Raw genomic sequence first — 57,671 nt, 5'->3', positions numbered from 1 at the left:
GGGGAACAGGAGGACCATATTGCCCCTAGCGAGCTTGCCGCAAGCATTGCAATAATAGTGCTGGCAACATTAGGCATTATTGCCGCAACCCTATCGCCTGTTCTTACCCCGGCATTCTTCAACCCCTGGGCACATTCTGCAACTTGCTGCCTTAATTGCCTGTAAGTCAACACCTGCCTTTTTCCACTCTCATCAAGGCTGACGATGGCTGGATAATCATCATTGCGTTTTAGCAATTGACCGGCAAAATTAAACTTCGCCCCCTCAAACCATCTGGCTTCCAGCATATGCTGATGCTGATTGAGTATTTCTTCAGGAGGTACATCCCATTCAATGACAAAAAAATTGGCAATACTTTGCCAGAACTGCACTGGTTGTTCGATAGACCAATGATAGAGCTGACTATAATCATTCAGTTTATGCGAGTACCTCTTTTCGACGTAACGCATGAATTGATGCATCCTGCTATTTTCAGGGTGTCTGGGCTGCCACACAGGAACGTTCATAATGCTTCCTTTCTTAAAAAACGGGTTATCTTGAAACGGGTTGCTGCTGGGTTATGCAATGAATGCCGCCGCCTCCTGCAAATACATCCAGTGCATCAATTTGGCTAATCTTGCAGGATGGAAACAATTGTTTGAAAAGGACAAATGCGGCTTCATCCTGGGCAGTATGGCCAAATGCAGGCATAACAATACCCTGATTGGCACGATAGAAATTAATATAAGACAGGGTTAAGCGTTCACCATTCATGTAGGTGGCTGGAGGTTGTTCCACCGTGATTACGTCCAGTGAGCGTCCTTTTGCATCGCGTGCGGTTTTCAAGATCTCCAGGTTTTCCTGGAGCAGATAATAATTGGCATCGCTTTTGTCGCTCGTTGTTAAAGCTAAAACTTTACCGGGTGAGATAAAGCAGGCGATTTCATCAATATGCCCATCGGTTTCATCACCAATCAATCCCCGGTTTAACCAAATGATGTGTTCGGCTCCCAGAAAATCCTTTAAATAGCCCTCAATCTGATGCTGATTTAATTCTGGATTACGGTTTGGGTTAAGCAGGCATTCACGTGTGGTCAAAACAGTACCCTCGCCGTCAACATGGAAAGAGCCTCCTTCCATGACCAGGGGCGCTTTAAAATAACGCGCCTCCGTATACTGGATGAGCGCTTTGGCAATTTCCTGATCCAGTTCATAGTCAGGATAATTACCCCCCCAGGCATTATGGATCCAGTCCACGCCGGCGAGTTCATATTGATCATTAAGCAGAAAACTTGCCCCAGTATCCCTAGTCCAGGAATCATCCAGGGGGAGTGAAATAATGCGGACGCTATCTCTGCAATATTCAGTAACCTGCGCTTCTTCGCCCGGTTGTACCAGCATAATGACAGGTTCATATTGGCTTATTGCTTCCGCGACTTTTGCATAGGCGATTCGCGCACGTTCAAGTCCAATAGCGGACCAGGTTTGTACATGGCGCGGCCAGGCCATCCAGCATGCTGCATGAGGATACCATTCGGCGGGCATCTTATATCCGGCTTGTCGCGGAGTAATCATAAAGTTCCCTTTGTTTTATTGCTGTTAAGATAAGTTAATTGTGAAAATACGCTGCGTAACTCATTCAAATAAGTATTGATTGTGTCTTCAGAGAGCTCTGTATTCAATAATTGTTTTTCATAAGATTGCAGCAATCTTTTTGTATCATAATGTGCCATATTCAAGACATTGGTAACCGTGTCCCCGCTGACTAAATCATTAATTTCAAACGCTTGATTATCCAGTAATTTTACATCCATGGAATTGGTATCGCCAAACAAATTATGAAGATTGCCAAGAATTTCCTGATAGGCCCCTACCATGAAAAAAGCAATTACATAAGGATTTTGTTTGGCAAAAGGAGGCAGCATCAGTGTCGAGTGAATCCTCGAACGGCCCGTATACTGTTTCAGAGTACCGTCTGAATCGCAGGTTAAATCCTGCAGCACGCTATGCATAGTAGGCGCTTCGTTCAGTTGGGTGATTGGTGCAACCGGAAATATCTGGCCAATCGCCCAGGCATCAGGAAGTGACTGAAAAAAGGATAGATTGCAAAAAATCTTGGCCGCCATTTGTTCATGGATACTGTTAATTAATTCATTATCTCCCGGGCTCTCCGGATCCAGCCTATCCTGGATTTCCATACAGATCGCTGTGAAAAACTGCTCCACCTTTGCTTTTTCCTGCAGGCTGATAACGCCGTGTTTAAATTTTGAATGTGCTTCATCAAGCGAATGGCGGGCATAGTTGTAGATTTCGCTCGGCAAGCTGTCGCTTATTGATTGGTAAGTGTCCCAGATATCACGAATCACATGAGAGTCCTCACTATCTATCTTCGGCAGATGCGCTGATTTTTTAATAATTTCGACATCGGTAATATTGGAAACCAGAACGGCATGATGAGCGGTTAATGCCCTGCCTGATTCGGAAATAATATCTGGCTCTGGCATTTCTGCTTCTTCGCACATATGTTTGAGTGCCAGAAGAATATTGGTCGCATATTCACTGACAGTATAATTCATGGAGCAGCCAGTACTGGAACGGGTTCCTTCATAATCAACGCCTAATCCGCCGCCGACATCAATGGTGGCAATGGGTGCATTGAGCCGTCTTAGCTCAACATAATAGCGGGCGACTTCGAGCATGCAGTGGCGTATGTCATGAATGTTGGCAATCTGGGAGCCCAGATGGCAGTGCATGAGCTGCAAACAATCCAGTGCATTCTGCGCTTTTAGCTTGCTGACGACATCAAGGACCTGTTCGGCATTTAAGCCAAATTTTGATTTCGCCCCCCCGGTATTCTCCCATTTTCCAGCCCCCTTGGTCACCAGGCGAATACGGATACCGATACTGGGTTTAATGCCAAGACGGTCAGCTTCTTTGAGTAAGATGTCGAGCTCTGACTGCTTTTCAATCACTATAAAAACCTGATGGCCCATTTGCTGTGCAATCAGTGCGATACGGATGTAACCGCTGTCTTTATACCCATTGCAGACAATTGTTGACCTTTGATGGGCGAGCATGCCGATAACCGCCATTAGTTCGGGCTTACTCCCAGCCTCCAGACCCACACTGAAATGAGGGGATTTCAATAATTCACGAACAACGCATTGTTCCTGATTGACTTTTATCGGGTAAACCAGTTTGTACCTGCCCTTGTAGCCAATTTCTTCAATTGCTTCATAAAAAGCCTGATGAAGTTTCGCAATCCGATCATGCAGAATATCCACAAATCGGATAAGCAAAGGCAATTGCAAGCCCGCCCGGCTGGCACTGTTGACTATCGACTGCAGTTCAACGCCTCGTTGATGAGGATATTTACTGACCTCGATATTTCCGTCTTCATTCACTGAGAAATAGCCTTCTCCCCAATGGGAGATATTATAAAAATTCTCGGAGGATGCTTGAGTAGGCATTAATGGCGTCCTGTTGATTGTTGCGGTTTTAACAGGCTGTGATAGGTAGCCGGCTGTCTTTGTTGTGGAAAGGGGAACAAACGGCCCCAGAGATCTCTTTGACTGAAATCAAGCTCTGCGACCAGCACAGCCGCCTCATGACGGGGGGCTTGGGCGATGATCTCGCCAAAAGGATTTGAAATAAAACTGCTTCCATAGAACTCCAGCCCGTCCTCTGTTCCAATACGATTCACTGCAATGATAAAGCAATTGGCCATAATTCCTTGTGCGACCATCACTTTCTGCCACATCGGCTGGCTGTCAAATCCGGGCGCTGTAGGCTCGGCACCGATAGCGGTAGGGTAAATCAACAACTCAACATCTTTCAAACCATAAATACGGGATAACTCGGGAAACCATTGATCATAGCAGGTAGGTAGCCCTGCACGATGCTCCGCAACACGATGGATCGGATAATCTGAATCCCCGGGCTTGAAATAATAATCCTCATGGTATTTTTCACCACTGGGGATATGTTGTTTTCGGGTAACGGCTATTAATTCCCCCTTATTATTAAAGGCAACAGCGGTGTTATATCCCTTGTTTTCAAATAGGGATGCGGTAATCGAGGCATTGGCTGTTTTTGCCATATGGCTGACGAAACGGGCTGTAGGGCCTGTTTCCAAATCTTCCATAAAAGGCGCTGGGTCGACAGAAGGGCTGGTACAGAAATAAGGCGACAGGGTGAGTTCCTGCAGGCAAATCAGCTCGGCCCCTTGCTTTGCAGCCTTAAGAATACCTTGGCTCAATTCTTCCTTGTGCTGGTCGGGATTTGGATACCATTGTTGCTGAACGAGTCCTACTGTTAATTTTTTATTATCCATTTTTCTCCCCTGACTTCGTTGTAGAGTTAAATAAATTTACCCGGAATCTTACACTGGTTTTCAGATTTTCATAGAGTAAAGAATCGTAAAGGGATTGAAAAAATCCGGGGTGTTGCAGGGCCTGTTCGCAAAGACAGAAATCTAACTTCCGCCCTCCGGGGGGCTGGCTACTTCAGTCGGCACAGATGCGTTAGTAGACGTATCAACCGAATGAAAACCTTTGTAGTTATAAAATGCGAGTGCAGCCACAAGTATAATGATAATCAGGGTTGCAATGCCGATGATTTTATTTCGATTATCCATAAAATCTCCTGTCAGGAGTTTACTTAATTACTAGGCTATTTTAAGTATATACCCTGGTTGGGAATATTCATGATTAAGGATTGGCCAGCAGGGCAGTTGCCACTTTGGATTGATTTTTTTTACCTAAAATTTTACAGATCATATCCCCGGCAGCCACAATTTTATAAATATCGATGCCGGTTTCTATTCCCAATCCATGCATAAGATAAAGCACATCTTCCGTCGCGACATTGCCCGCCGAGCCGCGCGCGTAAGGGCAGCCGCCCAGACCCGCTACAGAGCTGTCAAAGCGGCTGACCCCTAAACCAAGGGAGGTAAAAATATTGGCAATTGCCTGCCCATAAGTGTCATGGAAATGCATTGCGAGTTGGTTGACCGGCAAAAATTCAAGTACTTCAGAAATTAAATGCTGCGTTTGTTTTGGTGTCCCAACGCCAATGGTGTCTCCCAGACAAATTTCAGAAACGCCCATTTCAAGCAAGGCACGCATGACGCTAATGACCTGATCGGGGGAAATATTCCCCTCATAAGGACAGCCAAGGGCGCAGGATATATAAGCTCTAACGGGTATGTCTTTTTGTCTGGCAATCTCCATTACCGGCTCGAAGCGGCGAATACTGTCGGCAATTGAGCAATTAATATTGTAGTGGTTAAATGCTTCACTGGCGGATGTAAACAGGGCAATTTCCCCAACGCCGCAATGTAGGGCTTTCGTCAGCCCCTTCATGTTGGGTACCAGAGCCGATAAATGAACATTTGCAGGCTTCCTAATTGATTTGAAAACTTCTTCGCAATCAGCCAGCTGCGGGATGGCCTTGGCCGATACGAAGCTGGTCGCTTCAATATAACGCAGGCCGCTCTCACTGAGTAAGTTAATCAGTTCAATTTTGGACTCAGTAGGCACGAAGACTTGTTCATTTTGCAAACCGTCACGAGGGCCTACTTCTACTATCGTAACCTGTTGTGGATAACTCATCTTGGTCTTTTCCTATGGTTTTGCCTGATGTTTGCATATTCGTATCACGTCAGCTTAAGCAACTCTTCACCCTCATTGACCTGAGAACCGATATTGTAAAAAAACTCAGAAATCACGCCGTCTTTCGGAGCGCGGATGCTGTGTTCCATTTTCATTGCCTCCAGAATTAGCAGCTGCTCTCCTTTTTTTACCATATCGCCTTCATTTTTTAAAATAGCAACAACAGTTGCCGGCATTGGAGCCGTTAAACGTCCGCTTTGACTGCCAGATTCGGCGTGGTTGGTTTCCCAACTAAAGCGCTCTACCAGTGCATTGCCATCAGCCTGATAAATTTCAATACAATCACTTCTGTTAATCACCCAGGCCGACTGGCGTTGCTGCCCATCATCGATAGTCAGGCGTCCAGCTTCATAGCTGGCGGACAATGTGTATTGTTTACCTTCAATTTCAGCGGTAAATTTCTGAGAATTAACAGGGATAATTTTAATCTCATGCAATTTTCCCTCTAGCTGATAACGGAAAAACCAGAATCCCTGTAAATGTAATTGCCAGGAAAAATTCTCGCGGAACAGTGGATCCTGTTCCTGAACTGTTAACTGAAGGTAATCATAGCTTGCTGAGAATAGCAGCGATTGTTTTTCTTCAGGGTATTGTATTTCAATGGTTTCCCTGCTGAGAAAATCGGTGCCCAGATCAGCGCTGATAAACCGGGGATGATTACAGATTGCTTTAAGAAAACCGATATTGGTTTTAAGCCCTCCAACTGCATAGGAATTAAGCGCTTGCTGAAGACGTTGAATTGCTTCAGGGCGATTATTACCCCAGACAATCAGTTTGGCAATCATCGGATCATAGTATTGGCTAATTGAAGAACCGCAGCTAACCCCTGTATCAATTCGAACCCCTTCACCGGAAGGTTCTTTCAGGAAACTAATCTTGCCGATTGAAGGAATAAAATTCTGCGCAGGATCTTCTGCATAGATACGGCATTCAATAGCATGGCCTTGTGCCTGAATTCCTTCTTGCTTAAGCGGTAAGGGCAATCCAGCAGCAATTTTTATCTGCCAGGCAACCAGATCCAGTCCAGTAATCATTTCGGTTACTGGATGCTCTACCTGAAGACGGGTGTTCATTTCCATGAAATAAAAATGCTTTCCATCTTCGACCAGAAACTCAACAGTACCCGCACCCAGATAGCCGATTGAACGTGCCACTTCGCAGGCCGCTTCAGCGATTCCCTGCCTTAATTCACCAGGCAAATCAGGAGCAGGGGCTTCCTCAATAATTTTTTGATGCCGGCGTTGGATAGAGCAATCACGCTCAAAAAGATGAACGGCTTCACCAAACTGATCGGCCATGATTTGTACTTCAACGTGGCGAGGATTCAAAACCAGTTTTTCGATGATCATGGTGTCATCCGCAAAACTGGCCGCCGCTTCACGGCGTGCGCCTGCTAAAGCTGAATCAAATTCAGATAGCTCATGAACTGCGCGCATACCCTTGCCGCCACCTCCGGCTGCTGCTTTTAGCAAGATGGGAAAGCCAATACGCTGTGCTTCATCCAGCAAACGCTCATCGCTTTGACTATCACCGTGATAACCGGGTGTCAGCGGAACAGCCGTGCCTTCCAATAGCTGTTTGGCTAATTGTTTGGAAGCCATTGCTTCCAGGGCTTTTATTGTCGGGCCGATGAATACGATACCCGCTTTCTCACAGGCTAATGCGAACTGCGGGTTCTCTGATAAAAATCCATAGCCGGGATGGATGGCTTGGACATTGGCTTTTCTGGCGATGGCTATTATCGCCTCGATGTTTAAATAGCTTGCAAGTGCTGGCGACTCGCCAACCCAATAGGCTTCATCAGCCTGCAGGACATGCTGGCTCTCTCTATCCGCTGTTGAATAAATGGCAACGGTGCTTATCCCCATGCCCTTTGCTGTACGAATGATTCGACAAGCAATTTCACCGCGGTTAGCGATAAGAATTTTATTAAACATGAAAATCCTTAATTCCAGTTAGGGGATTCTTTATTCAAAAAAGCGTGTAATCCACGCTGTCCTTCTTCAGAAACCCGTTTTTCAGCAATGATAGCGGCAGTTTCCTGTATGAGCTGCTGGTCAATCGTTCTGGATGCAACCCAATCAATGAGCGGTTTACAGTCAACAACGGCTTTAGGGGCAAGGTGGCTGAGTTTGCTGGCGTAATCTAAAGCAAAAGAATCCAATAAATAATCATCAATATAATGATGAACCAGATTATACTGTTTTGCCTGCTCGCCATTAAATACTTCTGCACTCATAAATAGCCATTTGGTCAGACGCTCGCCAATTGCCCTGACGACATAGGGACTGATTACCGCAGGGACTAAGCCCAGTTTGACTTCAGAAAAGCAGAATCGGGCGGAGTGGCCGGCAATGGCTATGTCACAGGCAGCTACCAGCCCTGCACCGCCGCCATAGGCTGCCCCTTGTACCACCGCCACCGTAGGCTTTGGACAGGAGTAAAGTGTATGCATCAGCCGGGCAAGAACCATTGCATCGGCCAGATTTTCTTCCTGGGAAAAGGCGGCCATCCGCTGCATCCACTGCAAGTCGGCGCCTGCTGAAAAATGACGGCCATTAGCCCGCAGTAAAATAACAGAAACGGCAGGATCCTGAATGGACTCGTCCAGGCTTGTCTGCATTTTTTTTAGCAAGTCATCATCGAATGCATTATTTTTATCAATCCGGTTGAGGCTGATTTCGAAGACACGTCCTTTTAATTCGCATTGCAGATCACTCATTTGTTTATCCTTACATCCTGAATATGCCGAAGCGGGTTTGATTAATCGGGGCATTTAATGCAGCTGACAGGCCAAGCCCCAGAATCCGGCGGGTGTCTGCAGGGGCAATGACTCCATCATCCCATAGTCTTGCGCTGGCATAGTAGGGATTACCCTGTTCTTCATACTGGGCGCGCATGGAGGACTTAAATGCTTCTTCCTCTTCAGCAGGCCATTCGGTTCCCTGCTTACTGTGTTTATCGCGATTAATCTGTGCCAGCACATTCGCAGCCTGTTCTCCTCCCATCACTGAGATGCGCGCATTAGGCCAAGACCATAAAAAGCGCGGATCATAGGCGCGGCCGCACATTGCGTAATTTCCGGCGCCAAAACTGCCGCCTACAATGACTGTAAACTTTGGAACCTGGGTCGTCGCCACAGCGGTGACCATTTTTGCGCCGTGTTTGGCAATACCGCCTGCCTCGTATTTACTGCCTACCATGAAACCGGTGATATTCTGCAAAAACAGTAATGGAATATTTCGCTGAGAGCACAACTCAATAAAATGGGTTCCTTTTAGCGCACTTTCGCCAAACAATATTCCATTGTTGGCTACGATACCTATCGGATAACCATATAAATGCGCGAATCCGCATATTAGGGTAGTGCCGAACAAGGCTTTAAATTCATCAAATTCTGAACCATCTACAATCCTGGCAATAATCTCACGAATATCAAAGGGTTTGCGCGGATCAGTCGGCACAATGCCATTCAATTCCCAACTGTCATAAAGCGGCTCGCGGCTTTCTTTGCGTTGAAGTGAATTTGGTTTTTGCCTGTTTAAATGGCTGATGGCATTGCGTGCCAGGTGCAGGGCATGCGCATCGTTATCGGCATAATGATCAGCAACGCCTGACTGCCTGCAGTGGACATCGGCGCCGCCTAATTCTTCAGCGCTAATCACTTCACCAGTAGCGGCTTTGACTAAAGGAGGGCCCCCTAAAAATATAGTAGCCTGATTTTTAACCATAATTGATTCATCAGCCATTGCCGGTACATAGGCACCGCCGGCGGTACAGGAGCCCATGACTACAGCGATTTGTGGAATATTTTTAGCCGAGAGATTAGCCTGATTATAAAAAATGCGTCCAAAATGATCGCGGTCAGGAAATACTTCATCCTGGCGAGGCAGAAATGCGCCACCAGAGTCAACGAGGTAAACGCAGGGCAGATAGTTTTTCTCAGCAATTTCCTGGGCGCGAAGGTGTTTTTTAACTGTCAAAGGGTAGTAAGTTCCGCCCTTGACGGTTGCATCATTGATAACAATCATGCATTCAGTCTGGTGAATGCGGCCAATACCCGTGATTATACCCGCGGCCGGGATATTATCCTTGTACACCTGATAGGCAGCGAGCTGAGATAATTCGAGAAAAGGGCTGCCTGGATCAATTAATTGCTGTAAGCGTTCCCGGGCGAGTAGTTTGCCGTGTTTCAGGTGACGTAGCCTTGCATTTTCATCGCCGCCTAAAGCAATTTGCTGGATGGTATTCTGCAAATTGTCCACCAGTGACTGCATCGCAGCAGCATTTTCTTTAAATTCTTTACTTGCAGGGTTAATTTGACTGCTTAATTTAGCCATTGATTTACCTTAACGTATCAGGATGTTGCTAAGTACGATGACCAGCCATAAACACCAGGTTAATTCAAGAAAGTATGGCATTGGTTTCCCCTTAATTGGGCGGTAAATCAAGGCAGGGACCAATGCAATAATAACAGGTATAAAGGTCAACAGAATAATTTTACGAATCAACACGCCAACTCCCGTATGGGTGAACAGGGGAGTTAGTTTTATATTGATATAAGTGTAAAACAAATCAATATAAAGAATCAGGGTATGTGCAAATCTGGCAAAGACCACCACGAGAATGGTCAGCACCAGATAGATAAGGCTTTGTCTAAGCATAATTTTCCATCTTAATAAGACTAGGTTGGGCTTTGCAGCCCAACCTACAGCTGTTTAAAGCAGCTCAATCGCCATTGCGATACCTTCGCCGCCGCCAATGCAAAGCGCTGCTATACCGCGTGATTTCTGCTGTCTTTGCAGTGCGTGCAAAAGCGTAACCATAACGCGTGTGCCGGAAGCTCCGATGGGATGGCCGAGGGCGCAGGCGCCGCCATGAATATTAACCTTGGTATCATCCAGTTCCAGCTGGGTGATCGCTGCCATGGCAACTACTGCAAAGGCTTCGTTAATCTCAAACAGGTCTACATCGTGCTGCCGCCATCCGGCTTTATTCATTACTTTTCGGATTGCATCAACAGGCGCTGTGGTGAACCATTCCGGTGCTTGTGAATGGGTTGCCTGGGCCGCAATTCTTGCCAGGGGCGTCATACCCAGCTTTTTCGCGTGTCCTGCGCTGGTAATGATGATACTGGCTGCGCCGTCTGAAATTGAACTTGAATTTGCGGCAGTAACAGTTCCATCGGCTTTGAAAGCGGGCTTCAATTGAGAAATTTTGGAGAGTTTGCTTTCATCTGGACCCTCATCCTGGGAGACAATGGTATCTCCCTTGCGTCCGGCGATCGTCACGGGAACTATTTCTGCGCGGAAAGCGTTATCCTGCTGTGCCTGCAGGGCGCGGGTGAGTGACCGGATTGCATATTCATCCTGCGCCGCACGGCTAAATTGAAAGTGTTGGGCGGTGGCTTCTGCAAAGCATCCCATTAATTGGCCGCGCTCATAAGCGTCTTCCAGGCCATCAAGGAACATGTGATCTTTCAATTCACCATGGCCTAAACGATAACCTGCGCGTGCTTTGGCCAGTAAATAGGGCGCATTACTCATACTTTCCATTCCGCTTGCAAGAACAACATTCGCAGAGCCAGCCTTAATCATGTCATGGCCAAACATAATTGATTTCATGCCGGAACCACACATCTTGTTCACTGTGGTTGCACCTGCTGAATGGGGAATACCTGCTTTGATGGCTGCCTGTCTGGCGGGCGCCTGTCCAATACCTGCCTGTAAAACACAGCCGGAAATAACCTGGTCGATTTCTGCAGGGTTGATATTGGCCTGCTCCATTGCAGCTGCATGGGCGATTGCACCCAGCTCAGGTGCAGTTAAACTGGATAAAGAACCAAGCATTCCTCCCATGGGTGTTCTTTTCGCGGCAACAATGACAACATCATTTTGATCCATTTGTATTTTTCCTTATTCAGTTTCTTTAAAAAGTTCACGACCGATTAACATTCGTCTCACTTCCGAGGTACCGGCTCCTATTTCATAAAGCTTTGCGTCCCGCAGCAGCCGTCCGGTTGGATATTCATTAATGTAACCATTTCCACCTAAAATTTGAATCGCCTGCAAGGCCATTTGTGTGGCTGTTTCTGCAGTATATAAGATAACGCCCGCAGCATCCTTACGGTTTACCTGTTGTCTGTCACAGGCTGCGGCTACACCATAGACATAGGCTCTGGAGGCCGAAAGCCGGGTATACATGTCGGCCAGTTTGCCCTGAATAAATTGAAACTCGCCAATCGCCTTATTAAATTGTTTACGCTCATGGACATAAGGCAGGACTACATCCAGACAGGCTTGCATGATCCCCACAGGGCCTGCGGAAAGAATAGTTCTTTCATAATCAAGGCCGCGCATCAGAACCTTTGTACCCTGATTCAATTCACCCAGAATGTTATCGGCAGGTACTTCGCAGTTGTCAAAAACCAGTTCACAGGTATTGGAGCCGCGCATTCCCAGTTTATCCAGTTTTTGAGCTGTTCTGAATCCTGGGAAGCCTTTCTCAATAATGAATGCAGTAATGCTTTTGCTTTGGGCGTCTTTTTCGGTTTTGGCATACACAACCAGCACATCGGCATCCGGACCGTTAGTGATCCACATTTTAGTGCCGTTAAGGATAAATCTGTCGCCTGAACGTTTTGCCTGTAATTGCATGCTCATAACATCCGAACCTGAATTGGCTTCGCTCATGGCTAAGGCACCCACAAATTCGCCGCTTATTAATTTAGGCAGGTATTTTTCTTTTTGTTCCGAGTTGCCGTTTAACGATATTTGATTGACGCAGAGATTGGAGTGGGCGCCAAAACTCAGGCCAACCGATGCGGATGCCCGTGAAATTTCTTCCATGGCGATTACATGAGCGAGATAGCCCATATCCGCCCCGCCGTATTCCTCGCTGACTGTGATACCTAAGAGGCCCATGTCCCCTAATTTACGCCACAAATGATTTGGAAATTTGTTTTCTTCATCAATTTGTGCTGCCAGAGGGGCGATTTCTTTCTGGGCGAAGTGGTAAACGCTGTCACGCAATAAATCAATCGTTTCGCCTAGCTGAAACTGCAAACCAGTATGCATGATGATTTCCTGTGTTTTGGAGTTGTCCGGGCTTGATTAGCCAGGCCATACTCGAGTCAATAGTAAAACAAACAGTAAAAGCATTTCCCCTGTTTGTTTTCAGCTACTCACATTAGTGGAGCAAATGAGCTAGACTATACCCAATCAAGTTGAACTTTCAACCTGATTTTATTCGTTAAACGCATCCAACTGAGATTTTAGCTTAGCACAGTAGAATCATCGCAGCAAAATCCAATGCGGTTCAAAACAAGAAGAGGGGTGTAAATGAGCAAGCTGGTACTTTGGGGGCACCATATTGATGATTATCGGGAAATGTTTGATCTCGGTGAAAACGATTTGAAAGGACGGATTCTGGAATACGGCTGCGGCCCCAGCGCCTTTAATCTTGAAGTAAAGCCTTATACCCGGTCCTGTATCAGCTGCGATCCTTTGTTTTCACTGGATGCTTCTACTTTAAAAACCAAGACCTCCCTGGTTTTTGAAGATATGATTGCACAAGTAAGACAGGATCATGACAAATATAATTTCGCAGATTATGGCGGGCTGGATGGTCTGATTGAAAAAAGACGCCAGGGGATGAACGATTTTTTTTCAGACTTTGAGCAAGGAAAGAAAGAAAAACGTTATCAGGGGATTCAAAATATCAGTTTACCCTTCGACAGCTTCTATTTTGATCTAGCCCTAAGCTCACATTATCTCTTTGCGGGTCTCGATAACCAGAATCTGGATTTTCATATGGCGGTTATTCAGGAGCTGACGCGTGTTGCCAAAGAATTAAGGGTTTTTCCTTTAATTGATCGTTTCGATAATCCTTCTCCTTTATTAGGCCCGGTCTTGCTATTATTGCAGCAGAAAAACTACGGGGTTGAAGTAAGGACTGTTCCTTACCATTTGCAGGATAAAGGCAATGTAATGTTAAGGGTATGGGCCCAGGAATGTGAAGTGCAAACGGGTTAGGGTAAAACGCATGAATAAGTTAATAAGCGGAATTTATTAGCATAAGCTAATGTAAAATCAGCGAAAATCGCAACTCCCAACTTTTCCATCAGGCAGGATAGCATTGCAAATAGAGCTCATTGACTTCAGTTGTTTCTCGGTGATTTTTGCCTGGTATAAATTAGCACCCGCGAAACTGGCACCGGATAGATTGGCCCCTGTAAAATCGGATGATGTAAAATTATTAAGGCTCAATTTCGCATTTTTTAGATTTGCAAAGCTAAAATCACTATAAGCAAAATCAGCCGTTCCAAGAGAAAGCTCAATGGCTGTTATACGGCTGAAGCTCGAGTATTGATGATTACCCCAAATACCCAGGTTGGATCGGGTTAAATTACTGTTATTGAGATTGATGGCGCCGAGCTTATCGGTATAAAGATAATAATCATTACTGAGGTCACAGGATTCACAAACGCCTGTCTTTTCGAACTGTTTAACATCTAATGGGTTAGAAAATTGCTGTGAATAAATTGATGTAGATAGGGAAATCAGATAGATAAACAAATAAGTTTTCATTGTATACAATAACTCGACTGCATTCCTTGCTAGCCTGATACTTTAGTTTTAAATACAGATAATTACAATGTATTGGCAGGTTTTCTTCCACAAATGGCTAAACCCAATAGCAACTACCGCAGACGCACGGTAGTTGATTGCGGATTATACGCAATAGGCTGATGCCTCCCATGAGCCTGAGCTTTGCGGACTCTGGCTTGAATAGTCGTCTGGATTCTCGCTCGATATTTCGTCGAACTGCTGTTCTCTTTCCTCAGGTGTTGGAGGGGTATAAATCAATGTATCAAGATTGGGCTCTTTTAATAATTGATCGCATAAGGCAATGCAATCTCTACAGCTTAGACGTTTTTCAGGATCATAACGAGTCAAACCATAAATGATAGTATCGAGAATTGCCTTAATCGTTTCCGGCACGTTCATTTGAGCATAAAGATTGGTAAAAGTTTCCTCACGATTTCTCTTGTACAATAATTTTTCATTGCCAGTATTTGCAATGAAATCGAGGTAAGTATCACCCCACAACTCTGCAAGGCTAAGCCCTGCTGCAAAATCATCGCATTGTGCAGTCAACTCCCCGTCCTCATAGACTTCGGGGGCAGCAAAAAGCCGGGTACCGCGGTTATGATGGCAGGTGATTTTAGGTTTTTTCAATTCTTTTGCAAACGCAAAATCAACCAATGTCGCGCAACCATTGGGTAGGTCAACCATTACATTAGCCGGTTTAATATCGCGATGTGCGTATCTTTTTTGCTGAACCGTATCTATCTGTAACAGAATAGCTCGGGTTACAGTAATAAGCTCACGAAGCGTTGGATTAATTTCCCGAATTCTCATCTGGTTAATTAATCGTTCCAGAGTAATCCCTTTCGCTTTTTTCATGACTAAAAATGCCCAGTGGTTGCTGCTAAACAAGGCGGGCTTGCATTTCAATGCATCACCGAGGTTGGCACGCTGGGCTTCCTTGGCCACCTTGTTACGTTCGCTCTCATCGTAGTGCACCGCTTTGATCACACGCTCTTTGTCCGCTGCTCTTTTTACAAATTTGAAATCCTGATGAACTTTGACTTTTCCCTCTGACTCATAGACCTTTGCGAAAGCGCCAGCGCCGATTTGATTTGAAAAAATTTCAAGGTTGTATTCTCCCGGATGATTTTTGCTCGGAGTAACCAGGAATGCATTTTTAAGAAGAACGGGTATGACTATTTTGTTTTCGCCTGCGGGAAGCAAGTCGGAATATAAACTGATATAATAGATCCCCTGTCCAAAAAGCGGATCTTTGGTAGAGGCTAGCAAGGTTTTTAATAACGGTTTGGTTATTTCATCCAAACAGGTGAGATCGATTTCAATCATTAACAACTCCTTTTGTCAATTAACTGATAGGGACTAGCATGGCAAACGTCCAATATGCCAAAGGTCAATTCTGCCTGAATATCATAGCAACGATTTTTGCATGACAACAAGGAATGCCGAAAACCCGGCTAATTAAGCATACTTATCTACACAAGTGCATGAGAATTAAAAGCTATCGAATCCCCGCGGCTGCGACCGCGGGGCCCACACGAAGCCAATTTAATGTTACGCACACTTGTTTATAACTACCTGTTAAACCCTATTTTTTGCAACATTGAAACTTGTCTGAGGACCATACTACTTCAACAGGCATGGGCCCCGCGGTTCAAAGCCGCGGGGATTCGGACGGGGAAACTATTGGAAGATAGCTATGGGACAAGCCGCAGGGCTAGTGGAGATGTGTAGATACCTACACTGTATATGCATAGAGAGCATTTTGCTTGCATTACTTTTTTCGTTGGTCTTTCAGCAAGCACTCGATTTGCTCTTTCATCAAAGGCCGGCTGAAATAGTATCCCTGAACGTCTTCACAGCGTTTTTCCTGCAAGAAATTGAATTGCCGTTGAGTTTCCACCCCTTCCGCAACCACATGAAAACCCAGTACATTGCTCATGGAAATAATGGCTTCAATAATCTGCTCGTCACGTTGGTCGACATCAATGTTGTCAATGAAAGACTTATCGATTTTTAAGCGGTCAATTTTGATTTGACGTAAATAATTTAAACTGGAATATCCTGCACCAAAGTCGTCCAGTGAAATTTTAATTCCCAATTTTTTAAGTTCTGATATTTCATTGTGCGTTTGCACCAGATTGATAAAAGTGTTCTCGGTGAGCTCTATTTCCAGATATTGCGGTTCGAGTTGTGTTTCTTCGAGTATCGTTTTAACCTTTTTAGCCAGATCAGGCTGTTTCAGTTGTTTTGTACCCATATTTACAGCCATTACCATTTTAGGAAAACCTTGATCCTGCCAACTTTTATTCTGTTTACAGGCCTCCTTCAGTATCCATTCACCAAGAGGTATTATAAATCCTGTTTCTTCTGCGGTTTCTATAAAATCAATGGGTAACAAGGTACCCCTCTCAGGATGTTGCCACCTTACGAGAGCTTCAATACCCTGGATAGTATTCGATTCAATATCATACTGGGGTTGGTAATTAAGAAAAAACTCGTTACATTTCAGGGCCTTATGAAAATCAAACTGCAGTTGTAAACAGGTTTTTTCGATTTTTAGCCTATCGTTATAGAAACTGTAACGGTTACCCCCAATTTCCTTGGCATTATACATAGCCGTATCGGCATTTGTGAGTAAATCCTCGGTCGTGCAGCCATCTCCCGGATAAACAGATACTCCTATACTCGTTGTTAAGTAAAGCTCCTGCTCTTTCACTATAAACGGCTCAATAAATTGCCCTAAAATTTTATCAGCAAAAACCTTAATGTTGGTGCTGTGTAATGCCGAGGTAACAATAACAAACTCATCCCCGCCAATTCGGGATAACGTATCTGATTTCCTGAGGCTTTTTTTCAAGCGTTCCGCCACTTTAATTAACAGCATGTCCCCCGCAGCATGTCCTAAACTATCATTTATCAATTTAAAACGATTTAAATCAAAAAATAATACCCCAAACTGGGTATTCTCGCGTTTTGACTGCTGGATAGACGCTTCAATACGATCGAATAGCAAAACTCTGTTTGCTAATTTCGTTAAGGGATCATGTGTGGCCTGGTATTGTATTCTGGCTTCCATGAAAGCGCGGCTGGTAATATCTCTGAAACTGAAGATGTACCCCGCATTTTCCTCCCCCAGCTTATAGACCTGTTTATTCACTTCAAATATACGATGGGTTTTTGAACTGACATTGATGCTTTTTTGGGAGTGGTTCCTTGAAATAATATCTTCGATAAGTTGATTGAATTCCCCCGGTTCAACCAGTTTTTTTCCAATATGTTTCAGGATGGTTATTGCCTTTCGCCCTTCAAGCATGGAGGGGGGGATTTGCCAGAATTCCACGAAATGCTTGTTGAAATCGATGAGCTGATTGTTAACATCCAATACCAGAATACCATCAGGTGATGATTCCAGTGTTCCCCTGGTGACTGATAGTGATTGCTTTAATGAGCGGGTTCTTTCAGAAACTCTTTCTTCAAGCATCATCACATTTTGTCGGGTTTCTTTGGAGAGTTGCCATTTTTTTGTCAATGCACAGGCTAACTGTCTGATGGATACAGCATCAAATGGCTTTTTAATAATCAGAAGATTATCTTTCTCTCCCAATTTTTCAACTGTTTCTTCCCATGTATAGTCCGAATAGGCAGTGCAGATGACAATTTGTATATTCGGATCGACTTCCCAAATACGTTTGATGGTTTCCACCCCATCCAGGCCCGGCGGCATTCGAATATCAACGAAAGCCAGTGCGTAGGGATGCCCGTTAGCAATCGCTTTTTTGACCTCCTCTATCCCTTCCTCTCCTTGCATGGCGCTTGTGATGCTGAATGTGGGCAAAGAGGGTTTGGATTTCGTACGTAAATCGGGTAGTTCAGAAAATATTTCCTCTTCCATAGAATGAAAGAGGTTGTTTTCGCTAGAGGCTCTTTTAACTAAAATTTCCAAAAACGCATGATGAATTTCGGGTGTATCATCCACTATCAATATCTTGATCACTTCGTCGTTTTTGTCCATGCCTTCCTCATCATCAAGGGCAGTTAGAATGTCGCCGTCAATGTACAGAAAAAATGTTCCCCGCCGTACCAGCTGTAAAAATCACGCTCTGTTGTGTTAGAATATTGCACAGCAAAATTGTAATTTTTAAAGGTCTTACTCAATGCAATATAGTATGTATTATAGCTGATACCCGCTTCATCTGGAAAATCTTCTGGTAGGGTGTAACGGCCAAACAAGGCGTTGATATTTTCAATTCCTGCTAAATAGTGGGAGGGAAATGTATAATTAATCCCCCCGTCTATATAAAAACCAGTGCGTTTAAGATTGTAGATATTATTGGTGTAGCCGAGATTGGATTGTAAAAATTTAAAATTAACCTGTCCAAGCCATTCGTTATAATTCCACATTCTATCCGAAGGGAAATAATATCGATAAAAGCTCAGATCCACATTAAAATCATCGGTAATTTCCTTGTAAAATCCTATTCCGGGGTCAACCTCAAGATTAATATCTGTATCCAGGAATTTATTATTAGAAGCCCATAAGGCAGCATAAAAATTCCAGGGTGAGGTGTAAGTAAACCCACCCTGTATGGCGGGTAAATTTTCAGTTTGAGTTAATCCCCTAAACATGTAGTTAGAGGTCAGCGCAACGGTTCCGCTCATATTGTCAACTATGTTATCCGCCAGGGTTTTCTGCTTGGTAGGCTTGGCCTCGGGTTGCGGATCAGCCCTTACAGATGGGGACTTGGGCGAGGGGGGGATTCTTAAAGCCGCATTACTTGAAAAACCTGAAAATGAAAGACTTATTAGAAGCAGTGAGAAAATTCTTTTCATCCATATGTCCTGCCAGATAAAGTTGCAAGGTAAATAAGTTTTCTTATTTTGTCAATTTACCCTAGACTAAAATTAGTATTATTTTTCAGATGTATACAGGAATACACACATGAGAGATAAGTGGGCAGTTTTTAAAAACCTGCGACCCAAAATTGCAGTCGTCTTTACACTTATATTTTTCACCACGGGCTGGTTAGTCTATTTCATTACTAATAATGTTCTCCTTCATAATGTGCTGCAAATAGAAGAGCAACTTATTAATGAGAATATTCAACGAGTTAGAAATATTTTAAATGATGAAGTGGAGCGATTGAAAGTACTGTCGCTTGATTGGGGACATTGGGACGAAACCTATGAGTTTGCTTTAAATAGGAACCCCTATTATATCAAGCAAAACCTGTTTGCAGATGCGTTTTTCAGTAATCAGTGGAGTTTCTATTTATTATTTTCTAAAGATTTTCAATTGACTTATTATACAGGTTTTAACCTGGAAAACAAAAAGCCCCAGGCTTTACCTGCTGACTATAAGCACTATTTTTATATAAAAAGCCCCTTTTTCCGCTATAAATCAGAAATCAAGCCAGAGGGTGGAATAATTTATTTCAATAACAATATCCAGTTTGTCGCCTCCATTACCATCCGTCATAGTGATAGAAAAGGCCCTACTGTGGGTTATTTGATCCTTATGCGGCCACTGAACTTGACCCGTCTTAAAGGATATTCCAATGCTCTGGAGTTGCCGCTCAGTATTCAACCATTGAGCTTGACTGATAAAAATAAACAAGCCGCATTAATAAAAGAATTCACCGAAGATCACACGACTGTTTTTCAAAAGAACGAAATTCTTGTAAAACTCCTAATCAGAGACATTTACGATGCGCCAATTGCTATTCTGTCGTTTAAAATGAACCGGGATATCTACAAGTATAGTGAACAGGCGATTTACTTGTTTATAGGCCTCTTAGCGATTATTTTTTTCATTTGTTTATTTGCCCTATGGATCATGATTAATCTAATAGTTTTAAAGCGAATTGCTCTATTTAACAATCAGATCACAGCCATTGCCAACCAGGGGGGGTATTCCAAGCGAGTGTACATTTCCGGGCAGGATGAACTGAGTTTCATGGCAGACAAGGTTAACGCTTTGCTTAATGTAATTGGAAGAGTCCACAATGCCTTAGAAAACCGAATGATAACAATTGAGCAGATCAACAAAGAATTAAAGAGTATTGAGGAGGAAAATCGGCATATTATAGAATATGCGCCTGAGCCAATAATAATCACTGATAGTTCCAATCATATAAAACTGGTAAATAAGGCTGCAACCAAGGTTTTCAAAATTAAAAAACAGGAACTTGTAGGCCAGCCTATTGATAGTACCTTTTTGATTAAACAGAACAAGGATGAGAGCGGCAAAGGTGTTATTTCCGACGTCAAGGCGCATGATGTACAAAAGGAATATCTGATTACCTATCGTAACATGGACATTCCCGTGGAGCTTAAAACCGCCTTACTGAATAACGACAGCACTATTTTTATCTTGCGTGACATCTCGGAGCGGAAAGCTTATGAAAAGGAAGTCGCCTTATTAAACCAAAAATTGGTATTTTCTTCACGCCAGGCTGGCATGAGCGATGTGTCGACCATGTTGCTCCATAATATAGGTAATATTTTAAGCAGCGTGCTGGTGACAGTATCTGTAATGAAAGAATCTTTTTTAAATTCAAAAGTAAACAGTTTGGAAAAAGTTGGCCAGTTACTCGAAGAACATCAGAATGATCTGGCGGACTATCTCACTAAGAATGAAAAGGGGGAAAAGATTCCAGAGTATTTATGTTTGCTGACCAAGCTTTTAAAGGGGGAACATCAAACCTTCATTGCCCAGTTAACTTCTCTAAATGAAAGTATTGATAAAATTATGCTTGTTATCAATAATTTTCAATTTAAACAAGGGGCTTCTGTGGTTGAAAAATTTAATATCACCGAGCTGATGGACAATGTCCTGGAAATACATTCAGAACGCATAAAAAAACACCGGGTTAAGCTGAGCAGACACTATTGCGAGTGTAGAGATATCATGCAAGATAAATTCAAGATATGGCATATTTTGAATAACCTTGTTACCAATGCCATTGACGCGTTGAAGGAGGTCGAGCGGGAGAGGAACCTGTGCATTGAAATTGAGAAGCAAGCCGAATCGATTAAATTAAAAGTAGTTGACAATGGTATTGGGATTCCATCTGTAAATCTGGTCTCAATTTTTATGTTCAACCAAACCTCCAAGGTTGGCGGCCATGGCATTGGATTACACAGCAGTTCAATTTTAGCGGAACAGATTGGTGGTAAACTAAGCGTGGAAAGCCCTGGCCTGGGAGAAGGCGCGACTTTCATTCTGGAAATTCCTTATGAACCACCCAAAAAATAGCATTTTGCATTAGCAGGTATTTTGCCTCATTTCATGCAGACTCAAAGAATGTTACTCTTGAGGATTGGCGTAGGCTGGGTTGTAAAGCCCAGCGTGCTTTTTGCAGCTTAAACACCCCAGTTGTAGTCTTTAGCAAAGGAGAGGGAATGTATTCGTTGATTCGTCCTTTTTTATTTATGATAGATGCCGAAAAGGCGCACCGTTCGACGCTCACAGCGCTTGATTCAATGCCTGCTTTTCTATTTAAAAAACCACACTCCTTACCTGTTGAAGTGTTGGGGATGATCTTTAATCATCCCATTGGGCTCGCAGCTGGGATGGATAAAAATGCCTCCCATCTGGACGGTTTAGCTAAACTAGGATTTTCCTTCATTGAAGTGGGGACCGTCACGCCGCGCCCACAGGCAGGAATGCCAAAACCCCGTCTTTTTCGTTTACCCGAGGCAGAGGCGCTGATTAACCGCATGGGATTTAACAATCGCGGTGTTGATGTTTTAGTCAGTAATATTCAAAAGTCCTCTTACCGAGGCATTTTGGGAATTAATATTGGCAAAAATAAAGATACTCCTATGGATAAGGCGGTGGATGATTACCTCTTTTGTATGAGAAGGGTTTATACCTGTGCATCCTATATCGTTATTAACATTTCGTCCCCCAATACGCCTGATCTGCGCCTGTTTCATCAGGAAATGCTGCTTCGCCAATTGCTATGCCGTCTTGTAGAAGAACAAAAAAAACTTGCGGATGAACATCAGCGCTTTGTGCCTCTGGTGGTTAAACTTTCTCCTGATGAGAGCGATGAGGAGTTAACGATTGTAGCCAATGTCGCTGCTGAATGCGGAATATCGGGAATTATTGCTACTAATACTACCTGTACGCGGATGGGGGTAGAGAATTTGCCGAAAAGTAAAGAAATGGGCGGTCTCAGCGGAAAACCTCTACAGGAGCGCTCTACGCAATGCATCAGGGTTCTTAGGCAAGCGATTGGAAACCAGCTGGTTATTATTGGTGTGGGAGGTGTTCAGTCCCTTGATTCTGCAAAAGAGAAACTGGATGCCGGTGCGTCCTTGCTCCAGGTATACAGCGGTTTAATTTATAAAGGGCCCAGGCTAATACCGCAATTGGTAAAGAGCTTAAAAAAGGCCGAAGAATCATCGAATAGTTAAATACCAGGCCGATTGATTAGCTGACATTTGGCACTTGCTGCAAATAGGGTTACAATTTGCCCTTGTTTAAAGCCATGCAGTTTTGTTTTATGACTGAAAAATTGACCACAGGAACGAGTACGCTCTATCGTCGTTTAATGCGTGATGTTAAGCCATTCTGGCTGGTATTGTTGCTGGGAATCGCTGCCAATATTTTTTATTCGCTGGTGGATGCTGGCTTGACTTATATGCTTCGCCCTTTTTTGGACAAAGGTTTTATTGATATAGATATGACTTTTGTTAAAAAAATTCCTCTGATTATCCTGGTTGGTATTACAGTACGTGGCCTGATGAGCTCGCTTGGCAGTTATTGCATGACCTGGGTTGCACGTTCAGTGGTAAAGGCGCTGCGGCAAAAAGTGTTTGCCCACATCTTAAGGCTGCCTGCAGATTATTATGATGAAGCAACTTCAGGCCAGCTTTTATCAAAGATACTGTATGATGTTGAGCAGGTCGCGCAAGTCAGCGCAGATGCTTTGACTGATTTCGTTCAGAATACCTGTTTAGTAGTTGGCTTGCTTACGGTAATGATGATTATCTGCTGGCAGTTGTCGTTAATGTTCCTGCTGACAATCCCTTTTGTAGGGATAATCGTTAATTTTACCAACAAGCGCGTTCGCCGTATTAGCCATAAACTACAGAAAACCATGGGCCAGGTTACTGAAATAGCTGCAGAAGCTATTGATGGTTACGGTGTGGTCCGTATTTTCGGCGGCGAGGATTATGAAACATCCAAATTTAACCGCGCAACAGAGCTGTCTCGCCAGAATGATATGAAAGTTGCTGTCAGTAAAGCGATTAACGTGTTTGGGGTTCAGTTCGTTATTGCGGTAGGTATTGCCTTAATTATTCTCGCGGCTATTCAACTGACTGCTGTGATTACTATATCTGCCGGCTCATTCCTGGCTATCATTGCAGCGATGCTGCAATTGATCAAACCAATGAAAACCCTGACCACCCTGAATGCAACTATTCAGCGCGGGCTGGCAGGTGCTGAAAGCGTGTTTTCATTATTGGATAAGCCGGTAGAGTCTAATACTGGCAAAATACTGGCTGCTCCAGTTAAAGGCAACATAGTTTTCGACAGGGTTAGCTATGCCTACCGCCAGGGAAGTGAAGTCCTTCACGAGATTAGCTTTACTATAAATGCCGGCGAAACAGTTGCCTTAGTCGGCCATTCCGGCAGTGGAAAATCAACTATCGCAAGCCTGTTGCCGCGTTTCTATGAAGTGAGCCGGGGCCGTATACTTTTGGACGGTATGCCTTTACAGGAAATCAGTCTGTCCAGCCTTAGAGAGCAAATTGCCCTGGTGAGCCAGCAGGTGACTTTATTTAATGACAGTCTTGCAAATAATATAGCCTATGGCTGCTTTGAGGCGACTCAGGAACAAATTCTTTCGGCGGCAAAACAGGCCTATGCAGATGAGTTTATCCGATTATTGCCCGATGGGTATAATACCCGCGTGGGGGAAAACGGTATTCTGTTATCAGGGGGACAGCGGCAACGTCTTGCAATTGCCAGGGCAATTTTGAAAGATGCACCGATTTTAATTCTTGACGAAGCGACTTCAGCCCTGGATAGTGAGTCAGAAAGGGCTATTCAGGCTGCTTTAAATGAGGTGGTGAAGAATAGAACTACATTAATTATTGCCCATCGTTTGTCCACTATTCAACGTGCGCACAAGATTATTGTCATGCATCAGGGAAAAATAGTAGAGCAGGGTACCCACCAGCAGCTTTTAGCAAAAAATGGCCATTATACGCAGCTTTATAATGCCCAGGGACTGGGTTTAAACCATGAAGAGGAAATGGCAGTTTGATACAATCCTGTTTGGAAAAAATCTGGTATGGTTCAAGGCGACTAGGCTGGTTAATGTGGCCTTTTTCGCTTCCCTATCAATTTGCCACTATGCTTCGCCGATTTTATCTACAAACGTTTCAACAGCAGCATTTTGAGGTGCCTGTCATTGTCGTCGGCAATTTAAGCGTAGGAGGTGTGGGCAAAACGCCATTAGTGGCTGCACTGGTCAAAGAGTTCCAGAGTAAGGGATTACGGGTGGCAGTGATTAGCCGCGGATATGGTGCTTCCATAACAAGCTTTCCCCATGAAGTTTCTCCTGAGAATTCAGCCAAAGAAGTAGGCGATGAACCTGTACTGCTTGCCCGTAAGCTATCCTGTCCAGTCGTAATTGCCCCAAAACGGGTGGAGGCAATTCGTTATTTACTGAAGAAATACCAGACTGATATTATTATCAGTGACGATGGATTACAGCATTACCGAATGGGAAGGGCAATTGAAATTGTCGTTATCGATGGTATAAGAGGTTTGGGAAATGGTTTTTGCCTTCCCGCCGGGCCTTTGCGGGAAAGGGCTTCCCGGCTAAAAAAAGCTGATCTTGTAGTCGTTAATGGAGGGCATTGGCCAGAGGCTCATACAATGACGATACAACCCGGATCTGTACAGAACCTGGTAAGCGGTAATATGATAAGCGCGGACTTGCTGGAAATGCCGATAGCGGCAGTGGCTGGTATTGGACATCCTGCCCGATTTTTTACTACTCTTAAAGAACAGGGAATTATTTGTCGGCATTATCCATTTCCAGATCATTTTCAATTTAAGGCAAAAGATCTCAGTTTTTCGGAAAAAGTGGTCATTATGACTGAAAAAGACGCGGTTAAATGTCGATCGTTTGCTGCAGATAATTGGTATTTTTTACCGGTAGAAGCCAGACTTGCTCCAGCTTTCTGGCAGGCTTTGTGGTCAAATAAACATTTGAAAGGTTATCAGAAATGAAGCGAGCTTCTTTATGCATTCTGGGATTTTATCTGGTTTTAACAGGTCTGGCTTATGCTGGGAGCGAGCCGACGGAGCTAAAGAATGGTTCCAATGCGGAATTAATCGCTACCGCTGAAACACTGGTGAGTAAACCCGTACCTTCGCTGGATGCTTTACAAGCCGATTGGACTTTTGCAGGGGTTGTGGTTAATGAAAATGACGAACGCTATCAATACTATGTGGAAATTCAACGTAATGGCAAGGATTTGCATGCCTCAGCAACGCTGATCAATGGCAGTACAAAAGAAGTAGTACTCTATGAAGAAAGTGAAGGGCAGATAGATACGGACGACAACACCTCATTAAAGGCAGGCAGAATTTTCCTGCGTTATTATCCCATTAATGACAGCTGGATTTTCGGCGTCAAAATTAAGGAAAACAAAGGGTTTAACTTCAAGGTAGATATGCTGGGCCTGGCGGATGCATCTTCTGCAAAACAGCAAAAGCTTCGTGCAGGCGTGGAATTGCAAATCAACCAGACCGGTCATTTGAATGGCCATCTGCAAACAGGTGCGAGCAGCAAGGAGGAGTTTGTAACTGCATCTAAAGCCTGGTTCAGGCAAGTCTGGGTGGATGCAGAGCAAGCGGATAAACCCTTATTCATGGGGGTTTTATGCCAGTTTAATGATGGCAGCGCGTTTTATTCTGTCGATATGAAAGAGCCTGATGCAGTTAAAGCTGCTGTCGCCGGCTGGCGAAATGATCAGGGGGAAGTGGTTAGCATGTCGCAATCGGTGACAGTCAAGGAAGAGAAGCAGGGCAATTGGCAAATTCATATCTCTTCACCGAAACTGAAGCTGTCGCTGGACGATATGCTATTTGAAAAAACCTCAAACCATCGTTTAATTATTGGATTCACTAATGGAGCCAGACCAGGATTCTGTGCCATTAGCAAAAATGAGTTGAGTCAGATTAATGCTGATAAAACGGTAAGCTGAGGCTGTCATTGCGGACAATCCAGATTGGAGTGCTATCGGGGCATTGTTCAATTGCTTCACTTCGTTCGCAATGACGGATTAAAACCCTGATCCTTCTCAGGCAAAAAATAAACCAACAGGGCCGCAGTCAATAAATTCACCGGTAAAATAGCCAAGGCTATCTGGTAACTTTCAAGACTATAATGGTGCTCAGGGCCGCCATAGAGATCAAGGAGAAGACCGGTAATTAGCTGGAAGACGGGGGCTGTAAGCATCGCCAGTGTATTGGTAAAGCCAGTGCTGGTGGAGAGCGCACCTTGCGGTGATATTTCATTGGAGATTGTGTAAGACAGCATATAGGAGCCGCAACTGATGCCGGTCAGAAAAAATAAACTCCCCATAAACACCGGATCGCTATACGGGAAGTAAAGGGTTATATAAAGCAGAATGGAAGTTAGGATGCTGGCAATAAACATCAATGGTTTTCGCTGCTTTAAATGGGCATTCAAATAGCCAAAAAGCGGGCAACTGATAGCTGCTCCCAAAAATAACATGGCATCGATGATGCTGGCTTCTTTAAGGCTGCAGGCCAATTTGATCTGAATAAAAGGAATGGCCCACATGGCTCCAAAAACGGTGATTACCGAGAATCCCAGGCCAGCAAATGATCCATTAATCCATTGGGTTTTACAACGAAGAATAGCGTCGAGGGAGCGGGCGATCGGATGTGTAGCTTGCGAAGAACTGCTGGACGGTATAAAAAGCCAGGCAAAAAAAGCAATCAGACAGCCAACCAGCGCTGCTGAATTAATAAATTCACGCCAGCCATAATAACTAACCAATATACCCAGGCCAATAAGTCCGAACATTGTGGCTATAAAACCCAGGGTTTCAGATAAACCGATTAAAAAACCAAATTGTTTAAGAGAAAAATGCTCTCTTAATAAATGTGAAAATCCGACAAAGGCAAAAGCAGAACCCATACCAATAACAATGCGGCCAAAGAACAGCAAATATATACTCATTGAATTTGCAAAAATAAAGCAGCCAATACTGCAAATCAAAGCAGTCGTAGTCAGAATGGTTTGCGTATTTTTGCGGTCAAATAACATGCCGGCCGGAATTTGCAGACTGGTGTAAATATAGTAAAAGGCACTGCTCAGTAAACTGGCCGTGAAAGCCGATATGAGTGTTTCCTGCATAATCGCGCCGATGATAACACCTGATGACAATTGCAGAAAAAATTGAAACAATACAAAGGAAACTCCTACCAGCCAAATGAGAAAACGGGGGGAGCGTAAACTAGTAAATGAATTCATTCGTTATTTTATTTATTAGGATATTGAGTTATTTTTGGATAAAAAACATAAATTTTGACATAGCTTTCTAAAAAATGCGAGTAAAACTCTCAATTTTAATTCCTTAATTGCTGGATGCACATGAATTTACGCGATTTACATTATTTTGTTGTCCTGGCAAAAACACAGCATTTTGGCGATGCGGCCAAGCTTTGTCACATTAGCCAGCCTACTTTAAGCATGCAGCTGAAGAAACTGGAGGATGAATTAGGTATCAAGCTGTTCGAACGCTCCAATAGACAGGTGATTTTAACAGAAGCAGGTCGTAAAGTCTTAGCCAAAGCCCAATCGGTTCTGCATGAAACACAAGAGTTAAAGGATATGGCCGAGTCTTTATCCGATCCCTTGTCTGGCGAACTACGCTTAGGAGTGATCCCCACGCTAGCGCCTTATTTTCTCCCGTTGATTATGCCGCAAATCCAAAAGCGGTTTCCAAAGCTGCGGGTATGGCTTATTGAAGAGCAAACGCATCGTCTCTCCGCCAAACTGGCTCAGGGCGATTTGGACGCTGCCATTATGGCCACCCCAGTCGAGGCTGATTTTGAATCGGTCATGCTCTTTAAAGAGCCATTTTATTTTGCATACTCAAAAAATTATCCCTTTTCTAAAAATGGACCAATCAAACTTAATGATTTGGCTGAACAATCAGTGCTGCTGCTTGAAGAAGGCCATTGCCTGAGGGAGCAGGCTATGGATATTTGCAGATCAGCCAAAGCAAAAACCAGCGTTGATTTTACAGCAACCAGTCTGGAAACCTTACGTTTGATGGTGGAGTCGGGGCTTGGCGTCACGCTTTTGCCTGCCCTGGCAGTGCGAAATATTACAGAAAACCTGAAGGTGCTTCCTTTCGCTGAGCCAGTCCCTTATCGAACGATTGCACTTTATTATCGGGCACAGACTGTGAAGCTGGAGTGCCTGCAGTTATTGGCGAAGCTGATTGAAGGAATAATTAATCCCTTGGTTCAGTGATGGGCCCCGCGGTCAAGCCGCGGGGATTCGGAGATGCTTGAAGCTGCGGGGATCGGTATGCGGCGGGACCTTCTCCATGGCTGCGGCAGCTTCTCCGAATTCCCGCGGCAGCTTCTCCGATTTCCCGCGGCAGCTTCTCCGATTTCCCGCGGCAGCTTCTCCGAATTCCCGCGGCAGCTTCTTCGAATTCCCGCGGCTTGACCGCGGGACCCATGGCTTTTAAACAGGATTTTTAAAACGAAGTGATTATGAATACATTAAAGGCTGCAACAGAAGTTAAAGATCTATCGATCTATTTTGAAATAGAGCAGAAAACAACCCGGGCGGTTGAGCGGCTTGATTTTTCATTATTACCTGGGAAAACCCTGGCTTTGCTCGGTGAGTCTGGCTGTGGAAAGTCAATTACTGCCTTAGGTTTAATGCGATTACTGCCAACAAAAGCTTGCTATGGCGGAAAAAGCCAGATTCTGATTGAAAATCAAGATATTTTGGATTTGCCGGAAAAGTTAATGCGGGCCTTGCGTGGTAAGCGTTTGGCGATGATTTTTCAGGAGCCCATGACTGCTTTGAATCCCGTCTTGCGAATTGATGCGCAATTGGCAGAAGCCGTGTGCCGTTACCAGAGAATATCCGGGAGTGCATTGCGCGATCGTCTGATAGATTTACTGAAAGAAGTTGAAATCCCTGATCCGGAACTTCGTTTGCAACAATACCCACATCAACTGTCAGGTGGGCAGAAGCAACGGATTGTGATTGCCATGGCTTTAGCGAATCAACCCGAAATTCTCATTGCTGATGAACCGACCACTGCTTTGGATGTCACTATCCAGGCTCAAATTTTAAGCTTGTTAAAAAAACTACAGCAGCAACGTCAGATGAGCATGCTGCTAATTACCCATGATTTAGGAGTAGTCAAGGCGGTTGCTGATCATGTCTGTGTGATGTACGCCGGGCAATTAGTGGAAGCGGCACCAGTCAAAGCGTTTTTCATGCATCTGAAGCATCCTTACTCGCGGCAGTTGATGGCTTCCTTGCCTGATTTTGAAAAGCGCCATAGCCGATTGCAGACGATTGCAGGAGCTGTGCCTTCTTTGGATGATTTACCTTCGGGATGCCTGTTTCATCCACGCTGTGCCTATGCTTTTGATCGCTGCCGTAAGGAGGTTCCTGTTTTACAGCAATCGGCAGATTACAGTATTCGCTGCCATCTTTATCCTGAATTACAGGAACTGCCTCCCTTAAAACGCACCGAGACTTTATGGAGCAGGGAGGAGCAGGAAACGCCAGTTTGTTTATCAGTAAATGATTTAAGCGTTTATTTTAAGTTGGGAAGAGGCTTGTTTAAGAAGAACCAGCCGATGATTAAAGCTGTGGATGGCTTGTCGCTGGATTTGCATCAGGCAAAAACATTGGCGCTGGTGGGGGAGTCGGGCTGCGGCAAAACAACTGTATGCCGAAGCATATTAAAATTACAGCCAGTCACCTCTGGTGAAATTCGGTTTAAAGGGGATAATATTCATCATTTTAACAGCAGCGATATGCGCGATTACCGTAAGAAACTGCAAATTGTTTTTCAAGATCCATTTTCTTCATTAAATCCCCGTATGACTGTTGGGGAAATCATAGCGGAGGGTATGATTGCCCAAGGGCTGTCCAAATCATTCATCCAAAGCCGGCAGCAGCAATTATTGGAGCAGGTCAATCTTCCCCGCAATTGTTTAAACCGCTATCCGCATCAATTTTCTGGCGGACAAAGACAGCGGGTTTGCATTGCACGAGCCCTGGCAACCGAACCAGAAATTTTAATCTGCGATGAACCCACCAGCGCCCTTGATGTTTCCGTGCAGGCACAAATTTTAAATCTGCTCAAGGAATTGCAGTATGAACTGGGCGTTTCCTATTTGTTTATCACGCACAATATGTCAGTAGTCTCTTACATTGCCGATGAAGTATTAGTGATGCGCAATGGGAAAGAAGTGGAGAGAGGAAGCGTGGAGCAGATTATGAAGTTCCCGCGGGAGGAATATACCAGGAAATTACTGGATAGTGTTTTATCTTAAGCCAGGGAGTAGTTGCAGTGATTTGTTGATAATTTGACTGAAATGAATTAAAATTGCACATCTCATTTTAGAATCTATCCCCCATGATAACAGTTAAACAGCTTAAAGATTTAGTTCATGTTTATCAAAAGAAAGCTGTCGATTTTTCACTCGAAATTGACGCCGAAATATTAGAGATCATTCGGATTGAATCTGACTACACGTTTTCTCTTTTTGCCCAATTCATCGATAAGGATGACGATTCCGTACTTTCAGCAAGCACTGTCAAGGAAATAAGAGATTATTTTAAAACGCGCTGGAAAGTACTCAAAAATAATAATCTTGCCTATACACGCTTCCCCTTTTTACCGGTTAACCAGTTTTGTCTGAAAGTGGCAGAGGGAATTGCTCGTCCGGGAGAGGCGGTTTGTACTATTTTAATGCCGAGCCTGCTGGGTTTAAATCGACTCGCTAGTTCACTTAAATTCGAAACGGAAGATGATGGTCATTTTAAGCTGGAAGATTATATTGTTAACCAGGATTACACGAAATTAATTCCAATCAGGGAAATTTTTGAATACGCAGCCCTTAACAGTGATTATGTTCTCCCTGATTTTCAGCCGGCTGATGCCCAGCTAAAGTATCAATTAGGCGGCAGGGATTTTGTTAATCTGGAAGAAGTCACAGGCGAAGCAAGTCAACGATTTATACGAACTCTGAAACAGCATCATACACGCAGATACGACAATAATTCACTGGGTTTTGCTATCAAACGATTAGCCACTGAGCTTAGGAAGTCCTCCAAATCGGATGCTGGTAATGAGCAGTTAGCTGATAATAAAGCCTTGGGCGATGCGGTACATGTTTTTCATAACCTATGGAGTGAATTGTCTCCTGACCTTAGTTTGCCTCAGGAAACAAATGCTGCTCCAATAGAAATATTGGTAAAAGATCTAAAATTAAAATCTTACGGCTATGGGCAGGCCACTCTTGAAAGCTATTTGCTCTGCCTCTTTTTTCATTTGAAAATTGAACTGACAGAAGAGGAAGTAAGCCGTGTATTAGCCGAAAATATTTTTCCTTGTACCCATCAGATATCCGATACTCTTGTTGAGTACCTGAATCAATACCCTGCGCTCTTTAATATTTCTATTCAAAAAGAAGACCAGCAGCAGGACAGTTTGCCTGCTATGGACACTTTACTGCCGGATGTTTTAAATGCGCTTGCCAAACGCCCTCCCATGCTTGACGGTGATGATTCTGAGTTTCATGAAAAATTCATAGGATTGGTGTTAAAAACTTCTCCCTATAATCTGAATTTAGCCGCTGATTTTATCGCACCCTGTATAAAACGTTATGGAAGTATCAGAAATTTAAACGGTTTGCGGGGTATCATTACAAAAGTGGCTGCTAGGATTGCTGATTCGTGTTTGAGGGATATGCCGTATGAAACAAATCTGCATCGGTTACTTCCATTTTTTACCGGTATACAGCAACAGCTTATTCTCGATACGCATTTTGAAAAACTGACGCAGGAATACAATAGTAAAAGCAAATTTAAGCTGCTGACAAAGGCTCTTCATCCAGAAGTTGCAAGCGGTATGAGAAAAAAATATGCCCAGCAGTTAGCCCCTGGAGTTCTTTCCTGCGAAGACTTGGTTGCTTTACTCAATAAAGTTAGCGCTGAGGTGATTGATGAAGTTCTAAATTTCATCAAGCCCCGTCTCTACGAATGGTTGAGTCCAAAGAATTGTCATACTATCCAACAGCTGCTGTCTTCCTCGAAGCTGTATACTTTATTGGCGGAGCAAATAGAAACTCATACTACATCTTTCGAAACCTGGAAAAAACATTATCTGGCCTGGCAAAATTATATTGAACTGCAATCTTTATTGATTAAGCTTCTATTTTTAAAGTACAGTGAGCAGGTAAAAGACAGCGATACGCTTTTTCCCCTGGTGCAGGCAAGCCAGGGTGGATTTAAGTTGCTGCTTATTAAAAAGTTTAGCGGTGTCATTTGCAACCAAACCTTATTTGCCCTATATTTAGGTGAAATATCCGAATTTCATCATGATAATTATTTGGAATTGGTTGAATGGGAGTCCTGGATTAATTCCCTATCCGAATTAAAAGAATTCGCCAGTTTATTTCCCTCGCTTAAGCTTCGCATTACTATTTTATCCAGGTTTACCTCAGCCCAATTAAAATGCAGTGAAGAGGAGTTTTCTGCCCTAAGGGAGTCCCAATACACACCCGAAGACCTGGAGTTGATTAAACAGTTTGATTCTGAAGCAGCAATTGCAAGACTGGAAGTTTACCTTAGAGCCAACAGCGAGCGAGCGCATTCATTTATGAGATTTTTGACGCATAGGAGATTAGGCGAGGAGAGGATGCAAATGGCAGAAGATTTGATTTTGAAATTAAGATCCGACTGTAGTCCCTTTGAAAAAATTAATGCATTGCGTGAATGTGAAATACAAATTAAAAATAATTCGCATGGTACTCTGAGAGGAGCTAGCGGCAGTCACCTCTATTCAATTATCTGCGGCTTATTGAAGAAGCCCCTCAGTGAAGAAGTGGATGAACCGCGTTTCTACCCAATGTCCATTGGATAGTAGGTTGGGCTGTAAAGCCCAACAATGGATACTTGATAAAACAATGAGTCCCTGGACACATTGTTGTTGGGCTTTACAGCCCAACCTACGAAAGTTGCGACATCAAGCCTTTTACAAATCCACTTACTTCCGCTAAGGGGATCATATCAAGCTCTGCTTTATTTCGCGCTTTATATTCAACCGCCTGTTGTTCCAAATGCCGCTCGCTGATCACCAGGCGGTGAGGGATCCCTACCAAATCAGAATCAGCAAACAGTACACCGGGCCTTTCATTACGGTCATCAAGCAATACTTCCACACCCTGCGCGGTTAATTGCTGGTATAGATCCTCTGCAGTCGTTCTGACTATCTCAGAGCGGTGCGCATTAATCGGAATGATAACCAGATGGAAGGGGGCTATGGACAAAGGCCAGATAATACCGCGTTCATCGTGATGCTGCTCAATGGCTGCAGCCACCACGCGGGAAATCCCTATGCCATAACAACCCATCTGCATCACTTGTAACTGCCCCTCCTCATTGATAACAGAGGCATTCATTGCTGCCGCATATTTGTCGCCTAACTGAAACACATGGCCAACTTCAATACCGCGGCAGGAGGATAAAGTCCCTTTGCCGTCCGGGCTGGCATCGCCTTCTTTCACATTGCGTAGATCATAGGCATCTTGATATTGCGCATCCCTCTCCCAGCAGGCATGCGTGTAGTGCTTGTGCTCTGCATTGGCACCACAGACGAAATGGCTTAAGGCCAGGGCATGGTGATCAACAATCAAAGGGATGGACAATCCTACAGGACCCAGGGAGCCAACTGGTGCTGGCAATGAGGATTTAACCTGCTGCTCGTCGGCAAAGCGAAGCGGGGATTTCACTAAGGGATGCTTGGATGCTTTGACTTCATTTAACTCATCATCGCCACGCAATACCAGCGCAACCAGTGGGTGCTCGCGGCCGTCCACGATGAGTGTTTTAACCACTTCCCCGGAAGACACTTTTAAATAGCCAGCGACTTCTTCGATGCTTCGCATGTCAGGGGTATCGACCAGCTGTATTTCCTGGCTCAAATCAGGCTCGGCTTTCGCTGGAATCAGGGATCTCGCCTGTTCAACGTTTGCAGCGTAGTCGCTTTCATTACTATAGAAAATAATATCTTCACCCGAGTCAGCCAGCACCTGAAACTCATGGGATGCAGAGCCGCCAATGGCGCCGCTATCTGCTTCAACAGCGCGATAGCGCAAGCCCAGACGGGTAAAAATCCGGCAATAGGTCTGATACATGGTATTGTAAGTGGCTTGCAGGCTCTCTTGGCTTAGATGAAAGGAATAGGCATCTTTCATAATAAATTCACGGGCGCGCATTACCCCGAAACGAGGTCTGATTTCATCGCGGAATTTAGTTTGTATTTGATAGAAGTTGACTGGTAATTGCTTGTAAGACTGCAGTTCATTACGCATTATGTCTGTAATGACTTCTTCATGAGTAGGTCCAAAACAGTAATGCCGCTCATTACTATCGGTCATGGTGAGCAGCTGGCCGCCGAAGGTATCCCAGCGTCCAGTTTCCTGCCAGAGTTCCGCAGGCTGCACGGCGGGCATAAGCACTTCCATTGCCTGGGAGCGGTTCATTTCCTCCCTGACAATCTGCTCCACTTTTTGCAACACTTTAAGCCCCATAGGCAGCCAGCTGTATAAACCAGAACCCAGCTTTCTAATCATACCGGCACGAAGCATCAGCTGTTGCGACACAATTTCTGCGTCACTTGGCGTTTCTCGAAGGGTTGGTAAGAACCATTGTGAAGCCCGCATTGTTTTTCCTGTTAATTTTGCAATGAAGCTATTATAAGGAGCAAGCGGGAAAGTGCAATCGGTTTTCAAAAACTCGAAATGCCGCGGGCCTTTGATACGCCGCTAAAGCGGCTCCTCGGACCCAATGCTAAGCAGGGATAACTAATAGCGAAATGCGGGATCTTCCGCCTTCTCAAGGTCATCTTCCAGAACAAGATTATCGCTGTTTTTCAGGCTGAGCTGATATTCCTTAATCATGTCATAAAACTGCATTAATGCCTCCGCCAGTTTCCTGCGATAGCCTTTAACATGTTCTGGCTGGTGTACGATGGGGGTTCTGGTAAGCGGGCATTCACTACGGTGTTGATTGATTCCATGCCATGCGGAAGCATTTACCACTTTACCTGAAGTAAGGACATAGGGTTCATCGAAAAGATCGAGCGTCACAGGGCAGAATAAATCAGTTCCCAGCTTATTTACTTCAAGCCATTGAGCAAAAATATCTTTCATGAGTTTTGCCGTTCCCTCTCTATAAGGTTTTGCCTGGTTTAACGCGGCATTCAGCAATTCCCTTGGAGGGAGACTAAAGTTTTCATACTCTTTCAGGCTTTTTACAACGGACATCTCTTGTTGAGTGTCCAGATTTTGTCTTATTTTCTTTATCACTTCTATGCTATTTGCCAGAGCATCAAGGGGTTTATCATAGACTTTCTGAATGGGCGATAATTTATGTTGCAACACAATGTAAGGCCCGGAATGATAATAGCTCTCCTCTGCGGAGGCTTGTGTTTCCAGGGGAAGAAGCATCCCCGATGGTGTTAAAGGTAATTTTTCAAAAATTATTTTCAACAAGGAGTCGATAAGCTCATTAACCATTGTCTCTTTTGTCTGTGCTTCGAAGGGCTTTTTAGAAAACTCAGCGATTCTTTTATAATCGACAACCTTCCATTTCTTGCCTATATAAACGAATCGTTTATGATCGATTCTCCCTCCCAATTTGTAGGATAAACTAATCATCCCCGTTTGACCGCTTTCTCTAATCAGCCAGCTGCCGTCTACTTTATTTCTAAGTTCATCCTCAAAATCCAGGTAAGGTGCTTGAGGGGAGTCAGTGAGTTTTTGCTTGAAAACCATACACAATGGCCTGTTATCCGGTGATGTTTTGTCTTCCTTTTGTTTATCTTGTCTTAATAATTCCTGAATTTGGCTGAAAGATTCCACTCGCGCATCCTTAATAAAATTGAAAGCTGGCTTGTTTAAAAGCTGTCTTTGTGTTCTTAAATTGCGCTAATTTTACATTTTTTGATGAGGGTTTGTCAAAAGAATTAATCCCCGTGTAAACGGGGATTGAAGGAAGAGGCCGCTTTTTGCGGGAAAAAGCGTTTCAGAATAAAGCGATTTTAATCTTCATCATCCCAGCTTAAGGTACCGCCGGCCTGATATTCAATGACACGGGTTTCAAAGAAGTTTTTCTCTTTCTTGAGATCCATCATTTCACTCATCCACGGGAAGGGGTTTTCCGCCCCGGGGTACTGCTCGGGCAAGCCAATCTGGCTTAAACGGCGATTGGCAATGAAATGCAGGTACTCTTCAAACATTTCGGCGTTCATTCCCAGGATGCCATGAGGCATGGTATCTCTGGCATATTGATATTCCAGTTCTACACCCTGACGAACCAGCTGAATCATTTCTTCTTTGAAAGCAGGCGTCCACAGATGCGGGTTTTCAATTTTGATTTGATTAATCACATCAATGCCAAAGTTCATGTGCATGGATTCATCGCGCAAAATATATTGGAATTGCTCAGAGGTACCTACCATTTTATTACGTCGGCCCATGGACAGAATCTGGGTAAAGCCTACATAGAAGAAAATACCTTCGAAAACCACATAAAAGGCAATCAGATCGCGCAGCAGGCGTTGATCATTTTCCGGTGTCCCTGTATGGAAATTCGGATCGCCGAGGCTTTGGGTAAAGGGCAGTGCCCAGGCGGCTTTAGTGGCAACGGATGGAATTTCCCGATACATATTAAAGACAGCCGCTTCATCCAGACCAAGGCTCTCGATAACGTATTGGTAGGCATGCGTATGCAGCGCTTCTTCGAAAGCCTGACGCAGCAGGTATTGGCGGCATTCCGGGTTGGTAATATGCCGATACACTGCCAATACCAGATTATTGGCAACCAGTGAGTCTGCGGTTGAGAAAAAGCCAAGGTTACGAAGAACAATCAAGCGCTCGTCTTCGGTTAATCCATTCGGATCTTTCCATAAGGCCACATCGGCGCTCATGTTAATTTCATTGGGCATCCAATGGTTAGCGCAGCCAGTAAGGTATTTATCCCAGGCCCATTTGTACTTGAAAGGTACGAGCTGATTTAAATCAGCTCGGCAATTGATAATCTGCTTATCGTCTACGTGAATGCGTCCCGCACCCATTTCCGGGGCTTCCAGGCCGGTTGCTCCCATATGCCGCAATGGGGCATTCATTGATTCTTGTAATTGTGACATGGAATTCTCCTTTATTGGCATGCTTCGCAGTCTGGATCAAGGATTGAGCATACTTTAGGCTCTTCAATCTTGACTGCATTGAGCGCACCGTCTGTAACTGTCGATTTTTCTGCATTACTTGCCCCTAAACTACGCAAGTAATAAGTGGTTTTCAAACCGCGCAACCAGGCATGTTTATAGAGTTGATCCAGCTTTTTACCGGAAGGCTTCGCCATATAAATATTTAATGACTGGGCTTGATCAATCCACTTCTGACGCCGTGAACCGGCTTCGATTAACCACATTGGATCAATTTCAAAAGCGGTCGCGTAGCGGGATTTTAACTCATCAGGGATACGGCTGATAGGCTGTACACTACCATTATAGTACTTCAGGTCATTGACCATTACCTCATCCCAGAGATTCAATGCTTTCAAATCAGCCACCAGATAAGGATTTACAACGGTAAACTCCCCGGACAGGTTGGATTTGACATACAGATTCTGGTAAGTCGGTTCAATGGATTGCGAAACACCGCAGATGTTGGAGATAGTTGCCGTGGGGGCAATCGCCATCACATTGGAATTACGCATCCCCTGAGTGCGAACCTTCACGCGCAGGCTTTCCCAGTCCAGACGTTGCGAGCGATCCTGCTCCAGGTATTTGCTGCGGGACTGCTGCAGTAAGTTAATGGAATCAATCGGCAGAATTCCCTTGCTCCACAATGAACCTTCATAAGTAGAGTAGCTGCCTCGCTCTTTAGCCAGTTCACAAGAGGCTTCAATGGCGTAGTAACTGATTAACTCCATGGACTCGTCAGCAAATTGAACAGCCTGCGGAGACGCATAATCCATTTTCATTGCATAAAGTGCATCCTGGAAGCCCATTAAACCCAGACCAACCGGACGATGTTTCAAGTTGGAATTGCGGGCCTGGGGCACAGAATAATAGTTAATATCAATCACATTATCGAGCATGCGGACAGCTGTCGTGATTGTACGCTTTAATTTCTCACGATCAATTCTGCCATTTTGGATATGGGCGGGCAAATTAATGCTGCCGAGATTACAAACGGCAATTTCATCGCTTGACGTATTTAAAGTAATCTCTGTGCACAAATTGGAGCTATGAACTACCCCTGCATGCTGCTGTGGTGAGCGGAGATTACAGACATCTTTAAATGTCAGCCAGGGATGGCCGGTTTCAAATAGCATGGAAAGCATTTTACGCCACAACTTAACAGCAGGGATGGTTTTGGCATTATGAATTTCACCAAGACGTGCCATGCTTTCATATTCTTTGTACGCCGCTTCAAAAGCCTGGCCATACAGGTCATGCAGGCCTGGTACTTCATCCGGAGAAAACAGTGTCCATTCACCTTCTTCCTGAACACGCTTCATGAATAAATCAGGAATCCACAGTGCTGTATTCATATCATGCGTACGGCGGCGATCGTCACCAGTATTCTTACGCAGCTCCAGAAATTCCTCAACATCACGATGCCAGCATTCCAGATAAGCGCAAACAGCCCCTTTACGTTTACCGCCCTGATTGACTGCTACAGCCGTTGCATCAGCCACGTTCAGGAAAGGCACCACACCCTGGGATTTCCCGTTAGTGCCCTTAATATGAGCACCCATGGCCCGCACCGGCGTCCAGTCATTGCCAAGACCGCCAGCAAATTTGGACAATAAGGCATTATCCTTAATCGCGCCGTATATGCCATCCAGATCATCAGGGACAGTGGTCAGATAACAGCTGGACAGCTGCGGCCTCACAGTGCCTGAATTAAACAGGGTAGGGGTTGATGACATGTAATCAAAGGAGGACAGCAGTTGATAAAATTCAATTGCCTTGGCTTCCCGGTTGGTTTCACGAATCGCCAGCCCCATGGCAACGCGCATAAAAAAGGCTTGCGGTAATTCGTAGCGAGTTCCTTTCTCATGGATAAAATAACGATCATAAAGTGTTTGCAGGCTGAGATAAGTAAATTGCATATCGCGCTCTGGCAGCAAGGCTTTAGCCAGTTGTTCCAGATTAAACTCACCGAGCTTATGGTCAAGAAGCCCTTGTTTGATACCTTGTGCGATATAGGCTTTAAAGTAAACGGGGTAAAGATTGCTCATTTCATCAAAAGTGGCTTCGTTCTGTATACCCAGTTTATTCAGCGCTTCGCTGCGCAGGCTGTCTAACAGCAGGCGTGCACTCACATAAGTGTAATTGGGTTCGCGTTCGACCAGGGCACGGGCAGACATGATCAGCGCTTTATGCACCTCTGCCAGTTTGGCTTGATTATACAGATTACGCAGCGCATCCTTAATGACAGGCTCTGCCTGGACATTGGAAAGATCGCGGCAGGCTTCCTCGACAATCGTTTGCACGCGAGACATGTCAAGCGGTCTGCTTTCGCCGTCAGGCATGACAATTAATGGAACTTTACTGTCTTTAGCCTGTTGTTCTAACTTGGATTCACGCGCTTCCCGGTGTTTTTCACGGTAAACCACATAGGCTCTCGCGACCTTGTAATGGCTGCTGCGCATTAAGGCTAATTCAACCTGATCCTGAATATCTTCAATATGGATGGTTCCACCTGTAGGCAGGCGTCGTTTAAAAGCCTGTGTAACCTGATTGGTCAGCTCTTCGATTTGCTCACGAATGCGGTCAGAGGTCGCCGCGGCGGCGCCTTCTTCGGCAATAAAGGCTTTGGTAATGGCAATTCTGATTTTACTTGCATCATAATCAACCACCTTGCCATTGCGTTTAATGGTTTTTATCGCACCGGGGGCGTTAGCGGTCAATTCCAGTTGACTTATGTACGGCACATCTTTTACCGGCTCAAGAAGTTCTGACATATTGGCTCCAGAATTATTGTGTTTATTGTGGTCTGGCAAAATCCCCAGAAGAGCAGAACATTCTATCTGTCTCAAACAAAAAACACAATATATTGTGGTTGCATTACTTATAGTTTAGTACATCTTGTGTTTTTCCTCCGCTAGTTATCCCCATAATCCACAATCTGACAACGTATGAAGTTTATTGGGGTTTTAAGGGATATTTACATTTTATCCACAGGGTTATGAACAGCCAGACGGAAAATGTAAGCCTTAGAGCCGATGCTTCGTCCCTCTCAGTGGTACCCCAGCCCGCTACGTACCGCGACTTGTTCGCGGTATCTAAACCCATAGCTGTCTACACAAGTGCATGAGAATTAAAAGCTATCGAATCCCCGCGGCTGCGACCGCGGGGCCCACGAAGCCAATTTAATGTGAAGCACACTTGTTTATGACTAGCTGTTAAACCCTATTTTTTGGCAACATTGAAACTTGTCTTAGGACCACTACTTCAACAGGCATGGGCCCCGCGGTCGGTGCCGCGGGGATTCGGTGGTCGGTGCCGCGGGGATTCGGTGGTCGGTGCCGCGGGGATTCGGTGGTCGATGCCGCGGGGATTCGGTGGTCGATGCCGCGGGGATTCGGACGGGGAAAACATTTGTGTAGATAGCTATGATTTAAACCACAGGGGTTAACCAACTAGAAACCATTTCTGGATACTGCGGACAAAGCCGCAGTAAGTAGAAGAGAAGAAGTTTGAAGCGATTGGCTTCGGTCTTAAAGGCTGGCTGAAAAGGTTCAAGGTTTCGCCTTCACAATCACCGCGTCCGAGACATTGGAAAACCCATGCACATTCAGATGAAAGCTGTCGATCTGGGCATGGAGCTGGCTTGAACTTCCACCATCCAGATTCAGGGCATTCAAACAATTAAGCGGCGGGGCTTTCATGATCTGTGCGAGTTCGATAGTCGACAGGGCGGCATTGTCGGTGACCAGGATAATGACCTCGCCGTCGGGAGTAATGCCTAAGGCTGTTCGTTCTGCACGTCCGGGTTTTAGAGGGGGAATCTGCCCATTGATTAACAGGCGAGGGCCGCTTTGAACGGCAAACTCGATTTGATTGTCGCGCCTGAACTGACGAACATTAGTAATATAGGGTTTATCATTGCGGATGTAAAAGATACCCCACCAGCTGATTTGCTTTAGCGGGCTTTTTAACTGCCGGTTTTTAATGCGAAGGCCTAAAGGTTTAAACTCCTGATCAAAAAAACCGCCGTTGATAGTGAGTAATGCATTGCTGTGTTGGGCAAATTCATCGGCAGACGCATATTTAACTGCCATATCCTTGGCAAATACCAGGGATAATTGATTATACTTTAAATTAATTCGGAAGGCATAAATATGCGACCATGGAGTTAGGTAACTTTCTTTTAATTCCTGATAGTCGATACCAGAGGTCAGCTTATGCCAGTTATTGGAAGCCAGTGCATAATTGAGCACTAAGGCTAATAATGAAACGGTGAGCAGGGATTTCCAGATCCGCGTCAGCCATTTTCTGTTTACAATGGTTTGACTGGGCATAGTAATCTTGTATCCTTGTGAGCAAAATATTTTTTCAGCAGTGGAAACCGCCATGCAAATAACAACGCAAAATAGCAATGAAATGCAGCAAAAGTCAATCGAGAAGTTATCTGAGTTGATGGGAGATGTGTTGGCTCGCGCTAAAGCCCTGGGGGCTTCCGATGCATCGGTTGCCGTCAATCAGGATAACGGTTTCTCTGTCGATGTACGGATGGGACAAGTCGAAACGGTTGCATTTAGCGATGATAAAGGCGTCAGTCTGGTGGTTTATTTTGGCCATCAGAAGGGAAGTGCCAGCAGCACCGACACATCGCCTGATGCCCTTGACTCACTGGTCGCTGCCGCCTGTGAAATTGCTAAAGTGAGCGCGGCCGATCCCTGTTTCGGGCTTCCTGATGCGGAATTAATGACAAAGCAATATCCCAATCTGGAACTTCATCATCCATGGGCAATTACCCCCGCACAAGCCATTGAAATGGCCTTGGCCTGCGAATCCCATGCTTTGTCTTTAGACAAACGGATTAGCAATTCGGATGGGGTTAATATTTCTACTTACGAATTCTGTCACGGTTTCGCCAATACCCGTGGGGGAGAGGGCTTTTTGCTGGGTACTCGCCATGGTCTGAGCTGCTCTTTAATTGCCCAGGAAGAAACGTCGATGCAAAGGGATTATGACTATACTACTGCACGCTATGCCAGCGATCTTGCGGATATCAAATATCTGGCTGCCAATACCGTTGAAAGAACAATAAGCCGACTGGGCGCAAAAAAAATCAGTACCCAGCGAGTGCCTGTATTATTTTCTTCACGCATTTCCAGCGGTTTATTGTCCAGTTTTATTAATGCGATCAGCGGTTCCAACCTTTATCGTAAAAATTCATTTTTATTAGACTCCATTGATCAGCAGGTTTTTCCAAAAGGCTTCAAAATTTACGAGCAACCCCATATATTGCGTGCCCTTGGCAGCTCGCCCTTTGACAGCGAAGGTGTGCCGACTCGGGAGAATGTGTTTGTTGAGGACGGCCGGATTAAGCAATATGCCCTGAGCACTTATTCAGCACGGCGCATGGGGTTAAAAACGAGCGCGAACGCGGGTGGCGTACATAATCTGACGCTCGATTCTACGGCGGGTAATTTACAACAATTAATCAAGCAAATGGACAAGGGTTTGTTAGTGACTGAACTGATGGGGCAAGGGGTTAACGGTTTAACCGGTGATTATTCCCGCGGAGCCAGCGGTTTTTGGGTAGAGAATGGTGAAATCCAATTCCCGGTCGAGGAAGTAACTATTGCAGGGAATCTTAAGGATATGTTTCTGAATATTGCGGCAGTCGGCAGTGACATCAATCCCAATATTGCTACCCGTTGCGGTTCGATTTTAATTGCCGAAATGATGCTGGCTGGAAAATGAAGGTCAGCTCAAGTTGCATCATGATAAGGTTTGCAGGTTTACATTAGGTACTGCGACTATCCTTGGCGTACTTACTGCGACTTGACCTTAGCGTACATAATACGACTTGACCTTGGCCTACTTACTGCGGCTTGTTCGCAGTATCCAGATCAGGTCAACCCAAAGCATTTAAAAGCATTTACTGGATACTGCGGGCAAGCCGCAGTAAGTAGGCGAAGAGGGGCCTCAAAGGTTTGACAGGCAAGCGGCAGGGAAAATATCAGCTGAGGGGTTCTTCCTTTAATTCTTATCGCGGAAAATAATACGGCCTTTTGTCAAATCGTAGGGTGTCAGCTCAACTTTCACCTTATCCCCGGTAAGAATGCGGATATAATTTTTGCGCATGCGCCCGGAAATATGAGCAGTGACGATGTGCCCGTTTTCCAATTCAACACGAAACATTGTGTTAGGTAAGGTGTCAATCACTGTTCCCTGCATTTCAATATGATCTTCTTTTGCCATAAGTCTCTCAAAAATTGCTCTTCAAACAAATAAAAGCAAGATAGTGCACTAAATTAAAAAAAATCGCAATCAAAACCTATATACAGTCAGCCAGATGAGCCCAGTTTCCTTGAAGCGCAGGGTACTGTAAGGCTTGTTGAAGCCGATGCATAAATTCTTTACGGCTGATAATCACAGCCCCCATGCTCATCAGATGGGCAGTGGGCAACTGGCAATCGATGAATTCAAAATTTTGCCGGGAAAGCATCTGGCAAAGATAGTACATGGCCATTTTGGAGGCGTCACGTTCATAATGAAACATGGATTCACCAAAAAAGGCCTTGCCAAGGCTAATCCCATATAATCCACCAATCAGGCGCTGTTCACGCCAGATTTCAACACTGTGCGCAAAACCCATGTCGAAAAGATTAATATAGGCAGTCTGCATTTCCCTGCTTATCCAGGTATTATTTTCACGATGATCGACAGTCGCACAAGCCTGGATCACTGCATTAAAAGCAGAGTCAATTCTCAACTCATGCGCTTGTTTCAGGCTTTTTGTAAGACTGCGGCTTAATTTGAATTGCTGCGGGTACAGAATCAGTCTTGGGTTGGGAGACCACCAGAGAATAGGGCATCCAGGCTCAAACCAGGGAAATATTCCCTGGCGATAGGCGGACAGCAACCGGCCGGATGAAAGATCACCGCCGATTGCCAGCAATCCCTGCGCATCACTGCTTTCTGGATCAGGGAATGGATAATGTTCGCCGTCATCAGAAAAATCAGAAATGATTATTCTCCCAAATCGTCCAGATATTTTTCGGCATCGAGTGCTGCCATGCATCCAAAGCCAGCTGAGGTAATCGCTTGCCGATACACGTGATCGGCCACATCGCCACAGGCAAACACGCCGGGAATCGAGGTGGCGGTCGCCATGCCGTCCAGTCCGGAACGAATGATCAGATAACCGTTATCTTTCATATCCAGTTGGTCTTTGAACAGGCTGGTATTGGGATCATGGCCAATCGCAATAAAAACCCCATCAAAGTTCAGTGTCTGTATTTCCCCGCTATTCACATTGCGGACACGTGCGCCGGTTACTTTCATGCCATCGCCGATAACTTCCTCGAGCGTATTATGCCAAAGTAATTTGATATTTCCGTGCTCGGCTTTTTCAAATAATCGATCCTGAAGAATTTTTTCAGCCCGCAAGCTGTCACGTCGATGGATAAGGGTAACAGATGCGGCGATATTGGATAAATACAGCGCCTCTTCAACAGCAGTATTGCCGCCGCCGATTACGCAAACTGTTTTATTGCGATAGAAAAAGCCATCGCAGGTGGCGCAGGCGGAAACTCCTCGGCCCTGGTAGGCGCTTTCCGAATCAAGACCCAGGTAGCGGGCAGATGCGCCTGTGGCAATAATCAGGGCATTACAGGTATAGGATTCGCTATCCCCCTGCAAAAGGAATGGCTTTTGTCGAAGGTCAGCTTTGACGATATGATCAAAAATAATTTTAGTATCAAAACGCTCGGCATGTTTCTGCATGCGTTCCATTAATGCCGGGCCTTGAAGCCCTTCGATATCCCCAGGCCAATTATCCACATCCGTAGTGGTGGTTAATTGTCCTCCCGGCTGCATGCCAGTGATTAAAACCGGGTTAAGATTGGCGCGTGCTGCGTAAACAGCTGCGGTATAGCCTGCTGGGCCTGAGCCAAGAATTATCAGGCGATGGTGATTGCTATTAATCATCTCTGCCTTCCTCGCGAATTATGGTAAGATGGCAAATGGTATGATAAAAACACAGATTTTAAAATAGTTATGGCAAAACAAGAATCCGGGCGGCAAACTGGGGCCCTTAAAAAAAACCTGCAGCCATTTATACAAAATCGGATAAGCGAGGGCGGTTTTATTCTGATATTAACCTTCTCGTTATATATCTGGCTTTCTTTAGCCACATACAGTATTACCGATCCAGGATTGACCCACGTACAACACAGCCATGTCCCTATTGCCAATGCCGGGGGTAAGGTAGGCGCCTATATAGCGGATACCCTTTACCTTTTGTTTGGTTATTTTGCCTATATGTTACCTGTTTGTATTGCTTATTTAGCCTGGGCAATCATGCAGGATCAGAAAACCCTGAAGTCCATTAGCCGATTTACCCATATGCTGCGCAGCAGCGGTCTGCTTTTTCTGATGATTAGCGGATGCAGCCTGCTCAGTCTTGAGCCGGGAATTACTGCAATTGACGGCTCCCAAAGCGCAGGCGGATTGCTGGGCGATTTTGTCGCGGAAGGTTTTAATTATGCGTTAAACCTGCATGGCGCTACCTTGCTCTTATTGGCAATTTTTCTGGTAGGAGTGACCTTTCTTACCGGTATTTCCTGGATTCAGGCGGTGGAATCCCTGGGTTATTACACACTTGATTTGGGACGCAAAATAGCTTGCGGTGCGAGGTCAGGTTGCCGTGGGATTTACAAATCAATTTCTGTTCTGCGTTCTCTCGCAAAACGTTTATCTGCTCTAAAAAAACAGAAGGAGACTCCAGAGAAGCAGGAACAGGAAGAAGCAGCAATGACCAGCCGCTCTTTAATCCGGGAAAAAATCAGACAAAGAAAGGAAAAGAAAGAGAGCAGGCAAAAGAATATCCCGGTACTCATGCCAGCAGCCGAGCCAATCGAAGAAAAAAAACGAGCGGAGCCGGTTATTTCGATACCAGCCGTTGCCCAGGCATCGGTTGCGGTATCAGCCCCCGTCGCTCCTTTACTGGATAACATGCCAGTCACCAAAGCGGTCAGAGAGCCTAAAACCAGCAAACCCCCGGTTACCCCAGGACTGCCTTCATTGTCTCTGCTGGATAAAGGACAGCCCGGCAAAGTAATGGGCGGCTTTTCCCATCAGGAGCTGGAAACCTTGTCCCGTGAAGTAGAACAGCATTTACTGGATTTTGGTATTCAGGCGGATGTGGTTGCGGTGCATCCTGGTCCGGTAATCACCCGTTTTGAACTGCAATTAGCTGCAGGTATTAAAGTCAGTAAACTGACTGCACTCGCCAAAGATTTGGCGCGTTCCCTGTCAGTAACCAGTGTGCGGGTGGTTGAAGTCATTCCTGGTAAAACGGTGGTGGGTCTGGAATTGCCCAATCAGCATCGGGATATGGTGCGTTTATCCGATGTTTTAACATCCGATACTTATCAACTGGCGCACTCTCCCCTGGCATTGGCTTTGGGGGTTGATATTGCCGGACATCCTATGGTGGTTGATTTGGCAAAGATGCCTCACCTGCTGGTTGCAGGAACCACTGGTTCTGGAAAGTCAGTGGGTATCAATGCCATGATTTTAAGCCTGTTATTCAAGGCAACGCCTGATGAAGTACGTCTCATCATGGTTGACCCAAAAATGCTGGAATTATCAGTCTATGATGGCATCCCGCATTTATTAACGCCGGTAGTTACCGATATGAAAGAAGCGGCCAGTGCACTGCGCTGGTGCGTTGCTGAAATGGAGCGGCGTTATCGCTTAATGGCTGCAATGGGGGTGCGTAACCTGGCCGGTTTCAATACTAAACTGGCAGAAGCAAGCGCCGCTGGCGAAGTGTTAAGCGATCCAACCTGGAAACCCGGCGATTCAGTCGATGAGCAGGCGCCAACCCTTGAGGCGCTCCCTTACATCGTGGTAATCATTGATGAGCTGGCGGACATGATGATGGTCGTCGGTAAAAAAGTGGAGCAATTAATTGCGCGTATTGCCCAGAAGGCAAGGGCCGCCGGTATTCATTTGATATTGGCCACGCAAAGGCCTTCGGTGGATGTATTAACCGGTTTGATTAAATCCAATATTCCAACCAGAATGTCATTTCAGGTCTCCTCAAAAATTGATTCCCGTACTATTCTGGATCAGCAGGGTGCTGAGCAATTGCTGGGGCATGGGGATATGCTGTATCTTGCACCAGGAACCGGCGCACCGCTGCGGGTACATGGCGCGTTTGTTGATGATCAGGAAGTCCACCGTATTGCTGATGACTGGCGTTCACGTGGAGAACCTGAATACATTGATGAAATTACACAAACCTACGATCCCTCGGAGGCACCGAGCGAGGAAAGCAGCGGCCAAAATACAGAAGATTCTGATCCGCTTTATGATCAGGCCGTTGAGTTTGTATTGCAAACACGCAAAGCCAGTATTTCATCAGTGCAGCGGCGTTTAAAAATAGGCTATAACCGAGCGGCAAGGCTTGTTGAGGAAATGGAACGCACAGGTATCGTAGGCCCCCTGGAAGGCGGGTTCCGCGATGTGCTGGTATCATCAGTGAATGAGGAATAAATATGAAAAAATTAGTAACTGCGGCTTTATGCCTGTTGGTGAATACAGCGTTTTGCCAATCAGCGGGCGAGGAATTACAGGCAAAATTAAATGCCTTAAGAACAATGAGCGCCAACTTCAATCAGGTAGTCAAGGCGGGTAAGCGTGAAGTATCAGAGACTTCCGGTGTTATGGCTTTATCCAGGCCGGGTAAGTTCCGCTGGGAAACCAAAGACCCAATGGAACAATTAGTGGTCGCAGACAGTAACCGCCTGTGGGTTTATGATGTCGATCTTGAACAGGTCACTGTCAAAAAACAACAGAATGGGCTTGGTGGTACGGCGGGTCTTTTTTTAAGCGGCTATGACAATACGGTTACCCGCGATTTTGAGGTTAGCGCTGACGCCAATGGGAAAAAAACCAGCTATGATTTGAAAGCCAAATCGCCGAAAGAAAATTTCCAAAAAGTGAAACTTATATTTAATGGCGATAAATTAACTAATATCGAATTATTTGATCAATTAGGCCAGCACACCAGCGTACAATTGTCTAATATTAAAAATAATCCCAGCTTATCCGCCAGCTTATTCCAATTTAAACCCCCTAAAGGTGTTGACGTAGTCGAGCAATGAACCTATTTTCCGAGCAAGCCTACACACCGCTTGCCGAACGCATGAGACCTGACGTTTGGCAGGAGGTTGTAGGTCAAACCCATCTTTTGGCAGAAGGCAAGCCGCTTCGATTGGCCTTTACTTCTGGCAAGCCGCATTCCATGATTTTCTGGGGGCCGCCTGGCGTTGGCAAAACCACTCTGGCGCGTCTTGCCGCCAAAGCCTTCGATTGCGAATGGATCGCCTTGTCAGCCGTGTTGGCGGGGGTGAAGGATATCAGGGCCGCTGTTGAACAAGCTGAGAAAAATCGTCATCACCAGCGCCAGACTATTTTGTTCATTGACGAAATTCATCGCTTTAATAAATCACAGCAGGATGCATTGCTGCCTTTTACGGAATCGGGCTTGATTACTTTTATCGGCGCAACCACTGAAAATCCCTCTTTTGAAGTCAATAATGCATTACTTTCCCGGGCGCAGGTTTATGTACTGAGATCCCTGAGTGAGGAGGAGCTGGGATTGCTGGTGAAGCGTGCCCAGGATAAAGGGTATATCAGTATTGATTTTGATCCAGAAGCCCTGGCCACTTTAACGGCAATGGCGGATGGTGATGGCAGACGCTTGTATAATTTCCTGGAGCAGATTGATTCAGCCGCCAGACTGGAATCCCTCACACGGGTGCAAAATGAACAATTACTGAGAATGTTAACGCCAACTGCCCGACGTTTTGATAAGGGTGGCGAGCACTTTTATGATCAGATTTCTGCCTTGCATAAATCCGTACGCGGATCTCATCCGGATGCTGCCCTCTATTGGTTATGCCGTATGCTGGACGGCGGAGTGGATCCCTATTATTTATCCAGACGGATAATTCGCATGGCCTGGGAGGATATTGGCCTTGCGGATCCTAAAGCCATGCAGATTGTTAATGAGGCTGCAGCAACTTACGAACGGTTAGGCTCGCCTGAAGGCGAGCTCGCTTTAGCACAGGCAGTAATTTATCTTGCTGTCGCCCCAAAAAGCAATGCAGGCTATATGGCCTATAACAAGGCCCAGGACTTTATTAAAAAAGATAAATCCCGGGAAGTTCCTTTACACATTCGCAATGCACCGACCGCTCTCATGCAGAAACTGGGTTACGGGCAGCAATACCGTTACGCCCATGATGAGCCCCATGCTTATGCAGCAGGCGAAAATTATTTGCCTGAAGGGATGAAAGAGCCGCATTGGTATGTTCCGGTTCCTCGGGGGCTGGAAATTAAGATAGCGGAAAAGATGAAGTTTCTTCGGGAACTGGATAAAGAGTATAAAAAAACAAGATAATTTTCCAATAGTGATATTATTTGAACAACAAATGGTCGCTAGGGATTAGCCTACTGTAAGTCCAATGTTATTTCAGGATATCATCCTGACTTCTTATTTTCACTCAGTTTTGGTACATTCAATTATCACTTTAGTTGAAATACAATTGCATGCTATCAGACATCTCCATTAAAGAAATTTTACTCTGTGTGCCTACAGGTCTGATAGTGCTCAATACTCAGGGGCTTATTGCCTGGATGAATGAGGCTGCTATAGCGCTTATCGATGCGGATGTCACTGGTCAGCAATGGCGCGAAGTTATCGACAAAGTTTTTTCCCCGAAAGAAGACGATGGCCTGGAAGTATCGCTGGTCAATGGCCGCCGGGTTCATCTTGCTATTTCCTCACTTTCCAATCCCCCTGGTGAACTAATTATTTTAACCGACTTCACCGCTACCCGTGAATACGAACATGCCAGGGAAAATCAAAACCAGTTAATGACATTGGGGCGTATGACAGCGCAGTTGGCCCATCAGATCCGCACTCCTTTGGCTTCGGCAATGTTGTACGCTGAGCATCTGTCTGCAATGCAAGGGCTGGAGGACAGAAACAGGCTATGGTTATCCAGACTACAGGCCTGTCATAATGCTATTGAGCAGCAAATTGAAGAGCTTTTATTGTTTGCACGCGGGGAGCGTCTGGAGAAGCGGCAACTCGATTTGCAGCAATGGAGCAGAGCACTGGAGGAAAGAATTTATATCTTGTTCGAAGATAAAACGGTACAATGGAAAATAAATAACCAGCTGCCAGTGCGACAATGCCTTCTCCACGAAGAAGCCTTGATCGGTGCCATGTTAAATTTAATCAGCAATAGTTTGCAGGCAGAAGCTGGGCAGATTGTAGTTGATATGATAGTCAATGAAGAAGGCTCCGGATTTATTCTCAGGGTCAGCGATAATGGGAAAGGAATGCCCCCTGAGGTTGAAGCGCAGGTTTTTTCGCCCTTTTTTACCACACGTGCCCAGGGAACCGGTTTGGGTCTGGCTATTGTTAAAGCCGCTACTGCTGCGCACAAGGGTATGGTGACAGTAAATACTTCTCCTGGGAAGGGTTGTATTTTTGAATTGCAGATTCCCTGGTAAATAAAATGAATACTTTCATTTAGTTATTGAAGCATCTTATTTTTTATGACATGTTTAGATTTCTAACCAACTATCAACGCTGCTTCATTGCAAGATTAATTGAGGAATGGGTATGGGCGACGTGTTAATTGTAGAAGATGATCCAGTGTTGCGTGAAGCACTGGCAGAAACAATGAACCTGGCAGGTCATTCCTATTTGTCTGCCAAAGACGGTAAAGAAGCACTGGCGATGCTGGAAAAGCATAATCCTGCAATTGTATTGAGCGATGTGCGCATGGATCGCGTGGATGGCCAACAGTTGCTGGCTGAAATCCAACGGCGCAACCCCGGCGTTCCGGTCATTTTGATGACAGCCTATGCATCCGTAGAAGATGCTGTCAGCGCAATGCGAAATGGTGCTGTGGACTATCTGCAGAAGCCATTTAGTGCGAATCTTCTGGCAGAGAAAATAAACCGCTACATTAAACCGGCTTTTATGCAGGATGATTCCCAACCGATTGCAATGGATCCCAAAAGCCAGGCATTACTGTCAATGGCCTTGCGCGTGGCGCAATCGGATGTAGGCGTGATGATTAGCGGCGAAAGCGGCACAGGTAAAGAAGTTCTCGCCCATTTTATTCACGATCACTCACCGCGTGCACAGAAACCCTTTGTGGCGATTAACTGTGCTGCAATTCCCGAACAAATGCTGGAAGCCACTTTATTTGGGTATGAGAAAGGGGCTTTTACCGGCGCTTATAAGTCTACCCCTGGAAAATTTGAACAGGCGCAGGAAGGTACGCTGCTGCTCGATGAAGTCAGCGAGATGAGCCTGAGCCTGCAAGCCAAATTATTACGGGTATTGCAGGAAAAAGAAGTGGAGCGTATTGGCTCCAATAAGATGATTAACCTGGATGTAAGGGTGCTGGCCACCAGTAACCGCCATTTATTGGAAGAAGTAAAAGCAGGTCGGTTCCGTGAGGACCTTTACTACCGTTTGAATGTTTTTCCCCTGCATTGGTTACCGCTTCGTGAAAGAATCTGCGATATTATTCCTTTGGCTAATTATTTGATTAGACGCCATTGTCAGGACAATTTTCCAGTTATTCCGGTTCTGAGTGAAGAGGCAAGGCAGGCACTATTGCATTATTCATGGCCAGGGAACGCCAGAGAACTTGATAACGTGGTGCAAAGAGCCCTGGTATTACAAACACATGGAGTCATTGAAATTGCACATCTTCAGTTACCGGATTTGAATAAGGAAAAACAGGTTAAAAAGGCTGAAACAAAAAATCTTCAAAATCATGAATATGATCTTATCGAAAAAACATTGAAGGATTATAATGGCAACCGGCAGCAAGTCGCAGCTGTTCTTGGTGTGAGCGAGAGAACACTGAGATACAAGCTGGCGAAAATGCGTGAAGAGGGATATGAAGTTTAGGGAAATAACATGACTGATGTGAATACCGTTTCATTGTTTAACCAGATGCGCACCATGGCGGCAGAGGCGCAGGGAAAGGCGGCTGAATTAACCCCTGCATCGACTTCTTTCGGTGAGATTTTTCATCAGACCATGGGGCAGGTCAATCAGTTAAGCCAGACTGCCGATAACCTGCGCAGCCAGTTCGAATTAGGAGCTGCCAATGTTAGCCTGGGCGAAGTCATGGTTGCTGCTCAAAAATCAAACATCGCGTTTGAAGCAACACTCAGGGTGAGAAATAAATTGGTGCAGGCGTACCAGGATATAATGAATATGCCGGTGTAAGAATCTAGGTTGGGCTGTAAAGCCCAACATTTAGCCGCTGGTCTTTACAGCCCAGCCTACTTGAGCCGGTTTCAATACAGGAAGTGACTTAATATGACAGGAGTATGTCATGGCCTTGGCTGATACTGCAGCAAATGCAGCCACAAAATTTACCAGCTTACCCATTGCCAAGCAGCTGGGCCTGATGATTGGGCTTGCCGCCAGCGTGGCTATCGGGGTCGGTGTTGTGCTCTGGTCACGCACACCCAGTTATATGCCTTTATACAATCAGTTAAGTCCGCGGGATTCTACGGATGTAATGGATACCTTGCAGCGCAATGCGATTCCTTTCAGACTGGATGAAACCTATGGCACTATTATGGTTCCCAGCAGTGATGTACAGGCTGCCCGCCTGAAATTGGCCGCTGAAGGACTACCCCGCGGCAATAATCCAGTTTCGGAACTATTTGCTAACGGCAATGCATTTACCACCAGCCAGTTTATGGAAAATGCAAGATACAAGCAGGCGCTGGAAGCAGAACTGGCAAGAACCATCAGCCAGCTGCATGATATTAAATCAGCCAGGGTGCATCTAGCCATCCCCCGTGAGTCGGCCTTTGTGCGTGATAGCCGTGAGCCGAGTGCTTCCGTCTTTATCGATATTTATCCTGGGGTCGAATTAAAAAAGCAGGCAATCGCTTCCATTATTAATCTGGTTGCTTCCAGTATCCCCAATTTGTCTGCAAGCCGGGTGACGGTTGTAGATCAAAATGGACAGCTATTGAATGAGGGGGCTGGAAATTCAGCCTTTAGCAATACTGAGAAATACCTCGATTATCGTCAAACACTGGAACAGCAATATGCGCAGAAAATTCAGGATATCCTGACACCTTTGCTGGGATTTGGCAGAGTGAAAGCCAAAGTATCGGCGGATGTCGATTTCACTGACTTCGAACAGACCCAGGAGCTTTACAATCCGGACGGGGCTGCTGTTCGCAGTGAGCAGATGATGGAAGAGCAGCGTAAAACTGCAAATGCCAGCGGCGTTGCCGGATCACTATCCAATTCACCGCCTAAAAATGCCAATCTGCAAGGTAAAAATGCAGGAAAAGGGGGCGCGAATGCGCAGCCGCCTACCAATCAGACGGAGACTGATTCAAACGATATGCAAAAGCAGGTGGTTAAAAATTTTGAGCTGGATAAAACAATCAGCCACACTAAAAATCAGCCGGGTAGTATTAAACGATTAACGGTGGCAGTACTCATAGACAATCGGCCAGTATTGGATCCTAAAACCAAGCAAATGGCTATGAAGCCTTTATCCGCCAAGGAACTGGATCAGGTAAAAGCCCTGGTTTCCGATGCTATCGGGCTTAATACCGAAAGAGGCGACAGTTTAAATGTAGTGAACAGTAATTTTATAAAGCCTGATCCCATTGAGCCCATTCCTGAGCCGCATTTCTGGCAGACGAGTACATTTTGGTCAATTGTAAAACAGGTTCTCGGTGGCTTATTCGTACTGGCCCTGGTTTTTGGCGTGTTTCGTCCTTTATTTAAGACATTGGCAAGCAACCGTACAGAAGAGGTTGAAGAGGAACAGCAAAATGATCTGACTTATCAAGGACAAGGCATGCTGCCTTCGAATGCAAATGATTATGAAACGCAATTGGCATTATTGCGGCAAGTGGTGGATAAAGAACCGAAACGAGTTGCGCAGGTTGTAAAAACCTGGGTTGATCGGGGGTAGTTTTTATGGATGGAATTGAAAGGGCAGCTATTTTATTATTGGGAATGGGTGAAAAAAATGCTGCTGAAGTATTAAAGCACCTTGAACCCCGCCAGGTTCAGAAAGTCGGAATGGCAATTTCCACCTTAAGTAGTGTCAGCAAGGCAAAAATGCAAAATGTCCTGGGTGAGTTCTTAAACGCGATTGAAGAGCAAACCAGCCTCACAGTCGATGCGGAAAATTATCTGCGGACTGTTTTAATTAATGCCTTGGGTGAAGATCGGGCCATGCCTTTTATTGACCGTATCCTGGTTTCTGACAAAGACAGCGGTTTGAATCGATTGAAATGGCTTGATGGCCGTTCTATTGCTGATGTGATTCGAAATGAACATCCACAAATTATCGCTACTATATTAATTCATCTAGATAGTGAACAGGCTGCTGAGGTAGTCAGCTATTTTACCGCTGAGAAACGGGCAGAGGTGCTCTTGCGTATGTGCACAATTGACACGGTAAAGCCAGAGGCAATCTCTGAGCTTGGCAAAGTGATTGAAAAACAATTGAGCGGGCAAAAAATCAGTAAAACCGCCTCAGTGGGGGGCATTAAAACGGTTGCAGATGTGATTAATTTTTTAGAAGGCTCAGTAGAGGAAGAGGTTCTCGATAAAATTAATGCCTGGGATCAGGAACTCTGTGAAAAAATAAAAGATAAAATGTTTGTTTTTGAAAACCTTGTGGATATGGATAACCGTAGTGTGCAAACGCTGCTTCGCGATATACCTTCAGAGCAGTTGCTGCTGGCATTAAAAGGGACGACAGAGCCGGTTAAAGATAAAATATTCAGTAATATGTCTAAACGCGCCGCTGATCTGCTAAGGGATGATTTGGAAATGCAGGGTCCGGTGAAAGTGAGCGAAGTTGAAAAGGCACAAAGGGATATTCTGGCCCTGGCCAAAAGTCTGGCCGAAGAAGGAAAGATTGCCCTGGGAACCAAAGGTGGAGATGAAATGATTTAATGACCGTCCCAGCGGTCGACTAACCCAAATCCACGCCGCGAGACCAACCCTCGAATTCCCGCGGTGAGGACCAACCCCCGAATCCCCGCGGCTGTGACCGCGGGGCCCATGTCTGGTGGTTGAACATGCTCTTCAGATGAACTCCAATGTTGCCAAAATAGCGATTAAAAGCAGTTAGAAACAAGTCTTTCAAACATTCCTTTAATTAGCAAAACCGATATTCTAGATAGGCTTTGTGGGCCCCGCGGTCCCAGCCGCGGGGATTCGGATGGTTCCGACCGCGGGGATTCGGATGGTCCCAGCCGCGGGGATTCGGATGGTCGCTGCCGCGGGGATTCGTGCGGGTCTTCGCGTGATTCGGTGGTCTTCGCGTGATTCGGTGGTCTTCGCGTGATTCGGTGGTATTCGCGTGATTCGGTGGTCCGCGTTCAAACTATCTCGCTTTAAACTCCACTAAAACTGGAAGATCCGTCTGCCCAGAGAACTCTTCCAAGGCGGCTTTTTCTTTTTTCACTGCCTCTGCCAGTTTTTCTACATATTGAAGTCTTCCTTTCTTGGAATCACCCTGGTTTAAATCAATGTAGGCCTGGCAGTTCTTAGCAATAATGTCTAATGCAGAAAGCCGCACGTTGCTTGGCGCATCCGGATCCAGTTCCCTATACGCTTTAACCGCTTTGATAACCGCAGACGCTTCTGATGACGTCCTAGCGCCTATAAACCCTCTGCCCCAAAGCAAAATGGCGGCCTGATGGCTTTTGGAAAAAATCAAGCTCTCTGAGTGGCTGGAAACTTTAACGAAAGCAAAATCTCGACCATGTGCGCTGGTATTTTCAATAGCCTTTGCTGTATTCAGTTTTTCATAGCTTTCGCTTAAATGCTGCTCAATATTTTTAGCAGTTTGCGTGATCTCTGCTACCAGAGCCAGCGGCTCTGCCAGCTCTTTATTGTCTTTTGTAAACTTCTCACAAGCGTCCATTATATTAACCAGGGCAAGCGATTTACGGTAGATTTCAGCACGATATTCATCCTGGTTTGTGAATTGATGTGGGAGCGGTAATTTGTCATTTAAACCGAAATAATCATTGACTGCCTGATGGATATTTTTTAATTCATCCCGCTTGCTAATTTGTTCATTAAGGAGTTTGAGCGAGGCTTCTTTCGATTGATAAGATGCATCAATATCTGGGCGGCGTTTGCTGCCTTCTTTGGCCAGGGCAATTTCTTCTTTGGTTTTGCGTAGTATTGAAGACGCATCGTTATCAGTCTGCGAAAGGGCGCTTCCCATTTTTGACCAGGAGCTGGCAGTGGGTGAGTTTCTTAATCGGCCTCTGGCAGTATAGGCGGAGCCCATTTTTTTACTGTCATCGATGTTATCTTTAACAACAAATACATCGGGCAAAAGATTACTGAATACATTGTTCCACCAGTTACCCACTGCATTAATAATATTCGGTAAATGTTTGACAGGTTTGGCCAGGTTCGCAAAGGCAGAGAAGATGGCCCCCCCTGCTAAATTTATCGGAGCCAGGACGATATCGAATACCATCCACCAAAAGTCCCTGGGATGTGGGGAGCGGCCATAGGTGAATGCTTGATTTGCCATATTAGCTACGGAAATAATGGACGCAGTGTAGGAGATAAAGCTGATTGATCCAAGAATTCCGGCAGGTACCAGCAAGGGTGGAAAAAATATTCCTGCTACGCCTAAGATAGCTGCTGGGAAACCGGTAGTCCATCCAATAATCGAAGTGGCAGTGGCAACATCATTGCTGATGGCCTCAGTGAGGGTCATTTTTTTTGCATATTCATAATGCCCGTCGA

Annotated in this window: 44 protein-coding genes (2 of these 44 cut by a window edge); 18 read left to right on the top strand and 26 right to left on the bottom strand. The window is 45.1% G+C overall.

From position 1 onward, the window contains the following. The 12 genes from DYH42_RS10740 to DYH42_RS10690 all read right to left on the bottom strand — a co-directional run. Positions 1–506: the 5' portion of an acetoacetate--CoA ligase gene (locus DYH42_RS10740; RefSeq protein WP_058523186.1), read on the bottom strand. Its footprint begins 1,435 nt before the window's first position; the window shows 506 of its 1,941 coding nt (coding positions 1–506); its start codon is at positions 504–506; the stop codon falls past the left edge of the window. Positions 507–531: 25 nt separating this feature from the next. Then, positions 532–1,554: an agmatine deiminase family protein gene (locus DYH42_RS10735; protein ID WP_115317052.1), complete on the bottom strand. Its 1,023-nt coding sequence runs from the start codon at positions 1,552–1,554 to the stop codon at positions 532–534. After that, complete coding sequence (gene speA / locus DYH42_RS10730; protein ID WP_058523187.1) at positions 1,551–3,449, bottom strand: biosynthetic arginine decarboxylase; 1,899 nt, start codon at positions 3,447–3,449, stop codon at positions 1,551–1,553. Before speA ends, DYH42_RS10735 begins: the two co-directional genes overlap by 4 nt. Beyond that, the gene (locus tag DYH42_RS10725) at positions 3,449–4,312 is read right to left on the bottom strand and encodes a nitrilase-related carbon-nitrogen hydrolase (RefSeq protein ID WP_058523188.1); all 864 of its coding nucleotides are present in this window, start codon (positions 4,310–4,312) and stop codon (positions 3,449–3,451) included. Before DYH42_RS10725 ends, speA begins: the two co-directional genes overlap by 1 nt. Positions 4,313–4,453: 141 nt before the next feature. Then, positions 4,454–4,615: a hypothetical protein gene (locus DYH42_RS16610; RefSeq protein WP_157062384.1), complete on the bottom strand. Its 162-nt coding sequence runs from the start codon at positions 4,613–4,615 to the stop codon at positions 4,454–4,456. A gap of 73 nt (positions 4,616–4,688) precedes the next feature. Continuing rightward, on the bottom strand, positions 4,689–5,591 hold the full coding sequence (locus tag DYH42_RS10720; RefSeq protein WP_058523189.1) for a hydroxymethylglutaryl-CoA lyase: 903 nt from the start codon (positions 5,589–5,591) through the stop codon (positions 4,689–4,691). 44 nt (positions 5,592–5,635) lie between these two features. Next, positions 5,636–7,588: an acetyl-CoA carboxylase biotin carboxylase subunit gene (locus DYH42_RS10715; protein WP_058523190.1), complete on the bottom strand. Its 1,953-nt coding sequence runs from the start codon at positions 7,586–7,588 to the stop codon at positions 5,636–5,638. An 8-nt stretch (positions 7,589–7,596) separates the two neighbouring features. Continuing rightward, a complete protein-coding gene (locus DYH42_RS10710) occupies positions 7,597–8,373 on the bottom strand; it encodes an enoyl-CoA hydratase-related protein (protein WP_058523191.1) in 777 nt (258 codons plus the stop codon). 10 nt (positions 8,374–8,383) lie between these two features. Beyond that, a complete protein-coding gene (locus DYH42_RS10705) occupies positions 8,384–9,991 on the bottom strand; it encodes a carboxyl transferase domain-containing protein (protein WP_058523192.1) in 1,608 nt (535 codons plus the stop codon). 9 nt (positions 9,992–10,000) lie between these two features. Continuing rightward, entirely contained in the window at positions 10,001–10,315 is a 315-nt protein-coding gene (locus DYH42_RS10700; protein ID WP_058523193.1) for a hypothetical protein, read from the bottom strand. 54 nt (positions 10,316–10,369) lie between these two features. Continuing rightward, the gene (locus DYH42_RS10695; protein WP_058523194.1) at positions 10,370–11,554 is read right to left on the bottom strand and encodes a thiolase family protein; all 1,185 of its coding nucleotides are present in this window, start codon (positions 11,552–11,554) and stop codon (positions 10,370–10,372) included. A 12-nt stretch (positions 11,555–11,566) separates the two neighbouring features. Next, positions 11,567–12,727, bottom strand: coding sequence for an isovaleryl-CoA dehydrogenase (locus DYH42_RS10690; protein ID WP_058523195.1), 1,161 nt, complete (start codon positions 12,725–12,727; stop codon positions 11,567–11,569). Between the two features lie 264 nt (positions 12,728–12,991). On the opposite strand from DYH42_RS10690, the gene DYH42_RS10685 reads away from it, so the two are divergent. Then, positions 12,992–13,684: a hypothetical protein gene (locus DYH42_RS10685; protein WP_058523196.1), complete on the top strand. Its 693-nt coding sequence runs from the start codon at positions 12,992–12,994 to the stop codon at positions 13,682–13,684. 57 nt (positions 13,685–13,741) lie between these two features. On the opposite strand, the gene DYH42_RS10680 is transcribed toward DYH42_RS10685, so the two are convergent. The 4 genes from DYH42_RS10680 to DYH42_RS10665 all read right to left on the bottom strand — a co-directional run bounded on the left by DYH42_RS10680 (position 13,742) and on the right by DYH42_RS10665 (position 19,093). Then, a complete protein-coding gene (locus tag DYH42_RS10680; protein ID WP_058523197.1) occupies positions 13,742–14,239 on the bottom strand; it encodes a pentapeptide repeat-containing protein in 498 nt (165 codons plus the stop codon). A 144-nt stretch (positions 14,240–14,383) separates the two neighbouring features. Continuing rightward, positions 14,384–15,589, bottom strand: a complete 1,206-nt coding sequence (locus DYH42_RS10675) for a protein kinase domain-containing protein (RefSeq protein ID WP_058523198.1) — start codon at positions 15,587–15,589, stop codon at positions 14,384–14,386. Positions 15,590–16,034: 445 nt separating this feature from the next. Further along, the gene (locus tag DYH42_RS10670; RefSeq protein WP_058523199.1) at positions 16,035–18,275 is read right to left on the bottom strand and encodes an EAL domain-containing protein; all 2,241 of its coding nucleotides are present in this window, start codon (positions 18,273–18,275) and stop codon (positions 16,035–16,037) included. A gap of 23 nt (positions 18,276–18,298) precedes the next feature. Further along, complete coding sequence (locus tag DYH42_RS10665; protein WP_058523200.1) at positions 18,299–19,093, bottom strand: TorF family putative porin; 795 nt, start codon at positions 19,091–19,093, stop codon at positions 18,299–18,301. Positions 19,094–19,202: 109 nt separating this feature from the next. Between DYH42_RS10665 and DYH42_RS10660 the strand changes: the two genes are divergently transcribed. The 5 genes from DYH42_RS10660 to DYH42_RS10640 all read left to right on the top strand — a co-directional run bounded on the left by DYH42_RS10660 (position 19,203) and on the right by DYH42_RS10640 (position 26,497). After that, on the top strand, positions 19,203–21,518 hold the full coding sequence (locus tag DYH42_RS10660) for a CHASE4 domain-containing protein (RefSeq protein WP_058523201.1): 2,316 nt from the start codon (positions 19,203–19,205) through the stop codon (positions 21,516–21,518). A gap of 146 nt (positions 21,519–21,664) precedes the next feature. Further along, positions 21,665–22,684 (top strand): quinone-dependent dihydroorotate dehydrogenase, encoded by a 1,020-nt coding sequence (locus DYH42_RS10655; RefSeq protein ID WP_058523202.1) that lies wholly within the window; start codon positions 21,665–21,667, stop codon positions 22,682–22,684. A gap of 89 nt (positions 22,685–22,773) precedes the next feature. After that, entirely contained in the window at positions 22,774–24,543 is a 1,770-nt protein-coding gene (gene msbA / locus DYH42_RS10650; RefSeq protein WP_058523203.1) for a lipid A export permease/ATP-binding protein MsbA, read from the top strand. Between the two features lie 53 nt (positions 24,544–24,596). Further along, positions 24,597–25,517 carry a tetraacyldisaccharide 4'-kinase gene (gene lpxK, locus DYH42_RS10645; RefSeq protein ID WP_058523204.1) on the top strand — a complete coding sequence of 307 codons (921 nt, stop codon included), beginning with the start codon at positions 24,597–24,599 and terminating at the stop codon, positions 25,515–25,517. Further along, complete coding sequence (locus DYH42_RS10640) at positions 25,514–26,497, top strand: hypothetical protein (RefSeq protein ID WP_058523205.1); 984 nt, start codon at positions 25,514–25,516, stop codon at positions 26,495–26,497. The genes lpxK and DYH42_RS10640 overlap by 4 nt, the downstream gene beginning before the upstream one ends. A 56-nt stretch (positions 26,498–26,553) precedes the next feature. On the opposite strand, the gene DYH42_RS10635 is transcribed toward DYH42_RS10640, so the two are convergent. Further along, positions 26,554–27,795 (bottom strand): MFS transporter, encoded by a 1,242-nt coding sequence (locus DYH42_RS10635; protein WP_083503090.1) that lies wholly within the window; start codon positions 27,793–27,795, stop codon positions 26,554–26,556. 120 nt (positions 27,796–27,915) lie between these two features. Here DYH42_RS10635 and DYH42_RS10630 point away from each other — a divergent pair, with 120 nt between their 5' ends. The 3 genes from DYH42_RS10630 (at position 27,916) to DYH42_RS10620 (ending at position 33,457) form a co-directional block, all read left to right on the top strand. Next, positions 27,916–28,803 (top strand): LysR substrate-binding domain-containing protein, encoded by an 888-nt coding sequence (locus DYH42_RS10630; protein ID WP_058523206.1) that lies wholly within the window; start codon positions 27,916–27,918, stop codon positions 28,801–28,803. Positions 28,804–29,051: 248 nt separating this feature from the next. Beyond that, the gene (locus tag DYH42_RS10625) at positions 29,052–30,863 is read left to right on the top strand and encodes an ABC transporter ATP-binding protein (protein WP_058523208.1); all 1,812 of its coding nucleotides are present in this window, start codon (positions 29,052–29,054) and stop codon (positions 30,861–30,863) included. 83 nt (positions 30,864–30,946) lie between these two features. Then, positions 30,947–33,457: a hypothetical protein gene (locus tag DYH42_RS10620; RefSeq protein ID WP_058523209.1), complete on the top strand. Its 2,511-nt coding sequence runs from the start codon at positions 30,947–30,949 to the stop codon at positions 33,455–33,457. A gap of 85 nt (positions 33,458–33,542) precedes the next feature. Here the strand turns inward: DYH42_RS10620 and DYH42_RS10615 are convergent, their stop codons facing one another. The 5 genes from DYH42_RS10615 to DYH42_RS10595 form a co-directional block, all read right to left on the bottom strand. Next, positions 33,543–35,258, bottom strand: a complete 1,716-nt coding sequence (locus DYH42_RS10615) for a proline--tRNA ligase (RefSeq protein ID WP_058523210.1) — start codon at positions 35,256–35,258, stop codon at positions 33,543–33,545. A gap of 141 nt (positions 35,259–35,399) precedes the next feature. Further along, positions 35,400–36,458: a hypothetical protein gene (locus DYH42_RS10610; protein ID WP_058523211.1), complete on the bottom strand. Its 1,059-nt coding sequence runs from the start codon at positions 36,456–36,458 to the stop codon at positions 35,400–35,402. A 179-nt stretch (positions 36,459–36,637) separates the two neighbouring features. Then, positions 36,638–37,744: a ribonucleotide-diphosphate reductase subunit beta gene (locus tag DYH42_RS10605; RefSeq protein ID WP_058523212.1), complete on the bottom strand. Its 1,107-nt coding sequence runs from the start codon at positions 37,742–37,744 to the stop codon at positions 36,638–36,640. 11 nt (positions 37,745–37,755) lie between these two features. Next, complete coding sequence (locus tag DYH42_RS10600; RefSeq protein WP_058523213.1) at positions 37,756–40,575, bottom strand: ribonucleoside-diphosphate reductase subunit alpha; 2,820 nt, start codon at positions 40,573–40,575, stop codon at positions 37,756–37,758. A 777-nt stretch (positions 40,576–41,352) separates the two neighbouring features. Beyond that, complete coding sequence (locus DYH42_RS10595) at positions 41,353–42,135, bottom strand: phosphodiester glycosidase family protein (protein ID WP_058523214.1); 783 nt, start codon at positions 42,133–42,135, stop codon at positions 41,353–41,355. 52 nt (positions 42,136–42,187) lie between these two features. On the opposite strand from DYH42_RS10595, the gene pmbA reads away from it, so the two are divergent. Beyond that, positions 42,188–43,546 carry a metalloprotease PmbA gene (gene pmbA / locus DYH42_RS10590; protein ID WP_058523215.1) on the top strand — a complete coding sequence of 453 codons (1,359 nt, stop codon included), beginning with the start codon at positions 42,188–42,190 and terminating at the stop codon, positions 43,544–43,546. 279 nt (positions 43,547–43,825) lie between these two features. Here the strand turns inward: pmbA and infA are convergent, their stop codons facing one another. The 3 genes from infA to trxB all read right to left on the bottom strand — a co-directional run bounded on the left by infA (position 43,826) and on the right by trxB (position 45,778). Further along, a complete protein-coding gene (gene infA / locus DYH42_RS10585; protein WP_025386155.1) occupies positions 43,826–44,047 on the bottom strand; it encodes a translation initiation factor IF-1 in 222 nt (73 codons plus the stop codon). Between the two features lie 76 nt (positions 44,048–44,123). After that, positions 44,124–44,870, bottom strand: a complete 747-nt coding sequence (aat, locus tag DYH42_RS10580) for a leucyl/phenylalanyl-tRNA--protein transferase (protein WP_083503091.1) — start codon at positions 44,868–44,870, stop codon at positions 44,124–44,126. Further along, positions 44,819–45,778, bottom strand: a complete 960-nt coding sequence (trxB, locus tag DYH42_RS10575) for a thioredoxin-disulfide reductase (protein ID WP_058523216.1) — start codon at positions 45,776–45,778, stop codon at positions 44,819–44,821. Before trxB ends, aat begins: the two co-directional genes overlap by 52 nt. 69 nt (positions 45,779–45,847) lie before the next feature. On the opposite strand from trxB, the gene DYH42_RS10570 reads away from it, so the two are divergent. The 8 genes from DYH42_RS10570 (at position 45,848) to fliG (ending at position 55,850) form a co-directional block, all read left to right on the top strand. After that, entirely contained in the window at positions 45,848–48,352 is a 2,505-nt protein-coding gene (locus DYH42_RS10570; RefSeq protein WP_058523217.1) for a DNA translocase FtsK, read from the top strand. Between the two features lie 2 nt (positions 48,353–48,354). Beyond that, complete coding sequence (gene lolA, locus DYH42_RS10565; protein WP_058523218.1) at positions 48,355–48,963, top strand: outer membrane lipoprotein periplasmic chaperone LolA; 609 nt, start codon at positions 48,355–48,357, stop codon at positions 48,961–48,963. Then, on the top strand, positions 48,960–50,264 hold the full coding sequence (locus tag DYH42_RS10560; RefSeq protein WP_058523219.1) for a replication-associated recombination protein A: 1,305 nt from the start codon (positions 48,960–48,962) through the stop codon (positions 50,262–50,264). The genes lolA and DYH42_RS10560 overlap by 4 nt, the downstream gene beginning before the upstream one ends. Positions 50,265–50,413: 149 nt before the next feature. Continuing rightward, a complete protein-coding gene (locus tag DYH42_RS10555) occupies positions 50,414–51,385 on the top strand; it encodes a sensor histidine kinase (RefSeq protein ID WP_058523220.1) in 972 nt (323 codons plus the stop codon). A 112-nt stretch (positions 51,386–51,497) separates the two neighbouring features. Further along, positions 51,498–52,805, top strand: coding sequence for a sigma-54-dependent transcriptional regulator (locus tag DYH42_RS10550; protein WP_058523221.1), 1,308 nt, complete (start codon positions 51,498–51,500; stop codon positions 52,803–52,805). Between the two features lie 9 nt (positions 52,806–52,814). Beyond that, entirely contained in the window at positions 52,815–53,129 is a 315-nt protein-coding gene (gene fliE / locus DYH42_RS10545) for a flagellar hook-basal body complex protein FliE (protein WP_058523222.1), read from the top strand. Between the two features lie 109 nt (positions 53,130–53,238). Then, entirely contained in the window at positions 53,239–54,855 is a 1,617-nt protein-coding gene (fliF, locus tag DYH42_RS10540) for a flagellar basal-body MS-ring/collar protein FliF (protein WP_058523223.1), read from the top strand. A gap of 5 nt (positions 54,856–54,860) precedes the next feature. Continuing rightward, entirely contained in the window at positions 54,861–55,850 is a 990-nt protein-coding gene (fliG, locus tag DYH42_RS10535; protein WP_058523224.1) for a flagellar motor switch protein FliG, read from the top strand. A 433-nt stretch (positions 55,851–56,283) separates the two neighbouring features. On the opposite strand, the gene DYH42_RS10530 is transcribed toward fliG, so the two are convergent. Continuing rightward, positions 56,284–57,671, bottom strand: the 3' portion of a protein-coding gene (locus tag DYH42_RS10530) for a hypothetical protein (protein ID WP_058523225.1). The gene runs 604 nt beyond the window's last position; only the last 1,388 of its 1,992 coding nucleotides appear in the window; the start codon falls outside the window, past its right edge; its stop codon occupies positions 56,284–56,286.

This window comes from Legionella birminghamensis, from assembly GCF_900452515.1.
Taxonomy (GTDB): domain Bacteria; phylum Pseudomonadota; class Gammaproteobacteria; order Legionellales; family Legionellaceae; genus Legionella_C; species Legionella_C birminghamensis.
The sequence above is the reverse complement of the archived record's forward strand: the minus strand, read 5'-3'. Positions and strand labels throughout refer to the sequence as shown.

Excerpts from the sequence above, each read along its gene's own strand:
- DYH42_RS10735 (WP_115317052.1), bottom strand. The coding sequence starts at position 1,554 with ATGATTACTCCGCGACAAGCCGGATATAAGATGCCCGCCGAATGGTAT.
- speA (WP_058523187.1), bottom strand. The coding sequence starts at position 3,449 with ATGCCTACTCAAGCATCCTCCGAGAATTTTTATAATATCTCCCATTGG.
- DYH42_RS10725 (WP_058523188.1), bottom strand. The coding sequence starts at position 4,312 with ATGGATAATAAAAAATTAACAGTAGGACTCGTTCAGCAACAATGGTAT.
- DYH42_RS16610 (WP_157062384.1), bottom strand. The coding sequence starts at position 4,615 with ATGGATAATCGAAATAAAATCATCGGCATTGCAACCCTGATTATCATT.
- DYH42_RS10720 (WP_058523189.1), bottom strand. The coding sequence starts at position 5,591 with ATGAGTTATCCACAACAGGTTACGATAGTAGAAGTAGGCCCTCGTGAC.
- DYH42_RS10715 (WP_058523190.1), bottom strand. The coding sequence starts at position 7,588 with ATGTTTAATAAAATTCTTATCGCTAACCGCGGTGAAATTGCTTGTCGA.
- DYH42_RS10710 (WP_058523191.1), bottom strand. The coding sequence starts at position 8,373 with ATGAGTGATCTGCAATGCGAATTAAAAGGACGTGTCTTCGAAATCAGC.
- DYH42_RS10705 (WP_058523192.1), bottom strand. The coding sequence starts at position 9,991 with ATGGCTAAATTAAGCAGTCAAATTAACCCTGCAAGTAAAGAATTTAAA.
- DYH42_RS10700 (WP_058523193.1), bottom strand. The coding sequence starts at position 10,315 with ATGCTTAGACAAAGCCTTATCTATCTGGTGCTGACCATTCTCGTGGTG.
- DYH42_RS10695 (WP_058523194.1), bottom strand. The coding sequence starts at position 11,554 with ATGGATCAAAATGATGTTGTCATTGTTGCCGCGAAAAGAACACCCATG.
- DYH42_RS10690 (WP_058523195.1), bottom strand. The coding sequence starts at position 12,727 with ATGCATACTGGTTTGCAGTTTCAGCTAGGCGAAACGATTGATTTATTG.
- DYH42_RS10685 (WP_058523196.1), top strand. The coding sequence starts at position 12,992 with ATGAGCAAGCTGGTACTTTGGGGGCACCATATTGATGATTATCGGGAA.
- DYH42_RS10680 (WP_058523197.1), bottom strand. The coding sequence starts at position 14,239 with ATGAAAACTTATTTGTTTATCTATCTGATTTCCCTATCTACATCAATT.
- DYH42_RS10675 (WP_058523198.1), bottom strand. The coding sequence starts at position 15,589 with ATGATTGAAATCGATCTCACCTGTTTGGATGAAATAACCAAACCGTTA.
- DYH42_RS10670 (WP_058523199.1), bottom strand. The coding sequence starts at position 18,275 with ATGGACAAAAACGACGAAGTGATCAAGATATTGATAGTGGATGATACA.
- DYH42_RS10665 (WP_058523200.1), bottom strand. The coding sequence starts at position 19,093 with ATGAAAAGAATTTTCTCACTGCTTCTAATAAGTCTTTCATTTTCAGGT.
- DYH42_RS10660 (WP_058523201.1), top strand. The coding sequence starts at position 19,203 with ATGAGAGATAAGTGGGCAGTTTTTAAAAACCTGCGACCCAAAATTGCA.
- DYH42_RS10655 (WP_058523202.1), top strand. The coding sequence starts at position 21,665 with ATGTATTCGTTGATTCGTCCTTTTTTATTTATGATAGATGCCGAAAAG.
- msbA (WP_058523203.1), top strand. The coding sequence starts at position 22,774 with ATGACTGAAAAATTGACCACAGGAACGAGTACGCTCTATCGTCGTTTA.
- lpxK (WP_058523204.1), top strand. The coding sequence starts at position 24,597 with ATGTGGCCTTTTTCGCTTCCCTATCAATTTGCCACTATGCTTCGCCGA.
- DYH42_RS10640 (WP_058523205.1), top strand. The coding sequence starts at position 25,514 with ATGAAGCGAGCTTCTTTATGCATTCTGGGATTTTATCTGGTTTTAACA.
- DYH42_RS10635 (WP_083503090.1), bottom strand. The coding sequence starts at position 27,795 with ATGAATTCATTTACTAGTTTACGCTCCCCCCGTTTTCTCATTTGGCTG.
- DYH42_RS10630 (WP_058523206.1), top strand. The coding sequence starts at position 27,916 with ATGAATTTACGCGATTTACATTATTTTGTTGTCCTGGCAAAAACACAG.
- DYH42_RS10625 (WP_058523208.1), top strand. The coding sequence starts at position 29,052 with ATGAATACATTAAAGGCTGCAACAGAAGTTAAAGATCTATCGATCTAT.
- DYH42_RS10620 (WP_058523209.1), top strand. The coding sequence starts at position 30,947 with ATGATAACAGTTAAACAGCTTAAAGATTTAGTTCATGTTTATCAAAAG.
- DYH42_RS10615 (WP_058523210.1), bottom strand. The coding sequence starts at position 35,258 with ATGCGGGCTTCACAATGGTTCTTACCAACCCTTCGAGAAACGCCAAGT.
- DYH42_RS10605 (WP_058523212.1), bottom strand. The coding sequence starts at position 37,744 with ATGTCACAATTACAAGAATCAATGAATGCCCCATTGCGGCATATGGGA.
- DYH42_RS10600 (WP_058523213.1), bottom strand. The coding sequence starts at position 40,575 with ATGTCAGAACTTCTTGAGCCGGTAAAAGATGTGCCGTACATAAGTCAA.
- DYH42_RS10595 (WP_058523214.1), bottom strand. The coding sequence starts at position 42,135 with ATGCCCAGTCAAACCATTGTAAACAGAAAATGGCTGACGCGGATCTGG.
- pmbA (WP_058523215.1), top strand. The coding sequence starts at position 42,188 with ATGCAAATAACAACGCAAAATAGCAATGAAATGCAGCAAAAGTCAATC.
- infA (WP_025386155.1), bottom strand. The coding sequence starts at position 44,047 with ATGGCAAAAGAAGATCATATTGAAATGCAGGGAACAGTGATTGACACC.
- aat (WP_083503091.1), bottom strand. The coding sequence starts at position 44,870 with ATGCATGGCAGCACTCGATGCCGAAAAATATCTGGACGATTTGGGAGA.
- trxB (WP_058523216.1), bottom strand. The coding sequence starts at position 45,778 with ATGATTAATAGCAATCACCATCGCCTGATAATTCTTGGCTCAGGCCCA.
- DYH42_RS10570 (WP_058523217.1), top strand. The coding sequence starts at position 45,848 with ATGGCAAAACAAGAATCCGGGCGGCAAACTGGGGCCCTTAAAAAAAAC.
- lolA (WP_058523218.1), top strand. The coding sequence starts at position 48,355 with ATGAAAAAATTAGTAACTGCGGCTTTATGCCTGTTGGTGAATACAGCG.
- DYH42_RS10560 (WP_058523219.1), top strand. The coding sequence starts at position 48,960 with ATGAACCTATTTTCCGAGCAAGCCTACACACCGCTTGCCGAACGCATG.
- DYH42_RS10555 (WP_058523220.1), top strand. The coding sequence starts at position 50,414 with ATGCTATCAGACATCTCCATTAAAGAAATTTTACTCTGTGTGCCTACA.
- DYH42_RS10550 (WP_058523221.1), top strand. The coding sequence starts at position 51,498 with ATGGGCGACGTGTTAATTGTAGAAGATGATCCAGTGTTGCGTGAAGCA.
- fliE (WP_058523222.1), top strand. The coding sequence starts at position 52,815 with ATGACTGATGTGAATACCGTTTCATTGTTTAACCAGATGCGCACCATG.
- fliF (WP_058523223.1), top strand. The coding sequence starts at position 53,239 with ATGGCCTTGGCTGATACTGCAGCAAATGCAGCCACAAAATTTACCAGC.
- fliG (WP_058523224.1), top strand. The coding sequence starts at position 54,861 with ATGGATGGAATTGAAAGGGCAGCTATTTTATTATTGGGAATGGGTGAA.